52 protein-coding genes and 1 tRNA gene (1 of these 53 cut by a window edge) are annotated in these 54979 nt (G+C 66.9%); 23 read left to right on the top strand and 30 right to left on the bottom strand.

Going from position 1 to position 54979, the window contains the following annotated elements; translation table 11 throughout:
• The 3 genes from KO490_RS06105 to KO490_RS06095 all read right to left on the bottom strand — a co-directional run.
• A protein-coding gene (locus KO490_RS06105; protein WP_216018524.1) for a TldD/PmbA family protein crosses the window boundary here: on the bottom strand, positions 1–868 show its 5' portion. Its footprint begins 476 nt before the window's first position; the window shows 868 of its 1344 coding nt (coding positions 1–868); the start codon lies at positions 866–868; its stop codon lies off the left edge, out of view.
• Positions 869–878: 10 nt separating this feature from the next.
• On the bottom strand, positions 879–2450 hold the full coding sequence (locus KO490_RS06100) for a DUF2125 domain-containing protein (protein ID WP_216018523.1): 1572 nt from the start codon (positions 2448–2450) through the stop codon (positions 879–881).
• A gap of 131 nt (positions 2451–2581) precedes the next feature.
• Positions 2582–2923, bottom strand: a complete 342-nt coding sequence (locus KO490_RS06095) for a DUF2853 family protein (RefSeq protein ID WP_216018522.1) — start codon at positions 2921–2923, stop codon at positions 2582–2584.
• A 231-nt stretch (positions 2924–3154) separates the two neighbouring features.
• Here KO490_RS06095 and KO490_RS06090 point away from each other — a divergent pair, with 231 nt between their 5' ends.
• The 3 genes from KO490_RS06090 to KO490_RS06080 are packed head-to-tail and all read left to right on the top strand — an operon-like array spanning position 3155 to position 5335.
• Positions 3155–3919, top strand: a complete 765-nt coding sequence (locus KO490_RS06090; protein WP_216018521.1) for an amino acid ABC transporter substrate-binding protein — start codon at positions 3155–3157, stop codon at positions 3917–3919.
• A gap of 4 nt (positions 3920–3923) precedes the next feature.
• Positions 3924–4598 (top strand): amino acid ABC transporter permease, encoded by a 675-nt coding sequence (locus KO490_RS06085; RefSeq protein ID WP_216018520.1) that lies wholly within the window; start codon positions 3924–3926, stop codon positions 4596–4598.
• On the top strand, positions 4595–5335 hold the full coding sequence (locus tag KO490_RS06080) for an amino acid ABC transporter ATP-binding protein (RefSeq protein WP_216018519.1): 741 nt from the start codon (positions 4595–4597) through the stop codon (positions 5333–5335). Before KO490_RS06085 ends, KO490_RS06080 begins: the two co-directional genes overlap by 4 nt.
• A 46-nt stretch (positions 5336–5381) precedes the next feature.
• Here KO490_RS06080 and KO490_RS06075 read toward each other — a convergent pair whose 3' ends face one another.
• From KO490_RS06075 to KO490_RS06065, 3 genes are all read right to left on the bottom strand, one after another.
• Positions 5382–5810 carry a hypothetical protein gene (locus KO490_RS06075; protein WP_216018518.1) on the bottom strand — a complete coding sequence of 143 codons (429 nt, stop codon included), beginning with the start codon at positions 5808–5810 and terminating at the stop codon, positions 5382–5384.
• Between the two features lie 77 nt (positions 5811–5887).
• On the bottom strand, positions 5888–7294 hold the full coding sequence (locus tag KO490_RS06070; protein WP_216018517.1) for a sensor histidine kinase KdpD: 1407 nt from the start codon (positions 7292–7294) through the stop codon (positions 5888–5890).
• Positions 7287–7991, bottom strand: coding sequence for a response regulator transcription factor (locus KO490_RS06065; RefSeq protein ID WP_216018516.1), 705 nt, complete (start codon positions 7989–7991; stop codon positions 7287–7289). Before KO490_RS06065 ends, KO490_RS06070 begins: the two co-directional genes overlap by 8 nt.
• Before the next feature lie 181 nt (positions 7992–8172).
• Here KO490_RS06065 and KO490_RS06060 point away from each other — a divergent pair, with 181 nt between their 5' ends.
• The 7 genes from KO490_RS06060 to KO490_RS06030 all read left to right on the top strand — a co-directional run bounded on the left by KO490_RS06060 (position 8173) and on the right by KO490_RS06030 (position 19687).
• Entirely contained in the window at positions 8173–9414 is a 1242-nt protein-coding gene (locus KO490_RS06060; RefSeq protein ID WP_216018515.1) for an ABC transporter substrate-binding protein, read from the top strand.
• A 74-nt stretch (positions 9415–9488) separates the two neighbouring features.
• Positions 9489–10361 carry a carbohydrate ABC transporter permease gene (locus tag KO490_RS06055; RefSeq protein WP_216018514.1) on the top strand — a complete coding sequence of 291 codons (873 nt, stop codon included), beginning with the start codon at positions 9489–9491 and terminating at the stop codon, positions 10359–10361.
• Between the two features lie 4 nt (positions 10362–10365).
• The gene (locus tag KO490_RS06050; protein ID WP_216018513.1) at positions 10366–11205 is read left to right on the top strand and encodes a carbohydrate ABC transporter permease; all 840 of its coding nucleotides are present in this window, start codon (positions 10366–10368) and stop codon (positions 11203–11205) included.
• Positions 11206–11209: 4 nt separating this feature from the next.
• On the top strand, positions 11210–12316 hold the full coding sequence (locus KO490_RS06045) for an ABC transporter ATP-binding protein (RefSeq protein WP_216018512.1): 1107 nt from the start codon (positions 11210–11212) through the stop codon (positions 12314–12316).
• 13 nt (positions 12317–12329) lie between these two features.
• The gene (locus tag KO490_RS06040) at positions 12330–13256 is read left to right on the top strand and encodes a glucokinase (RefSeq protein ID WP_216018511.1); all 927 of its coding nucleotides are present in this window, start codon (positions 12330–12332) and stop codon (positions 13254–13256) included.
• A gap of 99 nt (positions 13257–13355) precedes the next feature.
• The gene (locus tag KO490_RS06035) at positions 13356–15212 is read left to right on the top strand and encodes an autotransporter assembly complex family protein (RefSeq protein ID WP_216018510.1); all 1857 of its coding nucleotides are present in this window, start codon (positions 13356–13358) and stop codon (positions 15210–15212) included.
• Positions 15212–19687, top strand: a complete 4476-nt coding sequence (locus KO490_RS06030; protein WP_216018509.1) for a translocation/assembly module TamB domain-containing protein — start codon at positions 15212–15214, stop codon at positions 19685–19687. Before KO490_RS06035 ends, KO490_RS06030 begins: the two co-directional genes overlap by 1 nt.
• A 12-nt stretch (positions 19688–19699) precedes the next feature.
• Here KO490_RS06030 and KO490_RS06025 read toward each other — a convergent pair whose 3' ends face one another.
• Both KO490_RS06025 and KO490_RS06020 read right to left on the bottom strand, forming a co-directional pair.
• A complete protein-coding gene (locus KO490_RS06025) occupies positions 19700–21265 on the bottom strand; it encodes a PAS-domain containing protein (RefSeq protein ID WP_216018508.1) in 1566 nt (521 codons plus the stop codon).
• 70 nt (positions 21266–21335) lie between these two features.
• Positions 21336–22685: an ActS/PrrB/RegB family redox-sensitive histidine kinase gene (locus tag KO490_RS06020; RefSeq protein ID WP_252727043.1), complete on the bottom strand. Its 1350-nt coding sequence runs from the start codon at positions 22683–22685 to the stop codon at positions 21336–21338.
• A 72-nt stretch (positions 22686–22757) separates the two neighbouring features.
• Between KO490_RS06020 and KO490_RS06015 the strand changes: the two genes are divergently transcribed.
• The 3 genes from KO490_RS06015 to KO490_RS06005 all read left to right on the top strand — a co-directional run bounded on the left by KO490_RS06015 (position 22758) and on the right by KO490_RS06005 (position 24422).
• Positions 22758–23384, top strand: coding sequence for an SCO family protein (locus KO490_RS06015; RefSeq protein ID WP_216018507.1), 627 nt, complete (start codon positions 22758–22760; stop codon positions 23382–23384).
• 87 nt (positions 23385–23471) lie between these two features.
• Positions 23472–24014 (top strand): ActR/PrrA/RegA family redox response regulator transcription factor, encoded by a 543-nt coding sequence (locus tag KO490_RS06010; protein WP_371822275.1) that lies wholly within the window; start codon positions 23472–23474, stop codon positions 24012–24014.
• Positions 24015–24107: 93 nt separating this feature from the next.
• Positions 24108–24422: an H-NS family nucleoid-associated regulatory protein gene (locus tag KO490_RS06005; RefSeq protein ID WP_216018505.1), complete on the top strand. Its 315-nt coding sequence runs from the start codon at positions 24108–24110 to the stop codon at positions 24420–24422.
• 45 nt (positions 24423–24467) lie between these two features.
• Here KO490_RS06005 and KO490_RS06000 read toward each other — a convergent pair whose 3' ends face one another.
• From KO490_RS06000 to KO490_RS05990, 3 genes are read right to left on the bottom strand one after another with little or no spacing between them, the layout of a single operon-like run.
• A complete protein-coding gene (locus KO490_RS06000; RefSeq protein ID WP_216018504.1) occupies positions 24468–25073 on the bottom strand; it encodes an HD family hydrolase in 606 nt (201 codons plus the stop codon).
• A gap of 3 nt (positions 25074–25076) precedes the next feature.
• The gene (gene secB / locus KO490_RS05995; protein ID WP_216018503.1) at positions 25077–25598 is read right to left on the bottom strand and encodes a protein-export chaperone SecB; all 522 of its coding nucleotides are present in this window, start codon (positions 25596–25598) and stop codon (positions 25077–25079) included.
• Between the two features lie 58 nt (positions 25599–25656).
• Positions 25657–26187, bottom strand: a complete 531-nt coding sequence (locus KO490_RS05990) for an FxsA family protein (RefSeq protein WP_216018502.1) — start codon at positions 26185–26187, stop codon at positions 25657–25659.
• A 105-nt stretch (positions 26188–26292) separates the two neighbouring features.
• On the opposite strand from KO490_RS05990, the gene KO490_RS05985 reads away from it, so the two are divergent.
• Both KO490_RS05985 and KO490_RS05980 read left to right on the top strand, forming a co-directional pair.
• Positions 26293–26955: a Tim44/TimA family putative adaptor protein gene (locus tag KO490_RS05985; protein WP_216018501.1), complete on the top strand. Its 663-nt coding sequence runs from the start codon at positions 26293–26295 to the stop codon at positions 26953–26955.
• Positions 26955–27548 (top strand): Smr/MutS family protein, encoded by a 594-nt coding sequence (locus KO490_RS05980; protein WP_216018500.1) that lies wholly within the window; start codon positions 26955–26957, stop codon positions 27546–27548. The genes KO490_RS05985 and KO490_RS05980 overlap by 1 nt, the downstream gene beginning before the upstream one ends.
• An 11-nt stretch (positions 27549–27559) precedes the next feature.
• Here the strand turns inward: KO490_RS05980 and KO490_RS05975 are convergent, their stop codons facing one another.
• From KO490_RS05975 to hslV, 3 genes are all read right to left on the bottom strand, one after another.
• Positions 27560–27736, bottom strand: a complete 177-nt coding sequence (locus tag KO490_RS05975) for a PLDc N-terminal domain-containing protein (protein ID WP_216018499.1) — start codon at positions 27734–27736, stop codon at positions 27560–27562.
• Between the two features lie 72 nt (positions 27737–27808).
• Complete coding sequence (gene hslU, locus KO490_RS05970; protein WP_216018498.1) at positions 27809–29116, bottom strand: ATP-dependent protease ATPase subunit HslU; 1308 nt, start codon at positions 29114–29116, stop codon at positions 27809–27811.
• A 21-nt stretch (positions 29117–29137) separates the two neighbouring features.
• Positions 29138–29692 (bottom strand): ATP-dependent protease subunit HslV, encoded by a 555-nt coding sequence (gene hslV, locus KO490_RS05965; protein ID WP_216018497.1) that lies wholly within the window; start codon positions 29690–29692, stop codon positions 29138–29140.
• Between the two features lie 96 nt (positions 29693–29788).
• Here hslV and KO490_RS05960 point away from each other — a divergent pair, with 96 nt between their 5' ends.
• Complete coding sequence (locus KO490_RS05960) at positions 29789–30691, top strand: hypothetical protein (protein ID WP_216018496.1); 903 nt, start codon at positions 29789–29791, stop codon at positions 30689–30691.
• Between the two features lie 33 nt (positions 30692–30724).
• Here KO490_RS05960 and trxA read toward each other — a convergent pair whose 3' ends face one another.
• The 6 genes from trxA to dapB form a co-directional block, all read right to left on the bottom strand.
• The gene (gene trxA / locus KO490_RS05955; protein ID WP_216018495.1) at positions 30725–31045 is read right to left on the bottom strand and encodes a thioredoxin; all 321 of its coding nucleotides are present in this window, start codon (positions 31043–31045) and stop codon (positions 30725–30727) included.
• Positions 31046–31125: 80 nt separating this feature from the next.
• On the bottom strand, positions 31126–34485 hold the full coding sequence (addA, locus tag KO490_RS05950; RefSeq protein WP_216018494.1) for a double-strand break repair helicase AddA: 3360 nt from the start codon (positions 34483–34485) through the stop codon (positions 31126–31128).
• Positions 34478–37426, bottom strand: coding sequence for a double-strand break repair protein AddB (gene addB / locus KO490_RS05945; RefSeq protein WP_216018493.1), 2949 nt, complete (start codon positions 37424–37426; stop codon positions 34478–34480). The genes addA and addB overlap by 8 nt, the downstream gene beginning before the upstream one ends.
• Positions 37419–38090 (bottom strand): nucleotidyltransferase family protein, encoded by a 672-nt coding sequence (locus KO490_RS05940; RefSeq protein WP_216018492.1) that lies wholly within the window; start codon positions 38088–38090, stop codon positions 37419–37421. The genes addB and KO490_RS05940 overlap by 8 nt, the downstream gene beginning before the upstream one ends.
• Complete coding sequence (gene tsaE / locus KO490_RS05935) at positions 38078–39466, bottom strand: tRNA (adenosine(37)-N6)-threonylcarbamoyltransferase complex ATPase subunit type 1 TsaE (RefSeq protein WP_216018491.1); 1389 nt, start codon at positions 39464–39466, stop codon at positions 38078–38080. The genes KO490_RS05940 and tsaE overlap by 13 nt, the downstream gene beginning before the upstream one ends.
• A gap of 4 nt (positions 39467–39470) precedes the next feature.
• The gene (gene dapB, locus KO490_RS05930) at positions 39471–40295 is read right to left on the bottom strand and encodes a 4-hydroxy-tetrahydrodipicolinate reductase (protein ID WP_216018689.1); all 825 of its coding nucleotides are present in this window, start codon (positions 40293–40295) and stop codon (positions 39471–39473) included.
• Between the two features lie 84 nt (positions 40296–40379).
• Between dapB and rbfA the strand changes: the two genes are divergently transcribed.
• The 3 genes from rbfA to truB all read left to right on the top strand — a co-directional run bounded on the left by rbfA (position 40380) and on the right by truB (position 42527).
• Positions 40380–40817 carry a 30S ribosome-binding factor RbfA gene (gene rbfA, locus KO490_RS05925; RefSeq protein WP_216018490.1) on the top strand — a complete coding sequence of 146 codons (438 nt, stop codon included), beginning with the start codon at positions 40380–40382 and terminating at the stop codon, positions 40815–40817.
• On the top strand, positions 40807–41565 hold the full coding sequence (locus KO490_RS05920; RefSeq protein WP_216018489.1) for a phosphodiester glycosidase family protein: 759 nt from the start codon (positions 40807–40809) through the stop codon (positions 41563–41565). The genes rbfA and KO490_RS05920 overlap by 11 nt, the downstream gene beginning before the upstream one ends.
• A 68-nt stretch (positions 41566–41633) precedes the next feature.
• On the top strand, positions 41634–42527 hold the full coding sequence (gene truB, locus KO490_RS05915) for a tRNA pseudouridine(55) synthase TruB (RefSeq protein ID WP_216018488.1): 894 nt from the start codon (positions 41634–41636) through the stop codon (positions 42525–42527).
• On the opposite strand, the gene KO490_RS05910 is transcribed toward truB, so the two are convergent.
• The 3 genes from KO490_RS05910 to KO490_RS05900 are packed head-to-tail and all read right to left on the bottom strand — an operon-like array spanning position 42517 to position 45149.
• The gene (locus tag KO490_RS05910) at positions 42517–43341 is read right to left on the bottom strand and encodes a C40 family peptidase (RefSeq protein WP_216018487.1); all 825 of its coding nucleotides are present in this window, start codon (positions 43339–43341) and stop codon (positions 42517–42519) included. The two genes, truB and KO490_RS05910, sit on opposite strands and share 11 nt — an antisense overlap.
• A 4-nt stretch (positions 43342–43345) precedes the next feature.
• Positions 43346–44713, bottom strand: coding sequence for a M17 family metallopeptidase (locus KO490_RS05905; RefSeq protein WP_216018486.1), 1368 nt, complete (start codon positions 44711–44713; stop codon positions 43346–43348).
• 58 nt (positions 44714–44771) lie between these two features.
• Positions 44772–45149, bottom strand: a complete 378-nt coding sequence (locus KO490_RS05900; RefSeq protein ID WP_216018485.1) for a hypothetical protein — start codon at positions 45147–45149, stop codon at positions 44772–44774.
• Positions 45150–45286: 137 nt separating this feature from the next.
• Between KO490_RS05900 and KO490_RS05895 the strand changes: the two genes are divergently transcribed.
• Entirely contained in the window at positions 45287–45934 is a 648-nt protein-coding gene (locus KO490_RS05895) for a carbonic anhydrase (RefSeq protein ID WP_216018484.1), read from the top strand.
• 77 nt (positions 45935–46011) lie between these two features.
• On the opposite strand, the gene KO490_RS05890 is transcribed toward KO490_RS05895, so the two are convergent.
• The 4 genes from KO490_RS05890 to KO490_RS05875 form a co-directional block, all read right to left on the bottom strand.
• The gene (locus KO490_RS05890; RefSeq protein ID WP_216018483.1) at positions 46012–47034 is read right to left on the bottom strand and encodes an aspartate-semialdehyde dehydrogenase; all 1023 of its coding nucleotides are present in this window, start codon (positions 47032–47034) and stop codon (positions 46012–46014) included.
• Between the two features lie 136 nt (positions 47035–47170).
• Entirely contained in the window at positions 47171–47785 is a 615-nt protein-coding gene (locus KO490_RS05885; RefSeq protein WP_216018482.1) for a glycosyltransferase family 29 protein, read from the bottom strand.
• The gene (locus KO490_RS05880; protein WP_216018481.1) at positions 47782–48813 is read right to left on the bottom strand and encodes a glycosyltransferase family 4 protein; all 1032 of its coding nucleotides are present in this window, start codon (positions 48811–48813) and stop codon (positions 47782–47784) included. The genes KO490_RS05885 and KO490_RS05880 overlap by 4 nt, the downstream gene beginning before the upstream one ends.
• Before the next feature lie 72 nt (positions 48814–48885).
• The gene (locus KO490_RS05875; RefSeq protein WP_216018480.1) at positions 48886–49413 is read right to left on the bottom strand and encodes a hypothetical protein; all 528 of its coding nucleotides are present in this window, start codon (positions 49411–49413) and stop codon (positions 48886–48888) included.
• A 140-nt stretch (positions 49414–49553) separates the two neighbouring features.
• Between KO490_RS05875 and leuB the strand changes: the two genes are divergently transcribed.
• The 3 genes from leuB to KO490_RS05860 all read left to right on the top strand — a co-directional run bounded on the left by leuB (position 49554) and on the right by KO490_RS05860 (position 51763).
• The gene (gene leuB / locus KO490_RS05870; protein ID WP_216018479.1) at positions 49554–50678 is read left to right on the top strand and encodes a 3-isopropylmalate dehydrogenase; all 1125 of its coding nucleotides are present in this window, start codon (positions 49554–49556) and stop codon (positions 50676–50678) included.
• Positions 50679–50681: 3 nt separating this feature from the next.
• Positions 50682–51638, top strand: a complete 957-nt coding sequence (locus tag KO490_RS05865; RefSeq protein WP_216018478.1) for a DMT family transporter — start codon at positions 50682–50684, stop codon at positions 51636–51638.
• 48 nt (positions 51639–51686) lie between these two features.
• A tRNA-Pro gene (locus tag KO490_RS05860) sits at positions 51687–51763 on the top strand.
• A 383-nt stretch (positions 51764–52146) separates the two neighbouring features.
• Here the strand turns inward: KO490_RS05860 and KO490_RS05855 are convergent.
• From KO490_RS05855 to KO490_RS05845, 3 genes are all read right to left on the bottom strand, one after another.
• Positions 52147–52746, bottom strand: coding sequence for a hypothetical protein (locus KO490_RS05855; protein ID WP_216018477.1), 600 nt, complete (start codon positions 52744–52746; stop codon positions 52147–52149).
• 6 nt (positions 52747–52752) lie between these two features.
• Complete coding sequence (locus KO490_RS05850) at positions 52753–54111, bottom strand: ATP-binding protein (RefSeq protein ID WP_216018476.1); 1359 nt, start codon at positions 54109–54111, stop codon at positions 52753–52755.
• A gap of 238 nt (positions 54112–54349) precedes the next feature.
• Positions 54350–54979: tyrosine-type recombinase/integrase (locus tag KO490_RS05845; RefSeq protein ID WP_216018475.1), on the bottom strand; the 630-nt coding region annotated here is incomplete at its 5' end.

Here is a 54979-nt window from a genome sequence, read left to right as displayed (position 1 = left end):
GATGACGGGGGCGCAGCGGGTCCTCGGACAGGGTCATGCCCTGCGGCAGGACCTGTTCGCCCAGATCGCGCCGCAGCCAGCTGGCGCCCCGCGCGACCGCGCTGCCGTTCACCGCCGCCAGCAGATGCCCGATCAACGAGGCCGAGACCCGCCGGTCGAACAGGATCGGAAAGGCACCGGTGGGGGGCTTCTTCGCCCCTGCGCGTGCGACGGTGCGTTCGCCCGCCAGCAGGCCGATCTCTTCGGGGGTGGGAAGGTCGGCCGCAAAGATCCGCCCCTCGCCCGCGTAATCGCGCTCCATCCGCGTGCCTTCGCCGGTGATGGCCACCGCCGAGATCGCGTGGCTGCTGCGTCCGTATCCCCCCGAAAACCCGTTCGATGCCGCAAGCCACAGCCGCTTGCTGCTGCAGCTGGCATTCGCGCTCTCGACCTGAGAGATGCCCGCGACCGACAGGGCCGCAGCCTCGGCGCGCAGGGCAAGATCCTGCAGATGCGCAGGTTCGGGTTCGAGGGCGTCGTCGTGCAGGTCCAGACCCGCGGCATCGCGGCGTGGCGAAAGCTGTTCGGGATCGGCAAGGCCCAGCCAGTCGTCGACCGGGGCCGCGCGCGCCATGGCCACCGCGCGTTCGGCCATCGCCGCGATGGCATCGCGGGAATGGTCCGACGACGAAACCGCCCCCTGCCTGCCGCCGACCAGCACGCGCAGGCCGATCTCGACCCCTTCGGCGCGTTCGGCGTTCTCGAGGGTGCCGTCGCGCACGTCGATCCCGGTCGCGCGTGCATCGACGGCCATCGCGTCGGACTGATCGGCGCCGGCCTTGCGGGCAGCGTCGATCAGGGCTTCGGCAAGGTTCTGCAGATCGTTCATGCGGCCGCCGTCACTTCACCTGCTGTCCGTTGGCGAAGATCGACCCGCCCTCGGTGAATTTCAGCTGGGTTTCCAGGGTGTCGGGCTCTCCCTCGACGGGGCGGGCGAACATTGCCAGCATCATCCGTGCGCCCATGACCTGTTCCTGCGGCAGAAGCCCCATGGCGACCAGGTTGTCCATCAGCCCGTTCACGCCGGTGAAGCTGCCCTGCAGCTGGCCCACGGGTTCGCGCGGATCGTCGCCGAATTCCAGCTGGCCCGCGATGTCGACCGACGCCCCGATCGCGTCCAGGGCGACCTGCTTGATGTTCAGCGTGGTGGGCACTAGGGGCGGCTGCGCCGGGTCGCTGCCGGTGGCCGGGGACATCAGGTGCCGGGTCACGCGGGCCTCGCCGTCCAGATCGACCGTCAGGTCCGCGGGTTCGCGCGACAGCGTGTTCTGGGGATCGATGCCCTGCCAGATCTCGTCGCTGAGGGTCAGACCGGCGATCCCCAGCTTCAGCGCGAAGGGCTGCGGGGTCTCTTCGGCGGCGACGGGCAGGCGGACCGTGAAATCGCTGCGTTCGGTCCCGTAGGCGATGGGGAAGGGCAGCTCGTCCGAGGTCATGGAATACTGCGCGCCCTCGAGGAAGCCGCCATAGCCGAAGCCCTCGTTCGACATGTCGACAGTCATCTCTCCGCCGGTGGCGGTCATCGTGCCGTCGGTCGCGACCGGCTGGCCCATATCGTCGGATGCGCGGCCCCCGAAGGCCAGATCGATGGCCCCCGCGCGGATCAGCGCATCGAGGTTGAACCCGGCCTCGAGCGCGGCGGCGGGATCGGTCTCGAAGCTGGTGGCCCCGTCGGGCTGGGCGCCCTCACCCTCGAAGCCCAGATCGGCGATCGTCAGCGTCGCATCGAAGCTCTCGTCGGGGGCATCCTCGCCGCCCTGCCTTGCGGGGCCGCGGGCCTCCATGGTCAGGGACAGCTCGGTCGCGCTGCCGTCGAATTCATGCTCGGTGCCGCCATTGTCCAGCTGACGGGTCCGTTGGCTGGATTCCAGCCCGGTCAGCACGGCCTGCAGGCTGCCCTGGCCCTGGTCATCGATGGGTTTGCCCTCGATCACCACGCGCGGCATCGAGATGTCATGCTTCACGTCCTCGGGCGACCCGGACGAGATCATCTGGTTGTCCGGCGCCTCGATGGTCGCGTCGAAGCCGATCTCCTCGGTTTCGGGCGTATCGGTTTCGGGCGCATCGGCGGGGTCGGTGTTCGGCTCGGCGGGAACCTCGACGGTATTGCGCACGGCGATGTCCATCGGACCGCCGAAGGTGCTGCGGACGTCGGGTCCGGCCTGTTCCATCACCAGCGTGGGGATCTGCAGCCGGAAGCTGCCATTCTCGCCCTGCTGCGATGTGACGGTGATGTCGGTCAGCGACAGCCGGTCGTCCGCCGCGTCCCGGGATCCGACCTCGACGGCGTATCCCATGTCCTCGTAGCCGCTGCGCATGTTGTCCCAGACCTCGGCGGGGGTCACGTCGGCGAAGGCCGCGGTGGCGCCCAGGGTCAGGGCGATGGTCGATGTGGAAACGGCACGGAACATGGCAAAGCCTTTCACTGGGCGCAGGTTTTGCAAGAACCTGACACAGCCCCCGCGAAAGGTGAAGGGAACATGTCGTGACATGACCGAGAGGCGCGGATCGCATCTGCCACCCCCGACCATGTCGCGATTGTTCAGGCGTAGACGCCCTCGCGGCCGAACTGGCGGCACAGCATGTAGCACAGCACCGCGCGATACTTGCTGCGGTTGGCGCGGCCGTATCGGTCGATGGCATGGTCCAGCGCCTCGTCCAGCTTGTCGCTGTCGGACAGGCCCAGCTTCTTCTTCAGGTAATTGTCGCGAAACCGGTCCATTTCCGACTTGTCGCTGGCCGCGACGGTTTCGGAATCGGCATTGTAGATGGATGGCCCCAGGCCGATGGTGACCTTTCGCAGCAGCTCCATGTCCGGGGTCTCGCCCAGCTTGGTCTCGATGTCGTTGGCGTATTTCGCGATCAGATCGTCACGTCTTCCCATGTCGTATCCTTCCCGTCCCTCTCCAGCGTTATCGTGCTGCCAGATTGCCCAGCCCCCCTTACGCGATCAAGAAAATTCGCGGAATGTCGTTCCGTTACGGACCCTTGGCCCGCGACATGCGTTCCGCTGCGGGCATGGGGGGGCCGGTTCGCGTCCTTTTCTGATGCCTGCCGCTTGTGCCCGTGGCCGCCAATCAGCATCTGGGGCAGCAGACAAACGAAGGAGTTTCCGATGCGCCGTCTTGCCATCGCCGCCATCCTGGGGCTGACCGCCGCCCTGCCCGCCGCCGCCGACACGATCCGGGTCGGCATGTCGGGGGGATATTTCCCGTTCACCTTCACCCGCGCGGACGAATTGCAGGGCTTCGAGGTCGATTTCCTGAACGCCATCGGCGAGGAGACCGGCGACGATGTCGAATTCGTCACCATGTCCTTTTCCGGGCTGATCGGCGCGCTGGATTCGGGCCGCATCGACACGGTCGCCAACCAGATCACCATCACCCCCGAACGCGAGGCCAAGTTCGCCTTCACCCAGCCCTATGTCTTCGACGGGGCGCAGGTGGTCGTGAAGGCCGGCAACGAGACCGAGATCACCGGCCCCGAGAGCCTGAAGGGCCGCGCGGTCGCCGTGAACCTGGGTTCGAACTTCGAGGCGCTGCTGCGCGAGCTGCCCTATGCCGACGAGATCGAGATCCGCACCTACGAGAGCAACATCGCGCAGGATACCGCCTTGGGCCGTGTCGATGCCTTCGTGATGGACCGCGTCAGCTCGGGGCAGGTCATCGCCGAGAGCCCGCTGCCCCTGGCCCTGGCCGGAGAGCCCTTCTCGGAGATCCGCAACGCCCTGCCCTTCCGCGACGACGAGGAAGGCCGCGCGCTGCGCGACCGGGTGGATGCGGCGATCACCACCCTGAAGGAGAACGGCACCCTGGCCGAGATCTCGGAGAAATGGCTGAATGCGGACGTGACGCAGCCCGTCGCGGCGTCGGACGGCTGAGCCGATGCGCGCGCTCGACCTGGGCTACATGTGGGACCTCGTGCCGGTCATCGCGGGCTATGTGCCGCTGACGCTGTTCATGGCCATCGTCTCGATGCTGGCGGCGCTGGTGCTGGCATCGCTTCTGGCGATCGTGCGCGTCCAGCGGCTGCCGGTGATCGACCGCGTGGTGGCGCTGTTCATCAGCTTCTTCCGGGGCACGCCCCTGCTGGTGCAGCTGTTCCTGTTCTATTTCGGTCTGCCCCAGGTCCTGCCCGCGCTGGAAGGCATCAACGGCGTCAGCGCCGCGATCTTCGGCCTGACGCTGCATTTCTCGGCCTACATGGCCGAGAGCATCCGCGGTGCGATCATCGGCGTCGATCGCAGCCAATGGGAGGCCGCGCAGTCCATCGGCATGACGCAAAGCCAGCTGTTGCGGCGGATCATCCTGCCGCAGGCCACCCGGACCGTCGCGCCGACGCTGATGAACTACTTCATCGACATGATCAAAGGCACGTCGCTGGCCTTCACCCTGGGGGTCACCGAAATGATGGGCGCGGCCCAGAAGGAGGCCGCCGGCAGCTTCCTTTATCTCGAGGCCTATCTGATCGTGGCGATCTTCTACTGGGTGATCGTCGAGGCATTGTCGGTGGGTCAGCGCGCGCTGGAGGCGCGGCTTGGAAAGGCGGTGGCACGATGAGCGGTCAGGTCAGGATAGACGGGCTGGTCAAGCGGTTCGGCGACAACACGGTCCTTGCGGGGATCGACCTTGCGCTGGAACCGGGTGAACGCGTGGCCATCATCGGGCCGTCGGGCACGGGCAAGTCGACGCTGCTGCGCTGCCTGAACTTCCTCGACCGTCCCGATGCGGGGCGCATCGCCATCGGCGATCTGTCGGTCGATGCCGCGCGGGCGACCAAGGCCGACGTGCTGGCCCTGCGCCGTCGGACGGGGTTCGTCTTTCAGAACTATGCGCTGTTCGCCAACAAGACCGCGCGCCAGAACCTGATGGAGGGGCTGACCACCGTGCGCGGCTGGTCCCGGCAGGATGCAGCGGCCAAGGCCGACGACATCCTGCGCCAGATCGGGCTGGGCGATCGCGGCGACAGCTATCCCGCCGCCATGTCGGGCGGACAGCAGCAGCGCGTGGGCATCGGGCGTGCGATGGCCCTGGATGCCGAGCTGATGCTGTTCGACGAACCGACCAGCGCGCTGGACCCCGAATGGGTGGGCGAGGTGCTGGACCTGATCCGGCGCATCGCGGATGGCAATCAGACCATGCTGATCGTCACCCACGAGATGCAGTTCGCCCGCGAGATCGCCGATCGTGTCATCTTCATGGAAGGCGGTCGCATCGTGGAACAGGGGCCGCCTTCGCAATTGTTCGGCAATGCGCAGGACGATCGGACGCGGGCCTTCCTGCGACGGGTCGGGTGACACAGGAAATGGCCGCCCCGTTTTCGGATCACTTGGCTGATATCTGTCAGAGACCCGCGGTCTGGAAATAGACGTCGGGCGTGCGCTGATCGCTGAAGCCCGTGCCCGATGCGATGATGCAGCTGGTCTCATCGGCGCGCGCGGCGACCAGCGTCCAGGTGCCCATCTGCTCGGAGCCCCACAGCTCGGTCGCGGCAAAGCCCGCGGTCACGACCAGTTCCTCGCTGAAATCATGGGTCAGGGTATTCTGGATCTCGGCGTCGCTGGCGCAATAGGGTTGATCGGCCACGGCATCCTCGGACAGGGGCATGGCGTCGATATGGTCCAGCATGGCGGCAGGTTGGACGCCGCGCATCGCGCTCCAACCCTCGACCGGGGCACCGGGTTGCGGGGCTGCGGCTGCGGGCAGAGCGGACAGCAGCGCGACACCGGTGGCTGCGGCGGCGCAGGCGATGTTGTTGGCGATGCGTTTCATGGTCCTTGCCTTTCATCAGACGATGCGAATTCGTCAGCAAAACGCAGGTTTTCGCCGCAGGGTTCCCCGTCCGCCCCTCAGGCCCACCGCCGGGCCAGGGTCAGCCGTGCCCGCAACCCGTCGCTTTCGGCAGTGAATTCAAGCGCCCCGCCATGCTGGGCCGCGATGGTCGAGACGATGGCCAGACCCAGCCCCACGCCCGGCTTGCCGGCGGTATTCCCGCCCCGCTGGAAGGCCCCGGTCAGGCGGTTCATGTCATCCTCGGTCAGGCGGGCGCCGCGATCGGTCACGTCGATCCAGGCCCGGTCGGCATCGCCATCCACCGTGACCAGCGCCTCTCGTCCGTATTTCAGCGCATTGTCGATCAGGTTGGTCAGCCCCCGCCGAAGCGAGGTCGGCTGCCCGCGCATCAGCACCACATGCGCATCGACACCTGCACGGGCGGTCCGGCGGGAAAACAGGGTGCCGGCCTCGGCGGGATGGGCGGGCGCGTCGCGAAGGGTCACGGGCATCCCCACATCCTGGTAATCGGCGACCACGGCCTCGACCAGCGATGCAAGCGACAACTGCCGGAAGGGCTCGGCCCCGATCTCGGCGCGGGTATAGGTCAAAGCGCCGTCGATCATGGTCGTCATCTCGTCGATGTCGCGTTCCAGCCGGGCGCGCAGGTCGTCATCTTCGATCAGGGCGGCGCGCAGGCGCAGGCGCGTGGCGGGCGTTCCCAGATCGTGGCTGATCCCCGACAGCACCATCGCACGGTTTTCCAGCGCCGCGCGGTCCTGCGCGACATAGGCGTTCACGGCCTCGGCCGTCTGGCGCAGCTCCTCGACCCCGCCGACGGGCAGGTCCGCATTGCGCGCCCGATGATCGCGCAGCGCATCGGCAAAACCCGTGAACGCGCCGGACACCTCGGCCACCCAGCCCAGAAGCAGCCCCAGGGCCCCCGCCGCGATCGCCACGGCCAGCAGCCTGCGATCGGCGGGCGCGGCCTCGCAGCCCCAGACCGATGCGCCGTCCACCCGCATCCAGCCCGTATCGCCGCGCTGCACGAACAGGCGCGGTTCGCTGCAGAAACGCGCCATGCCGCGGGTCACGGATGCCAGGCCCGCCGCCTGCGATCCGCCGCCCAGGCTCTGCACCTCCGAGACGGGATAGCGGATGTCGGGCGACATGATCCGCACGTTGATCCGCGCGCCCTGCGCCAGATCCGGCCGTCCGCCGCCGGTCAGGGTGATGCGCGTCTCGCGCCAGCCGGGGGGCAGGGCCGGTTCGTCGCGCAGCCGAACCAGCGTCAGACCCTGCGGCAGGGCGCTGTCGTTTTCCAGCGCGTCATGCAGGGCAAGGCCGGTCACATAGGCGTGGTCCAGATGCGTGTTCCAGGCGGCCGTGCTGGACATCCACAGCCATGCCGACACCGCACCGGCCAGCATCGCGGCCAGAACCCAGATCCCGGCCAGATGGCGCAGGCCCGCGCGCCTAGGCATCCTGCCGCGCCACCTCGGCGGCCAGGACATAGCCGAGCCCCCGTTCGGTGCGGATCAACGCCGGGTCGGTCTTCTGGCGCAGGCGCCCCACCAGCATGTCGATGGCCCGCCCCTCGGCGGCGTGGCCGTCGTCCAGTGCGACCGCGATCTCGTCCCGGCTGAGAGGGATGAGCGGGTTCGCCAGGAACACCCGCAGCAGCGCCAATTCGCGCGAGGACAGCGCGACCTGCCAGCCGCCGGGCGAGGTCACCTCCTCTCGGCGCGCGTCGTATCGCCAGCCGCCGAAGGCGATGACGCTGTCGCGGCGGCGATGGACCAGGCTGGGCACCCGGCCCGCGCGGCGCAGCACCGCCCTGATGCGCGCCAGCAGCAGATCGGGGTTGAAGGGCTTGGCGATATAGTCGTCCGCACCGACATCGTATCCCGCCATGCGCTGATGATCTGCGGACAGGGCGGATACCATGATGATCGGCACGTCCTGCTCGGCGCGGATCTCGGCGCAGATGCGCACACCGTCATCCTGTCCCAGCGACACGTCCATCAGGATCAGATCGACCCGCCCGCCCCGCAATGCCGACAGCGCCCCCGCCCGGTCATGGGCCTGGGTCACATGGAAGCCCTGCCGCTGCAGATAGGCGGCAAGCATGGCCGCCATCTCGGCATCGTCCTCGACCAGAAGCAGGCGTTGCAGGCTCATCTCGTTTCCCCCCTGCGCCCGACCTAGCATCACGACCGGGCTTTCGTAACAGTTTGTAACACGCGACCGTGAAATCTGCATTTTGCATGGCTGTCCTGCGTTGATTGCATGGCGGGCGGTCGGGCATGATCGGGGTCGCAGGCGGGTTCCGAATCCGCTTCGACAAGATCTGGGAGGATCCATGAACATCAAATCCGTATTGGCGGCCTCGACCGCCGTGATGCTGGCCGTGCCCGCCATGGCCGAACCGCAGGCGGAAGTTCTGCACTGGTGGACTTCGGGCAGCGAGGCGCAATCCGTCGCCGTGCTGCAGGAACAGTTCAAGGCCGAGGGCGGCACCTGGACCGACATGCCCGTCGCGGGCGGCGGCGGCGACGCCGCGATGACCGCGCTTCGGGCGCGCGTCCTGTCGCGCAGCGCACCGACCGCCGTCCAGCTGAAGGGCCCCGCCATCCAGGAATGGTACGAGGAGACCGGCCTTGCCGATATCGGCAGCGTGGCCGAGGAGAACGGCTGGGCCGAGGTCCTGCCCGACCAGATCGCCGAGCACATGAAATGCGACGGCCAGTGGTGCGCCGCGCCGGTGAACGTCCACCGCGTGAACTGGATCTGGGGCAACAAGCAGATCCTGGACGAGAACGGCATCGAGATGCCCACCACCTGGGAGGAATTCAACGCCGCCGCCGAGAAGCTGCAGGAGGCGGGTGTCACGCCCCTGGCCCATGGCGGCCAGGCCTGGCAGGACGCCACCATCTTCGAGACCGTGGTGCTGGGTCTGGGCGGTCCGGAATTCTTCCGGCAGGCGCTGATCGACCTGGACCCCGAGGCGCTCGGCTCGGACACGATGAAGCAGGTCTTCGACGAGATGCGGACCATCCGCGGCTATGTGGACGACAACTTTTCGGGGCGCGACTGGAACCTGGCCACCGCCATGGTCATGAACGGCGAGGCCGCCTTCCAGATCATGGGCGACTGGGCCAAGGGCGAATTCCTGGCCGCCGGCAAGGAGCCGGGCACCGATTTCGTCTGCGCGCCCACCCCGGGCGAGGGCTTCCTCTACAATGTCGACAGCTTCGCCTTCTTCGAGGTGGACGGCGATGACAAGAAGCAGGGCCAGGAACTTCTGGCCAAGCTGATCATGGGCCCCGAATTCCAGAAGACGTTCAACCTGAACAAGGGGTCGATCCCGGCCCGCACCGACGTGGCCCTGGACGAGTTCGACGATTGCGCCGTGCAGTCGAGCAAGGACATGAACGAGGATGCCGCGGACGGATCGCTGCTGCCCAGCTATGCCCATGGCATGGCGCTGCGCGGTGCCCCCGCAGGCGCGATCACCGATGTCGTGACCGCGCATTTCAACAGCGACATGTCGTCGGAAGACGCGGTCCAGCAACTGGCCGATGCCGTCGCGAACGCGATGTGATGCAGGGCTGACCACCCCCCGCGCCCCGGCTTCCGGGCCGAGGCGCGGGGTTTTTCTTTGAAGGGTTATCCGCAATGGAATGGCTTGAACGCAACGTGCCCAAGCTTGTCTTGGCGCCGTCCTTCGTCGCGATCCTGATCTTCGTCTACGGCTTCATCGCATGGACCGCCTGGATCAGCCTCACGAAATCCCGCCTGATGCCGAAATACGAACTGGACGGCTTCGGCCAGTACGGGCGCCTGTTCGCCGCCCCGCGCTGGGACGTGGCGATGAACAACCTGTTCATCTTCGGCGGGCTGTTCATCGTGATCTCGATGGCGATCGGGCTGCTGCTGGCGATCTTCCTCGATCAGAGGATCCGCGCCGAGGGCGTGCTGCGCACGATCTATCTCTATCCGATGGCGCTGTCGCTGATCGTGACCGGCACGGCGTGGAAATGGATCCTGAACCCGGGTCTGGGCATCCAGGAGACCGTCCGCGGCTGGGGCTTCGAGTCCTTCGCCTTCGACTGGCTGATCCGCCCCGAGATGGCGATCTATACCGTGGTCCTGGCCGCCGTCTGGCAGGCATCGGGCTTCGTGATGGCGCTGTTCCTGGCTGGGCTGCGGTCCGTCGATACCGAGATCATCCGCGCGGCGCAGGTGGACGGCATCCCCAACCACCGCATCTATTCCGCGATCATCATCCCGACGATGGCGCCGATCTTCCTGTCGGCCTTCATCGTGCTGGCGCATCTGGCGATCAAGGCCTTCGACCTGGTGATCGCGCTGACGAATGGCGGCCCCGGCTATGCCACCGACCTGCCGGCGACCTACATGTACGCGATGGCGTTTTCCCGCGGGGATCTGGGCCAGGCGGCATCCAGCGCCATGGTGATGATGGGCGTCATCTTCGCGATCGTCGTTCCCTATCTCTACAGCGAATTGAGGCCGCGCCGTGACAAGTAACACAATGCTTCGCTGGGGCCTCTATGCGGTCCTGATCGTCTTCGCGGCCTTCTACCTGATGCCGCTGTTCGTCATGCTGACGACATCGCTGAAATCGCTGGAAGAGATCCGCACGGGCGGCCTTCTGTCCCTGCCGCGCGAGATCACCTTCGCGGCCTGGTCCGAGGCCTGGTCCACCGCCTGCGCGGGCACCCAGTGCGAGGGGCTGCGCCCGTTCTTCTGGAACAGCGTGCTGATGGCCGTGCCCGCCGTCGCGATCTCCACCGTGGTGGGCGCGCTGAACGGCTATGTCTTCGCGCAATGGCAGTTCCGGGGCGCCAACCTGTTCTTCGCGGGCATCCTGTTCGGCTGCTTCATCCCCTTCCAGGTGGTGCTGCTGCCGATGGCGCAGACGCTCGGGTTCCTGGGGCTGGCGGGCAGCATTCCGGGGCTGATCTTCGTCCACGTGATCTACGGGATCGGCTTCACCACGCTGTTCTTCCGCAACTACTATGTCACCATCCCCCAGGAACTGGTGCGGGCGGCCAAGGTGGACGGGGCGGGCTTCTTCCGCATCTTCTTTGCGGTCTTCCTGCCGCTGTCGCTGCCGATCATCACCGTGTCCGTCATCTGGCAGTTCACCCAGATCTGGAACGACTTCCTGTTCGGGGTCAGCTTCGCGGGTCCGGGCAGCCAGCCCGTGACGGTCGCGCTGAACAACATCGTCAATTCGACCACCGGCGTCAAAGCCTACAACGTGGACATGGCCGCCGCGATCATCGCGGCCCTGCCCACGCTGTTCGTCTATGTCGTCGCTGGCAAGTACTTCATCCGCGGCCTGACCGCCGGTTCCGTGAAAGGGTGATCCCATGCCGATCCTCGAAATCGAACATCTGCAGAAATCCTATGGCGAGACCCATATCCTGCACGACATCAACATCAGCATCGAAGAGGGCGACTTCCTGGTCCTGGTCGGGCCTTCGGGCTGCGGCAAGTCCACGCTGCTGAACTGCATCGCGGGGCTGGAACCCATCAGCGGCGGCGATGTCAGCATCGCGGGGCGCAATGTCACGGGCGTTTCGCCCAAGGACCGCGACATCGCGATGGTGTTCCAGTCCTACGCGCTCTATCCGACGATGACGGTCGCCAAGAACATCACCTTCGGCATGAAGGTGCGCGGCGTGGACAAGGCCACGCAGGACGCCAAGCTGGCCGAGGTGTCGCGCCAGCTGCAGATCGAACAGCTGCTGCACCGCAAGCCGGGCCAGTTGTCGGGCGGCCAGCGTCAGCGCGTGGCCATGGGGCGGGCGCTGGTGCGCGACCCCGCACTGTTCCTGTTCGACGAACCGCTGTCGAACCTGGACGCCAAGCTGCGCGTCAGCATGCGGACCGAGATCAAGAAGCTGCACCAGGATCTGAACGCCTCCATCGTCTATGTCACCCACGACCAGATCGAGGCGATGACCCTGGCCACCAAGATCGTCGTGATGAAAGGCGGCGTGATCCAGCAGATCGGCACGCCCGCGGAAATCTACAACCGTCCGGCCAACATGTTCGTGGCCGATTTCATGGGCAGTCCCGCCATGAACCTGATCCCGGCCCGCGTGCGCGTCGATGCCGGCACCACCCGGATCGAGATCGAGCGCAAGGACGAGGCGCCCCTGGTCATCACCGACCCGGTCGCCCGCGACCTTCCCGCCGAGATCGTGCTGGGCGTGCGCCCCGAGGACATCCACGAGGCGACCGAGGGCGCGCATCTGCCGGGCAACGCGCAGCGTGCCGATCGCGACGTGCTGATCGACATCGTGGAACCGGCGGGGGCCGACACCTTCGCGGTCACCCAGCTGGGCGGCAAGCCGGTGACGGCGCGTCTTCGGGCAGAAAGCCCGGTTCAGGCGCGTCGGCCGTTTCCTCTGGCATTCGACCTCTCGAAAGTGTCCTACTTCTCGCCTAAGGATGGCCAGAGGCTGAACTGAGCGGGGTTGAAGGATGGCGATGCTTCTTGGCGATGTGGGCGGGACCAACGCGCGGCTGGCGATCGCGCGCAACGGTCTGATCGATCAGGCGACGGTCACGCGGTTCCGCGGCGACGACTTCGCCAGCTTCGACGATGTGGTGCGCCAGTTCATGGCCGAACAGCACCAGCCCAACATCTCGGCCATGTGCGTCGCAGTCGCGGGGCCGGTCAGCGGCGGACGGGCGCGGCTGACCAACCGCGACTGGTCCTTCGACGAAAACGACCTGGCGCGGCTGACCGATGCCGACCACGTGCGGCTGATCAACGACCTGACCGCGCTCGGCTATGCCACGCCGGCGCTGACGGGCGGCGGCATCTCGATCCTGCGCGAGGCGCCGGCCGACCGGGCGCGCAACGGGCAGGCGCTGGTCGTGGGCCTGGGCACCGGGTTCAACGTCTGCGCCGTGCGGGTCCTGCCCGGCGGCGCGATCACCGCGCTCGAGGCCGAAGAGGGGCATACCCACCTGCCCGCCAACATCATGGCCCGCCTGATCCAGGAGGTCGGCCCGGTCGCCGCGGCCGATTTCTTCTCGACCGAGGAGACCTTCGCGGGGCGCGGCCTGTCGCGGCTGCACGCCGCCATGACCGGCACGCCCCCCGTCCGCAGCGAAGACATCGCCCGCGCGATGGAGGCAGGCGATCCCGCCGCCATCGAGACCTATGATTTCTTCACGGAACTCGTGGGCCTTCTCTGCCGGGAATTGTCCTTGCGCTTCATGCCCTTCGAGGGGCTGTTCCTGGCGGGCAGCGTCGGGCGCAGCATCGCCGACCGGATGGATCGCTTCACCCCGGCCTTCCTGTCGGAAACCCATATGGGCCACATCCCGGCCAACACGCCGATCCACCTTATCCTGGACGACATGGCGGCCCTTCACGGCTGCCTGGCCGCGTTGGCGTGAACCCACCTGCGAACCGTTCGGTTCGCAGTAATTGCTGGACCCGACTGCCCCAAGCTGGTTTGATCGAACCAAGCCAGAATACGAGCAGGGGCAGGGTTGATGCGCGCATATGTGACGGCGATGCTGGTCGCCACCACGACCATCTCGGGTGGAGGTTTCGCATGGGCGCAATCCTCCTCTCCGTTCTCGGGGCTGTTCTCGCGCGATGACGCGGATGACGGCCCCGTGGACCTGGATATCACGGTCGAGGGCGGTGACGATTCGCTGGCCACCAAGATCCGCCAGACCTCGCTGATCTCGGCGGCCCTGTCCGAGGATCGGACCACCGGACAGGACGTGCTGGCCGCCGCGCGGGGCGATTACGCGCGCATCCTGGGCGTGCTCTATGACAACGGGTTCTATGACGCGGTGGTCAACATCCGGCTGGACGGGGTCGAGGCCGCCGAGGTGGCGCTTCTGGACGCGCCCGATGCCGTCGCCCGCGCCCATGTCGTCGTGATCCCCGGCCCCGCCTACAAGTTCGTGCGCGCCGATCTGGCCCCCATCGCCCCCGGATCCGAGATCCCGCCCGGCTTCGCCGTGGGCGAAACCGCGGGCACGGGCGTCATGCGCCGTGCCGCCCTTGCGGGGGTCGAGGGGTGGCGCAATTACGGCCATGCCAAGGCCGATGTGGGCGGGCAGCAGATCACCGCGGATCACGATGCGCAGGCGGTCGATACGCAGATCGGGCTGGATCCCGGCCCCGCCGTCACCTTCGGCAGGCTGAATGTCAGCGGCAATCGCCGCCTGAAGGAACGCCGCCTGCGCAAGATCGCTGGCTTTCCCGAGGGTGAGCGTTTCGACCCCGAGAAGACCGAGGACGTCCGCAAGCGCCTGCGCCGTTCGGGCGTCTTCTCGGCCATCACGCTGGAGGAATCCGAGACGCTGAACGCCGATGACAGCATGGACATGGACCTGACCGTGGTCGAACAGAGGACCCGCCGCATCGGCGCGGGCTTCGAGATCTCGAATACCGATGGCGTGCTGCTGTCGGGCTACTGGATGCATCGCAACCTGTTCGGCGGCGGCGAAAGGCTGCGCGTCGAGGCCGAGGTCAAGGATATCGGTTCGGAGACCAGCGGGCGCGACGACGAATACCTGATCCGCCTGGAACGTCCCGCGACCCTGACCGCCGACACGACCGGCTATATCGAGTTCGAGGCCGAACAGACCCGCGAGGAGGATTACGACGAGGATGTCGCGACCCTGGGCCTGGGCTTCAACCATATCTTCAACGATCAGCTGACCGGCGACATCGCGCTCGAATACCAGTTCTCGCGCGCCTATGACGACGATCTGGAACGCGACTTCAAGGTGCTGGCCCTGCCGATGGACATCACCTGGGACAAGCGCGACGACGCGAACAACGCCAAGCGCGGCTTCTGGTTGTCGGGCGATGCGACGCCCTTCTACGGGTTCGAGGACACCGATAGCGGCCTGCGCGCCCTGGGCGAGGGTCGGGCCTATTACAGCTTCGGCGACGACCGCTTCACCCTGGCCGGGCGTGCGCGTCTGGGCACCATCGTGGGGTCCGAAATCGAGAACACGCCGCGCAACTACCTGTTCTATTCGGGCGGCGGGGGCACCGTGCGGGGTCACCCTTACGAATCGCTCGGCGTCGAGGTGATCGAGGGCAGCGACGGGACCATCAAGACCGGGGGCATGTCCACCGCGACCGCCACCGCCGAGTTCCGCTTCCAGGTCCGCGAGAAGATCGGGCTGGTGGCCTTTGCCGATTACGGGCGCGTCTGGGAGGACGGCGCCTTCGACGGCGGATCGGGCGAACAGGTCGGCGCGGGCGTGGGCGTTCGCTACGACACGCCGGTCGGGCCGCTGCGCTTCGACGTGGCGGGGCCGGTCAGCGGCGATACCGCCAATGGCGTTCAACTCTATCTCGGGCTGGGGCAGGCATTCTGATGCGCAGGTTCTGCATAATCGTCGTCGCGGTCTTCGTGCCGCTGGCCGTCTTCGCACAGGATATCGCGGAAATCGCGGCCAGCGACGAAGACGACAAGGGCTTTCTGACGCGGCTTCTGGAAAAGAACCTGTCGGGGGATGGGCGCCAGGTCAGCATCATCGGCTTCGAGGGCGCGCTGTCCTCGCGGGCGACCTTCGACGAGATCCGCATCTCGGACGAGGATGGCGCGTGGCTGACGCTGAAGGACGGCGCGATCCAGTGGAACCGGTCGGCCCTGCTGCGCCGCCGGGTCGAGATCGCGGAACTGTCCGCGGCCGAGATCGACCTGCCGCGCCTGCCTGCGGGCGATGACCAGAAGGTTCAGGCCGAGGCACAGCCCTTCGCCCTGCCCGAGCTGCCGGTATCGCTGAGCATCGAGGAGATCCGTGCCGAACGCGTCCGTCTGGGCGAACCGCTGATCGGGGTCGCGGCATCGCTGAAGGTCTCGGGCAACCTGGGCCTGGCGGGCGGCGAGGGCGATGCCGATCTGACCATCAACCGGCTGGACGGCCCGCGCGGCCAGTTCGTCCTGGATGCGGGCTATTCGAACGAGACCGAGGTTCTGCGCGTCAATCTGGGCCTGGACGAGGCCGCCGACGGCATCTTCGCGAACCTTGTCGGTCTGCACGACCGCCCCGCCGTGTCGGCCCAGATCAGCGGCGAAGGCGCGCTGAGCGATTTCGCAGCCGATATCCGCCTTGCGACGGCGGGTCAGCCCCGGATCACCGGCAAGGTCAGCGCGACGGGTGCCACCGACGATGCCGGCGCGGCGGGCACCGCCTTCGACCTGCAGATCGGCGGCGACATCGCGGCGCTGCTGCCGCCCGACGACCGGGCCTTCTTCGGGCGCGACACGCAGCTTGTGGCGCAGGGCTTCCGCGCCGATACGGGCCGCCTGTCCATCCCCGAACTGGAGCTGCGCACCAGCGCGCTGCATGTCGAGGGCGAGCTGTCGACCAACGACCGATCCGCCCCCGAACGCGCCCTGCTGACCGTCACCCTGGGCGAGGATGCGGGCGCGACCGAACTGCCCGTCGCCCTGCCGATGGCCGGGCCGAACTCGACCGTGGAATCCGGGCGGCTGCTTCTGGATTACGATGCCGCCAAGGGCGAGGGCTGGACCCTGACGGGCCGGGTCGGGCAGCTGGACACGGGATCGGTCCGGCTGGGCGATCTGACGCTGGACGGCGCGGGCAGCATCCTTCTGGACGAGGGCGCCCTGTCCGAGGTGACGGGTGCGCTGAAATTCTCGGCCGAGGATCTGGGCTTTACCGATCCGGGCCTGACCGAGGCGATCGGCACCGCGATCGATGGCAGCGCAGATTTCGATTTCGCCCCCGGCGACACGGTCGATATCCGCAATGTCCGGCTGAACGGCACGGATTACGGCCTCGAGGGCGATTTCGTGATCGCGGGGCTGGACAGCGGGATCACCCTGACCGCCGATGCCCGGGCCCGCCACGAGGACCTCGGCCGCATCTCGACGCTGGCGGGGCGTCCGATGGGCGGGACCGCCGATGCCACCCTGCAGGGGAACTACGTGCTGCTGACCGATGCCTTCGACATTCAGGCGCAGGTCGCGGGCGACGACATCACGCTGGACCAGCAGCAGCTGGACGGGCTGCTGCGCGGTCGATCGACGATCGATCTGGATGCGCGCCGGGACGAGACCGGCACCACGCTGGAGGGGCTGGCGATCCGTGCGCAGGGCCTGACGGCGGATGCATCCGGGACGATCAGTTCGGATGCAAGCGACATCACGGCTCAGATCAAAGCGCCCTCGCTGGCGGATGCGGATGCCTCGATGGGCGGTTCGCTGGACGTGACCGCCAAGCTGACGGGCCCCGCGGATGCACGCCGTGCGACGCTGGACGGACAGGCCGTCGATCTGCAGTTGGGGATCGAGGCGCTGGACAAGCTGATGGCGGGCCGGACCGAGCTGACCGCGCAGGCCGAGCAATCGGGCGACAGCTATGTCCTGCAGGGCTTCAAGGTGGCGAACCCGCAACTCTCGGCCGATGCGCAGGGCAGCTTCGCGCCGGGCGATCTGGATGCGCGGATGGACCTGTCGCTGACCGATCTGGGCCGTCTGCAGGACGGCTGGACGGGCGGGCTGACCGCCAATGCGACCCTGTCCGAGGATGAGGGCGTGCGCAAGATCAGCCTGACGGGGACGGGGCAGGACCTGTCGCTCGGGGCCGGGGCAGAGGCGCTGACGGGCACCACGCGCCTTGCGCTGGAGGCGACCGAGGAAGACGGCGTCCTGACGATTTCCGAAGGACGGCTGAACAACGATCAGATGCGCGCGGTCGTGTCGGGCACCCTGGGCGAAGGGGTCACCGATCTGGACGGCGATGTCGAGATTTCGTCGCTGGCACCCTTCGGGCAGGGCTGGCGCGGCAGCGTCACCGCCTCGGGCAGCTTTGCCGAGGTGGGCGACGGCATCCGCCAGCTGACATTGAACGGCACCGGGCGCGATCTGTCCTTCGGGCAGGCGCAGGTGGACGGTGCCCTTGCGGGCGAGACGCGCCTGCAGGTCACGGGGTCGGAACGCGACGGGGTCTTCACCATCCAGACCGCGCAGGTGGAAAACCCGCGCCTGCAGGCCAGCGCCAGCGGGCAGGTCGGGACCGATGCGACCGATCTGCAGGCCGATCTGCGCGCCAGCGACCTGCGTTTCCTGGGCGGCGGTTTCGGCGGGGCCGTGACTGCGCAGCTTGGGCTGGTCGATGACGGAAACGGTCGCCGGATCACCGCGAACGGCTCCGCGAACGGCCTGAGCATCGGGCAGGAGAAGGTCGATCCGATCCTTGCGGGACAGACCAGCTTCGATCTGGCAGCGACCCAGGCGCAGGACGGTCTGACGGTCCAGCAGCTGGACCTGCGCAACCCGCAGGTCACCCTGACGGCCAGCGGATCGCCCGCGGCCGGGATCGATCTGGACGGGCGGCTGAACGATCTGGCCCTGCTGGTGCCGAGCTTCTCGGGGCCGGTCACGCTGGACGGGTCGGTGCGCGACCAGGGATCGGTCTATGCCGTCGATCTGGACGCCACGGCACCGGGCGACACGCAGCTTGCGATCAACGGGTCGGCGGCCAAGGACGGCAGCAACCTGGATCTTGCCATCGACGGTCGGTCCAGCGCGACGCTGGCCAACATGGTGATGCGCACGCGCAATTTCGCGGGGCCGCTGGACATCGCGCTGCGCGTGGACGGGCCGCCCTCGCTCAACTCGCTTGGCGGGCAGATCACGCTGCAGGACGGGCAGATGGTCGATCCGGGGCTGGGCCTGCGACTGCAGAACATGGACATCACCCTGGGTTTCCGCGGCGGCATCGTGGATATCGACGGGCTGGTCGACGTGGCCGCAGGCGGCCAGATGCGGATGAGCGGTCCGTTCGACCTGACGCGCAACACGCTGGATCTGGGGATCGGCCTGCGACAGGTGAAGCTGCGCGATCCGAACCTGTACGAGACCCTGGTGGATGGCGACATCACCATCGCGGGCGACCTGGCCGCGGGGCCCCTGGTGTCGGGGCGGATCGACCTGATCGAGACCGAGTTCCGCATCCCCTCGACCGGGCTGGGTGGGGCCACGGCGATTCCCGACATCGATCATGTGGGCAGCCAGCGGCCCCCGGTGCGCGCGACACGTGCGCGGGCGGGGCTGGAGGGGTATCCCAGCCAAGCGGCCACCGATGCGGGGCTTGCAGGCCCCCCCGCCACGCCCCCGGCAAACCCGCCGCGGCTGGATCTGGTGATCAACGCGCAGAACCAGGTCTTCGTGCGCGGTCGCGGCGTCGATGCCGAGATGGGCGGCGGCTTCCGCATCCAGGGCACCTCGCGCAACGTCGTGCCGATCGGCAACCTCGAACTGATCCGGGGGCGCGTCGATCTGCTGGGCAACCGCTTCGACTTGACCGAGGGCCTGGTCGAGCTGCAGGGCAGCCTGATCCCGGTCATCCGCCTGGTCGCGGAAACCGATCAGGACGGCATCACGACGCGCATCATCATCGACGGCGAGGTCAGCGACCCCGAGATCACCTTCGAATCCTCGCCCGAACTGCCGCAGGAGGAGGTGCTGTCCCAGCTTCTGTTCGGGCGCGGTCTGGACAGCATCAGCCCGCTTCAGGCGGCGCAGCTGGCCAATGCGATCGCGGTGCTGGCGGGTCGCGGGGGCGACGGCATCATCGGCAATCTGCGCGAAAGCGCGGGGCTGGACGACCTGGACCTGACCACCGACGATGACGGGAACATCCAGGTCCGCGCCGGCCGCTACCTGTCCGAGAACGTCTATACCGACGTGGCCGTGGACGAGGACGGGCAGAGCACGATCAACCTCAATCTCGACGTGACGAAATCGCTGCGGGCGCGGGGATCGGTCGGAAGCGACGGGACCAGCTCGCTCGGGTTGTTCTTCGAAAGGGACTACTGAGGCCTTCGGGCCTCAGCAATTCGGCAGCAGCTCGGGCGTCCGCGCGGATGTCCGGGCCGCCACCGTCCGGAAACGCAGCATCGCCCGGTCGCCCGAAAGCGAGGTCAGCGTCCAGCCCAGAAGCTGGCCCTGCGGCCCGGTGATCGCCCCGCTGAGGGCGCGATCCTCGAATGCCAGCCTCAGGGCATCGCGCAGCGCCGAGAATGCCGCCCCGCTGGCCGCGCGTCCCTCCCACGCGATCATCGCGTCCATCAGCGTGTCGGGCACCTCGCCCCAGAGGCCGCGATAGGCCTCGTTGGTCAGGATCACCTGCCCGCCGCTGTCGAAGACCAGCAGCGCCTCTTCCAGCCCGTCCAGGACGGTGGTTCCCAGCAGCAGATCGGCACGGAATCGACGGGTCATCGCCATTTCCGAGGTGATGTTCTCGAACAGGAAGGCCACCGCGCCATCGGGATGGGGCCTGCCCGTCACGCGGTAGGTCTGCCCCCCCGGCAGCGACCAGGTTTCCACGTGGTGGCCCGTCGCCGCCGCGCTTTCCAGGTTGGCCATCTGCTGACGCCAGCTGCGATAATCCTTCGGCTCGGGCGCCATGCGCAATTCGCGCAGCTGGTCGAGGAAATCGAACAGCGTCGGGCGCGCGGTCAGGAAGCCCGCCGGCAGCCGCGTCAGGTCGATCAGGGCGGGGTTGAACAGCTGCAGGTTCCGACGCTGGTCGAAGATGGCCAGCCCGATGGGAAGATCCGCGAAGGTCTTGGTCAGCGTCTGCAGGAAATCCCGCATGCTGCGTTCGGCACGCACGGCCGCGTCGGCGGGCAGTGCGAACATCATCCTCTGTTCGCCCGTGCGGTGGCTGTGCACATCGTACCACGAGACCTGCCCGTGATCCTCGAGCGCGGCGCGCCGGGTCGAGGTTCCTGCCCCCGGCACCGGACGCGGGGTGTCCAGAAGACGCGGCAGCGGCCAGCCGAGCGCGCCGTGATTGCGCGTCTCGGCGCGGCGAAGATAGGCCGAATTGGCCCATGTGATCCTGTCGCCGACATCCTCGCGCCAGACCAGCATAGGCGTCTGGTCCAGGGCGTCGCGCAGCAGCTGCAGCTCCTCCTCCATCGCCTGGAGGGACATGCTGTCGACCACGATGCCCGCATGTTCCGCCCCCGGATCGACCAGCGAGACGCGAACCACGCCTTCGCCCAGATCCTCGGCCACCATGCGCAGCGTGGCCGCACCCTGCCCTTCGCGACCCGTCAGATCGACGCGACCCGTGCGACCCAGCTGCGTCAGCAGTTCGGCGGCCTCGGGGATGCGCGGTCCGATCCAGCGCATCAGGCGACCCCAATCGTCGTCGACGGTGCCCACCCGGTCCAGCAGGCCGCGTGCGGGCGGGGTGGCGTCGATCAGCGATCCGTCGCGGAACAGGAAGACCATCGGCTGGATCGGCGCGTCCAGGAACCGTGCGCTTCCGGGCCTGTTCGCGCCCGACAGCCGTCGGTCGATCAGCCGGATCACAAGGATCGCCAGCACCACCGACAACGTGCCGCAAAGCACCGCCGCAGCCAACAGCATCGCACCTTCGGACATCTTCGCCGCCTCCACCGTGAATAAACACCTCAAGGCGTAATGCCTTTTAGCTTAATAACACGTTAAGCGGCTAGGTTTCGTTAACCGGATTGGGGGTCAGCGCGGCGCGATCCTCGGCGCGGATGCGATCCAGCGGCCAGCGAACCGTGACGATGGCCCCCGGCCCGCCATTGGCGAAGCCGAGCCGCGCGCCGCTGCGTTCCAGAAGCGTCTTGGCGATGAACAGCCCCAGCCCCATGCCTTCGTATTTCCCGCGCTGCGCCTCGGCGCGGCGGCTGACATAGGGGTCGCCGATCCGCGACAGAAGCTGTGGCGGAAATCCGGGGCCGTCATCGCGAATGGTGACCCCCAGGGTGCTGCCGGTCGCATATCCGTCAATGACCACGCGGGTCTCGGCGAAATCGACGGCGTTCTGGATCAGGTTGCGCAGGGCATGGATGATGGCGGGATCGCGGTGGATCACGGGGCCGGCCGCGTTGATCTCGACCACGGGGCCGCGATCGGCATGGGGGCTGGCCGCATCCTCGAGAACCGCGCCCAGGGGGGCCGCGCGCATGTGCAGGTCGTCCTTGCCCGCCCGGCCCATGCTGCGCAGGATGGCCGCGCAGCGATCCGCGCTCTCGCGCAGCGCGATCGCGTCGGCCATCAGCTCGGGGCGGTCGGACAGCTCGTCCGCCAGCTCGCCCGCGATCAGCTTGATCGTGGCCAGCGGTGTGCCCATCTCGTGTGCCGCCGCCGCCACGACACCGCCCAGATGCTGCAGGCGCTGTTCGCGCGACAGGGCCATCTGGGTCGCGAACAGCGCGTTGGACGTGTCCGACAGTTCGCCCGTGACGCGATGGGCATAGCCCGCGAAGAACACCACCCCGATGACCAGCGCGACCCAATGGCCAAGCGCCAGGATGGGCTCCATCCGCAGGACCTGCCCGTCGGGCGCGGTCAGCGGATGGGCGAAGATCGCCGCGACCGAGATCAGCGCCACCGTGGCAAGGCCGAGCGCGATCACCTGCCGTGCATTGAGCGAGGCCGCCGCGATGGTCACGGGCGCCAGCACCAGCAACGCGAAGGGGTTGGCCATCCCCCCGGTCAGCGCCATCAGCATGGAGATCTGCACCAGGTCGAAGCTGAGCTGGCTGACGGCCCGCCCCGCCGAGGTGCGCTTGGGCGGGTGCAGGAACAGCCACAGGTTCATCGTTACCGAACAGGCGACCAGGAACAGGACCGGCGCCTTGATGAACCCGATGCCCATGAACCAGGCGACCACGATGGCCGCCATCTGTCCGCCGATGGCGAACCAGCGCAGCAGCACCAGCGTGCGGATGCGGATGGGCTCGGCCTTGTGGGCCTCGGCGGCCTTGGTGGGATCTTCCGGCAGGACCGGCTGGTCGTCGAAGCTCATCGCGTTCCCCGTCTGCGACATGGCGCGCCTTGATACCCGTCCCCCCCTTTGCGATCAATGCGCCCGAATGACACGCGACGAAAGGGGGCCGTCATGGCCGATCGAAGGATTATGCTGGCCGCCGCGGTGGCTTCGGGGCTGCTTCTGGTGGGCGGGGGCGCATGGTTGGCGGCGCGCGATACCGGCACCGATTACGCACAATGCCGCAACGGCAATGTCGCGGGCGGCATGGACAGCTTCGGGACCGAGTTCACGCTGACGAACACCGAAGGCGACCGGCTGACATCGGAGCAGGTCTTCGACCGACCCAGCCTTCTCTATTTCGGATATACCTTCTGTCCCGATGTCTGCCCGCTGGACACCGCCCGCAACGCCGAGGCCGTCGCCCAGCTGGAGGAGCAGGGCGTGGACGTACAGAACGTCTTCATCACCGTGGACCCCAGGCGCGACACCCCCGAGGTGCTGGGCGATTTCACCAGCCTGTTCCCGGGCCGCATGATCGGCCTGACCGGGTCCGAGGACGAGATCGCCGCGGTCAACAAGGGCTGGCGCAACTACTACAAGGCCCATGACGAGGAGGATGACGAGTATTACCTCGTGGATCACATGACGAATACCTATCTGGTCATGCCGGGCCAGGGCACGGTGGATTATTTCGGACGCGATGCCGCACCCGAGAAACTGGTCGAGACCGTTGGTTGTTTCCTGAACGCCAGCTAAGGCATTTCGTCACAGGCGGTTTGAAAGAACCCGGCGAAATCGCCATTTTTGAACGCGAATGCCGGGAGTGGGAATAACATGACAGATATGAATGCTCAAATCGGGGCGGATGCCTCGCTGCTTCTGGTCGATGATGACGAGATATTCCTGAACCGCCTTGCCCGCGCGATGGAGAAGCGCGGCTTCGCGGTGGAAACCTCGCCCACGGTCGCAGGCGCGCTCAAAAGCATCGAAAGCCGCGCGCCGGCCTATGCGGTGATCGATCTGCGGCTGGAGGATGGAAACGGGCTGGACGTGGTCGAGGCCCTGCGCGACCGCCGCCACGACGCCCGCATCATCGTGCTGACGGGATATGGCGCGATCGCGACCGCCGTGGCTGCCGTCAAGATGGGCGCGACGGATTATCTGGCCAAACCCGCCGATGCGAATGACGTGACGTCGGCCCTGCTTTCCAGCGGTGAATTGCTGCCGCCGCCGCCCGAAAACCCGATGTCGGCCGATCGGGTGAAATGGGAACATATCCAGCGCGTCTATGAACAATGCGACCGAAACGTTTCCGAAACGGCGCGCAGGTTGCATATGCATCGTCGAACATTGCAGCGAATTCTTGCCAAAAGGGGACCAAGATAACCTTTTGGTTATATGTTTGATACATTAGTCGACTTGATCTAATAATAACTATGTTTATGTTGGTGTTATTAATTCAACCATAAAGCAGATGATATGACCATCGAACTGGAGAAGATGTCGCTCAAGGATATGCGTGATCTGCGTTCCAAACTGGATCGCGCGATCAATTCCTATGAGGAACGCCGCCGTCGCGAAGCGCTGGTCGCGGTCGAGGAAGCAGCCCGCGAATACGGGTTCAACCTGTCGGACCTGACCACGGGCAAGCCCAAGCGCGCAGGCACCGTGCCGCCGAAATACGCCAACCCCCAGGATCCCACGATGACCTGGACCGGCCGCGGTCGCAAACCGCGTTGGGTGATCGAGAATCTGGACGACGGCAAGCAGCTTGAAGACCTGCTGATCGGATAAGGAAAAGGGGCCGCAATGCGGCCCCTTCTCGTTTGGTCCTGCCGTTCAGCGATCCAGCAGGGATATCAGCATCGCAAATCGTGCCAGATATGCCTGACGGGTTTCGGCGGGTGGGCGCAGTGCAATTTCCAGCCCCGACAGATCGCAGGATTCGGGGATGGGGAACAGGCGACGCGCCTCGGCTTCGGAAAACCCCGCGATCGAGACGGCTTCCAGCCGCGCCGATACGCGGTCGGCATCCTTGATGCGTTTCTTGATCGTGGCGGGCAATTGCGCGGGCAGGCCGAAGCGCTGATGGATGACCGCGGTCAGCCGTTGATCCATCAGCCGGTAATCGGGCCCGAGCGCGGCCTTCACCGGCGATATCATGTCGCCGATGACATATTCCGGCGCATCATGCAGCAAGGCGCCCAGACGCCAGCGCGGATCGCAATCCGGTTGCGCCCGCGCGAAGATCTCTTCGACCAGCAGCGAATGTTCGGCCACGGAATAGGGCCAGTCGCCCTGCGTCTGCCCGTTCCAGCGCGCGACGAAGGCAAGACCGTGGGCGATGTCCTCGATCTCGATATCAACGGGGGTCGGGTCCAGAAGGTCGAGCCTGCGCCCGGACAGCATTCGCTGCCAGGCGCGGGCGGGGCGGCGTGCCGCCATGGGTCAGGACAGCTTCTGGTCCGCGGGGGCCTGTTCGGCCTGGCCCTGCTGGGCGCGGCGCGCCAGTTCCTGGCGGTACAGCGCCACGAAATCGACCGGGTCCATGTTGAACGGCGGGAAGCCGCCATCGCGCACCAGGTCCGAGATGATGCGGCGCACATAGGGGAACAGCAGGCGCGGGCATTCGATCATTAGGAAGGGGTGCAGCTGTTCCTGCGGCACGCCCTCGATGTTGAAGACGCCGGCATAATCCAGTTCCGCGATGAACAGGGTGGTGCCGTCGGCCTTGTTCTTCGAGGTGACGCGGAACTTGGTGATCACCTCGTACTGGTTTTCCGAACCGCGCTTGCGGGCATCCATGCTGACCTGGACCGAGACCTCGGGGGCCAGTTCGCCCTGCGGCGCACCCTTCTGCGCCACGCCGTTCTCGAAGGACAGGTCGCGGATATACTGCGCCAGGATGTTCATGCGCATCTGCGGCTGTGCAGCAGCGGCGCCGTTCGGTGTGGTCTCTTCTTCAGCCATTCTCGTCCCTCGGGGTTATGCGTGTCGCGGATATCACTAGCAGCAGGGTCGCGGCGTCTCAATGCCGCGTCCAGCCGGAACGGCCGGGGCCGCGCGACGGGTCGTCCAGTTCGGGGGGCAGATCGACCGGGTCGCGGCGATCCTCGGGGGTGACGGTGTAATCGCCGTCGATCACGCCTTCGTCATCCGCCGCGCGATAAGGGTTGCGGCCCATCGTCGCGGAATTCATCTGGAACCCGGTCACCTTCACCCGGCCGGCGATCTGGCGCATCAGCCTGTCGCGGACGCCCGGCACCAGCAGCAGCATCCCCAGGGTGTCGGTGAAGAAGCCCGGCGTCAGCAGCAGCATCCCCGCGATCAGGATCATGACCCCGTGCGCCAGGGGGCGCGTCGGATCGCGCATTTCCCCGAAGCTGCGCTGGATTTCCAGCCAGGCCTGGGCGCCCTGGCTGCGCATCAGCGCGGTGCCGACAATGGCGGTCAGGACGACGATGGCCAGGGTGGGCCACAGCCCGATCAGGCCGCCGACCTGGATGAACAGACCGATCTCGATGATCGGGACAAGCAGGAAAAGCCAGAACAGCTTCATGTGCACTCCTTCGTGATCCGGCGCGGCAACTGGACTTGCACCGGGGCCATGCTTACATAATGGCAGAACGTCCAAAGACCAATGACACCGACCAGAGGGTGCCCGATGTCCAACCCGATTCTCCAGCTTCTTGTCCTTGCAGGGATCGCGATCTTCCTGATCCTGCGCCTGAAAAACGTGCTGGGAACGCGTGACGGGTTCGAACCTCCAAAGGTCGAGGACCCTGCGCCCACCACCACCCCCGCCCGTTTCGAGGTGATCGACGGCACCGGCGGTGAACAGGATCACGATATCCTGGACCATGTCGATGCCGGCAGCCCCGCCGCCGCGGCCCTGGCCGAGATGAAACGCATCGAGCCCGATTTCGCCGTGGGAGAGTTCCTGGGCGGCGCGCGACAGGCCTACGAGATGATCCTGATGGCCTTCGAGAATGGCGACATCACCGATGTCCGCCCGTTCCTGGCCCCGCCGGTGGCCGATGCCTTCCAGTCGGTCATCGACCAGCGGGCAGCCGCCGGTCAGACGGTCGAGGCGCAGTATCTGGGCACCCGCGAAACCACCCTCGCCGGTGCCGAGTTCGACCGCGCCACCGGCGAGGCCGAGGTTTCGGTCCGCTTCCTGGCGCAGCTGATCGTCGCGACCCGCGACGCGGAAGGCAACGTGATCGACGGCGATCCCAAGGCCGCGCGCAAGCAGAAGGATACCTGGACCTTCGCGCGCCGCATGGGCAGCGACGATCCGAACTGGCAGCTTGTCGCGACCGGCTGATGCGCCGCCGCAAGGGACTGTCCGAAGAAGATCGCGCGCTCTGGTCCAAGGTGGCCGAGAGCGCGCATCCCATGCATCCGCGCCGCAAGGCCGATGCGATCCCCGAAGGCATGTCCGCACCCCTGCCCCGACCCGATCTGCGCGACACGTCCGGCCCGGCGCCCGTGCCCGCATTCCGCGTCGGCCAGGCGGCCCAGCCGCAGAAGCCGCTGGTCCAGCGCAACCAGAGCCCGGCGGAACGGCTGGCGCAATCGGGCCTGCGCATGGATGCCAAGACCCACAAGCGCATGACGCGCGGCAAGCTGAAGCCCGAGGCGCGGCTGGACCTGCATGGGATGACGCTTGCCGCGGCCCATCCCGAACTGATCCAGTTCATCCTGTCATGTCATGCGGGCGGTCTGCGGCTGGTGCTGGTCATCACCGGCAAGGGACGGGGCGATCATGGTCCCCTGCCCACCCGGCCCGGCGCGCTGCGCCACCAGGTGCCGCACTGGCTGCATACCGGTCCCCTGGGGATGGTCGTGCAGCAGGTCACCGCCGCGCATTACAGGCACGGCGGCGAAGGTGCGTATTACGTCTATCTGAGGCGCTGATCCGATGCGGATCAGGTATATTTCGCCTTGGGTCCGGCGAAATACCAGATGATCAGACCGATGACCGGCAGGATCGCGATCAACAGGATCCAGATGATCTTGGTCTTGGTGGATTCGTTCGTGTTGATCACCGAGGCGATCGCCCAGATGTCCAATGCGAAGATGATCGCGCTGAATAGCCAACCCATGTCCCGTCCCCTTGTTCGAAGCATTCCGACAAGGGGCGAACCCCGGCTGGGCGGCCGGGGTTCCCTTGCGCCTTACAGGACGTAGCGGGACAGGTCCGTCGAACGCGACAGATCGCCGATATGCGTCTCGACGAAGGCGGCATCCACCTCGATCGTCTCGCCGCCACGGTCGGGCGCGTTGAAGGACAGCTCCTCGAAGACGCGCTCGATCACGGTATACAGCCTGCGCGCACCGATATTCTCGACCGAGGCGTTCACCTCGGCGGCGATGCGGGCAAGCGCCGCGATGCCGTCGTGGGCGAAGGAGACGGTCACGCCCTCGGTCTGCATCAGCGCGGTGTACTGGCGCGTCAGGGCGTTGTCGGTCTCGGTCAGGATGCGGACGAAATCCTCCTCGGACAGGGCGCGCAGCTCGACGCGGATGGGCAGGCGGCCCTGAAGTTCGGGCAGCAGGTCCGAGGGTTTGGCGACGTGGAACGCGCCCGAAGCGATGAACAGGATGTGATCCGTGCGCACCGCGCCGTATTTCGTGCTGACGGTCGTGCCCTCGATCAGCGGCAGCAGGTCGCGCTGCACGCCTTCGCGGCTGACATCGCCGCCGCGGGCATCGCTGCGCGCGCAGACCTTGTCGATCTCGTCGATGAAGACGATGCCGTTCTCCTGCACCGATTCCAGGGCCGCGGCCTTGATCGTCTCGTCGTCCAGCAGCTTGTCGGCCTCTTCCGCGATCAGCAGCTCGTAGCTTTCGGCGACGGTCACCTTGCGGCGCACGCGGCGACCGCCAAAGGCCTTCATCAGGCCCGACAGGTCCATCATGCCGCCCATGGGCTGCCCCGGCTGGCCCGGCATCTCCATCCCGCCGAGCGGGTTCGAGTTGTCGGCCACCTCCAGCTCGATGACGGTGTCGTCCAGTTCGCCGCGCTTCAGCTTGTCGCGGAACATCTGGCGGGTGCCGTCGCGCGCGTCCTTGCCGGCCAGCGCCTCGATCACGCGATCCTCGGCGGCCTCGTGGGCGCGGGTCTTCACGTCCTCGCGCATGCGTTCGCGGGTGTCGTTCATCGCGGCGTCCATCAGGTCGCGGATGATCTGTTCCACATCGCGCCCGACATAGCCGACCTCGGTGAACTTCGTCGCCTCGACCTTGACGAAGGGCGCATTGGCCAGCTTGGCCAGGCGGCGGCTGATCTCGGTCTTGCCGACACCGGTCGGGCCGATCATCAGGATGTTCTTGGGATACACCTCGTCGCGCAGGTCGTCGCCAAGGCGCTTGCGGCGCCAGCGGTTGCGCAGGGCGACGGCGACGGCGCGTTTCGCATCCTTCTGGCCGATGATGAATCGGTCCAGCTCGGACACGATCTGGCTTGGGGTCAGGTCGGTCATTTCGCGTGTCTCCTCAGGGTCTCAGCCCAGAACCTCGACGGTCAGGCGACCGTTGGTATAGACGCAGATATCGGCGGCGATCTGCATGGCCTTGCGGGCCACGTCTTCGGCATCCAGATCGCTTTCCAGAAGCCCGCGCGCGGCGGCCAGCGCGAAATTCCCGCCCGAGCCGATGGCCGCAACGTCGAATTCCGGTTCCAGCACGTCGCCCGCGCCGGTGACCACCAGAAGATCCGTGCCGTCGGTGACGATCAGCATGGCCTCCAGGTTGCGCAGGTACTTGTCCATGCGCCAGTCCTTGGCCAGCTCGACGCAGGCGCGCTGCAACTGGCCGGGCGCGGCCTCCAGCTTCTTCTCCAGCCGTTCGAGCAGGGTGAAGGCATCGGCGGTCGAACCCGCGAAGCCCACGACCACGTCGCGGCCACCGGGCGACAGCCGCCGCACCTTGCGGGCGCTGCCCTTCATCACCGTTGGTCCGACGCTGACCTGCCCGTCGCCCGCGACGACCACCTTGCCGTTCCGGCGCACGGCCAGAATCGTGGTGCCGTGCCAGCCGGGAAACTTGTCCTCTGCCATGGGACGCTCCTTCCTTCAGTCGGCCAAGCAGATATGGGCGCCCCGGCCCTTCTGCAACCCGTTGAAAACAGGGCAGCGGCACCCTAGCCTGCCGTCATGGGCGAAGAACTGCTGCTGAACGTCTATCTGTATCCCCCGGTTCTGCAGATGGCGAAGGCGGGTCGTCTGGGATTCCTGAACCGGATGACGGCCCTTTTGGAGGCGCGCGGATGGACCGTCAGGATCCGCCATTCCGGCGAGGGGCCGCGTGCCCGTGCCCCTGCCCGTCCGGGCTATGCGCTGTTCAACATGGAACGCCCGACCCATGACCGCGCGCTGACCTTCCGGCGGGCCTATCACTATCCCTATTGGCGGCTGGAGCCGCAGGCCGAACGCTGGCGCTGGCCCATCGCGCAGGCGCGGTTCGACCCGGACCTGATCGAGGATCGGGCCGCCGCCAATTTCGCCCGCCGCCTGCGAAGGCGCGTGCTGCCGGGTGCGGATCCCGTTCGCGGCGATCACATCCTGATCCCCCTGCAGGGCCATCTGCGCAAGCAGCGCAGCTTCCAGTCGGCCAGCCCCATCGGCATGATCCGCCATGCGGCGATGACGGGCCGCCCCTGCATCGCGACGCTGCATCCCAAGGAGGTCCATGACGACAGGGATCACGCCGCCCTGGGGGCGCTGCAGGCGGAATATCCGAACCTGACCATCGGCGGGGAAACGGCGGTGCTTCTGCGCGATTGCGCCTTCGTCGTCACCCAGAACAGCGCAGTGGGCTTCGACGCGCTGATCCTGGGCAAGCCGCTGGTCCTGTTCGCGCAATCCGATTTCCACCACGTCGCGCTGAACGCGGCCGATCTGGGTGCCGATCCCGCCATCGCGATGGCCGCGGGACACGCCCCCCCGACGGACAAGTTCCTCGACTGGTTCCTGCGCCGCAACAGCCTGGACATGATGGCGCCCGATGCCGACGATCGGTTGCTGTCGGCCATGAAAAAAGGCGGCTGGCCCGTCTAGGGCCGCCGCCTTTCGATGCGCCATGCGCGGGGATCAGATCGACTCGTCGATCCAGCCCTTCAGCGCGGCCTTGGGGGCGGCGCCCATGCGGTTCGACACGACCTCGCCGTCCTTGAACATGAACAGGGCGGGAATGCCGCGCACGCCCAGCTGGGCCGCCTGTTCGGGGTTCTCGTCGACATTGACCTTCACGACCTTGATCTTGCCGGCATATTCGTCCGACAGTTCTTCCAGTGCCGGGCCGATCTGCTTGCAGGGGCCGCACCATTCGGCCCAGAAATCGACCACGACGGGGGTCGCGGCCTGGCGCACCTCGGCGTCGAATTCGGCGTCGTTCACATGCACGGTAGCCATGCTCAGCTCCTTCTTACGGAAATGACCGGCGGATACCGGCGGTCTTGTCGAACAAGAGCTATGTGCCCCACCCCCTTCGGTCAAGACCCGGCCAGGTCGCGCATCACGCCGTCCAGAAGCGCACCCGGCAGGGTCATCACGCTGCGCGTCGTGGTCCACAGCACCGCCACCTCGACCGGCCTGTCGGACCAGATGGCGGTCAGCGCCGCGCGATAGGCCGCCATCTGACGCAGGATGCCCAGGGGCGTCGCCTCGGGGGTGGCGGGCACTTCGGCATTGGTCTTGTAATCGACGGCAAGGATGCGATCCGCGGTGACGATCAGCCGGTCGATCACGCCGTTCAGCGTGCCGATGCCGGGCAGGGGCGCGGTCAGCGCCACCTCGGACAGGACATTCGCATCCTGGCCGGGGTCCATGATCTGCGCCAGGTCGGGTGCGGTGATCAGGATCTGCGCTTCGCTCAGCAATTCGTCCAGCATCTCGGGGTCGGGCAGCCCGCCCTCGGCCCCCGACAGGATGGCGCGGGCGATATCGGGCCAGCCGGGCGCGGGATGGTGGGGCAGGTGTTCCAGCAGCAGATGCAGACGCGTGCCGCGCAGCATCGCGGCGTCGCGATCGCCGTCGCTCGGCGCGGCCAGGGCCTTGGCCCCGCCCAGGGCGGTCGCGGCAACGGGCGATCGGTATTCGGGCGGTTGGGGCGGCAGGCGGTGCGCCCAGTCGGGTGCGGCGCGCGGGGGCAGGGGCGCTGTGGGCGGATCGACCGTGCCGTCCGGCCAGTCGCCGAAGGACAGGCGCAGCCCGATGCCCAGGCCCTCGATCTCGATGGGGGCGCGGGGCAGGGCGGCGGTCGCCGCGCCTTCCGCGATCATCGAGTGCCAGCTGTCCAGCCCTTCGCCGGTGTCACCCGCAGCGGCCACGATCAGCCAGCTTTCGGCCCGCGTCATCGCCACATAGAGCAGGCGGCGGCGTTCCTCTTCCTGGCGGCGTTCCCAATCGGTCACGGCATCGGCCACGGCATCGCAGCGCTCGGTTGCGGCCCCGCGCCATGCGGGCATGTCGCCCATGCGCACCGTCTTCTGCATGTTCGAGGGGCGGCGCTTCTGCGTTTCGGGCAGGATCACGATGGGGCTTTCGAGGCCCTTGGACCCGTGCACCGTCATCACCCGGATCAGCCCGCCCGATCCGCCGGGCAACTGGCGCTTCACCTCGACATCGTCGCCCTGCAGCCACACGAGAAAGCCCGTCAGCGACGGCGTTTCCACCTGTTCGTAGGCCAGGGCCTGGGACATCAGCTCGTCGATGCCGTCCTCGGCCTCGGCGCCCAGCCTGGCCAGCAGCGCCTGCCGCCCGCCATGGCGCGTCAGCAGGCGCGCGATCAGGTCGTGCGGGCGAAGATAGTCGGCATGGTCCGCCATGTCCGCCAGCACGTCCCAGACCGCGCGGTGATCCGAATTGCGCAGCCGCGCCCACAGGAACTCGCCCCGCTTGCGGCCCGACGACAGGCGATAGAGATCATCCTCGGACAGGCCGAACAACGGCGATCTGAGGGCGGCGGCAAGGCTCAGGTCGTCCTCGGGGGTGGCAAGGACCGACAGGGTGGCGGTGATGTCGCGCACGGCCAGTTCGGCCGCAAGGCGCAGCCGGTCCGCCCCCGCCACGGGCAGGCCCGCCGATTTCAGCGCGCCGATCAGCGCCTCGAACAGGGATCCGCGGCGCTGCACCAGGATCTGGATGTCGCCCGCATGGATGGCGCGGGGCTGGCCCGTCTTGCCGTCCAGGATGGGCTGGCCCAGCATGTCCGCGATCCGGCCCGCGATCAGGCGGCCCAGTTCGACATCCGCGTCGTTATCGGCAGGGGCATCGACGGGGCTGGTCCAGTCGGCGGCCTCGGGCTTGTCGGGCTTGGGCAGGGCGGGCCAGATGTCCACGCGCCCCGGCATGGCGCTGCGGAAGGCCACGTGGCGCGGCGGATCGCCCAGGCCCTGCGCGGCCTTGCCCTGGAAGACCGCATCGACCAGGGTCAGGATCGCGGGCGAGGAGCGGAAGCTGTGGGCCAGCCCGCGCGTCTGCATGGGCTGCTGGACGGCGGCGAAATCGTGGCCGAAGCGGTCGCGCATATCCTCGAAGACGGCGATGTCGGCGCCTTGGAAGGAATAGATCGACTGCTTGGGATCGCCCACCACGAACAGCGTGCGGGGCCGGTCATGCGCGCCGTCGCCGCTGGTGAATTCATCGGTCAGGCGGCGGATCACGCGCCACTGCTCGGGGCTGGTGTCCTGCGCCTCATCGACCAGGATGTGGTCGATGCCGCCGTCCAGACGCCACAGCACCCATTGCGCCATGCTGGATTCGCCCAGCAACTGGGCCGTGCGGCGGATCAGGTCGTCGAAATCCAGCCAGCCATTCGCGGCTTTGGCCCGGGCCATGCGTTGCGTGAATTCATGGCCGAAGCGGTGCAGACGCAGCGTGCGTTCCGCCTGCGCAAGGCCAAGCGCGGGCAGCCGGGCCTCCTGCACGCGCAGCATCAGGTCGTCCAGTTCGTCCATGAAGGGCCCGCAGGGGCCTTCGCGCAGGCCCTTGGTCGGCAGCTTGCCGATCTTGGCGGTGAAGGGCTCCTTGGTCTTGGCGCCGGTCAGGAACTGATCGACCAGCAGGGCCAGTTCCGGCTGGCCCGGATCGCGCCAATTGCCCGTGCCCAGCTTCTGCGCGATCTTCGCATCGGTCGCGCCGCCCTTGGCCATGACCGGCAGGATCGCGTCGAACAGATCGCCCTGGTTGCCGTCGAAGACCTGCGCCAGCAGCGCGTCCTGCGTCATGCCCGGCGGCACGCCCATCGCTGCGCGGATCGCGTCGGCATCGGGGGGCGCGGCGAAATCGGCCTCGGAGAACGAACCGAGGAACCCGTCCAGCCCGTCGCCGCCCACCAGCGCGGTCAGGTCGCCCATGGCGGGGTGGCCGGTCTCGGCCATGTCCTCCAGGATCTCGGCGCGCATGGCGCGGGCGCTGCGGTCGTCCAGTTCGGCAAAGCCCATCGGCACGCCGGCCTCCAGCGGGAAGCGCCGCAGCAGCGCCGCGCAGAAGCTGTGGATCGTCTGCACCTTCAGCCCGCCCGGTGCCTCGATCGCGCGGGCGAACAGGCGCCGCGCCTCGGGCAGGTCGGGGGCGCGATCCTCGCCCAGGGATGCCAGTTCCTCGCGCAGCGCATCCTCGGGCAGCATGGCCCATCGGCCAAGGCGCGCCAGCAGGCGGTTCTGCATCTCGGTCGCGGCGGCCTTGGTATAGGTCAGGCACAGGATACGTTCCGGCGCGGTCCCGCCCAGCAGCAGCCGCGCCACGCGGTCGGTCAGCACGCGGGTCTTGCCGGACCCCGCATTGGCCGTCAGCCATGTCGTGCGCAGGGGATCGGCCGCGCCGATCTGGTTCAGCGTGGCCTCATCCATGATCGCCCACCTTTCGCGGGGTTGCGGCATCGGTCAGCGACCATTCGCCATACCGCGCCAGGTGATCGTAATCGCCCGCATAGCTGACCGATTGCGGCGCGCGCATCGCGGTGAAGCCCGCATTCCCCGCCAGATAGGTCGTGACCAGATCCACGAAGCCGTCCCAGTTCCGCCCCTCGATTTCCGCGTCATGGGTGCGGGCGGCGGTCGCCCCTTCGCCGCCCAGCTGGATATAGGCGATGCCCGCCACGTCCACCGGCCCCAATGCGTCGAAGCCGCCGCGCCGTGCCATCGCGGCCTCCAGCATCAGCTGCTTGTCGAAATGTTCGATCTGCTTGTCGGTCGGGGGCGATCCGGACTTGTAGTCGTAGATCATCGCCCGCCCGTCATGCAGCAGGTCGATCCGGTCGGGCTTGGCCGTCAGGACCATGCCCAGAGCCGGCAGGTCCACGCGGCCGCGATTCTCGATCACGACGGGTTCGCCCTGCGACAGGCGGTCCAGTTCGTCCGCGACGATGCGGTCGGCGATGCCGTGAATGCGGGCCTTCCAGAAGGCGCGGGCCACGGGCCAGGGCACCTCGCGCTCCAGCACCTGGTCCGCGACCTGCAGGAAGGCAGCCTTCAGCACCTCGGGCGGGGTGTCGGGCAGGGGCTTGGTCTTCAGCAGGTGTTCCACGATGGAATGCAGCGCCTGGCCGCGCAGGGCGGCATCGGGTTCGGGGCGCAGCGGCGGCAGCGGGCGCAGGCCCAGCACGCGCTTGGCATAGACCGCATAGGGGTCCCGGATGAGGTGAGAGATGTCGGTGACCGGCAGTTCCGCGAATGCCGGCGCGGGCGGGATGGGCGAGGGGCGCAGCGCCCCCGGCACCTGCGCCACGGGCCGCTGGATGGCCTGCGCCATGGCCAGCCATTCCGCACCCCGCGCCCGCATCGCGGCCAGCGCCTGCGGGCCGTTGCGGTCGGGCAGGCCGCCCATCAGGTTCACGAGGCGGTTCAGCCAGCGGCTGGGGATGGTCTCGGCCTCGGCATCGCGGCGTGCGCGGGTCAGGAACACGCGGTCCGCGCCGATGGCCTGCTGAAAGTCGTGCGCCGCAAGGCCGATCTGGCGTTCGGGGACCGGCAGGCCCGCCGCCATGCGCATCTGCCGCGACAGCCAGGGGTCGGGCGACAGCGATTGCGGCCAGCCGCCCTCGTTCAGGCCCGACAGGATGACCGTGCCGTGACCATAGAGCCGCGCCTCGCGGGTGCCGCGGATGCGCAGCAGGTGGAAGCTTGCGACATCTTCCCGGACGGCGCTGCGCTGCAATTCGGTGGCCAGCAGCGCCGACAGGTCGGCGGGGCCGAAATCGGGCCCGTGGGGGGCGTGTTCGCGCAGGTGGCGCATCACGTCCAGCGTGCAGCGCCCGGCCTTGTCCTGCCACAGGCGCGAAGCCGCCGGATCGCCCGAGGGGCCGGCGGCCAGCGCCTCGGCCAGGTCCACCAGATCGGCCAGCCGGTCTGGCAAGGGGCGGGGCGCGCGGTCGCGGGCAAGGGGGGCCATGCGGTCCAGCATGGCGGCCAGCCAACCAGCCCAGGTCTTGCGCAGCGCGTCGCCCCGGTCGCCCCAGTCCTGCAGGGTTGCCGCATCGGGGAATGCGGGGCCGTTCCGGCGCAGGTGCAGTTCCAGGTCGCGCGTCAGGCGCAGCATGTCGTTGCGCCCGATCGTGGTCGATCCGGTCGCGGTCAGTGGGTGCTTCAGCAGGATCAGCAGGCGGTCGATGGTCAGCGCCTCGCCCGACAGCTGCGCGATCTGGCGCAGGAACAGGCCCGGCGGGGTCAGCGACAGCGGCTGGCCCGAACTGTCGTCGGGCCGGATGTGCCAACGGTCGAGCGCTGCCGAGACCCGCCGGATCAGCCCCGAATCGGCCGAGATCAGCGTGATGTCGCGCCCGTGTTCGGCCGCGTCGCGCATGACCAGGGCCACGGCCTCGGCCTCCTGGCCGGGCTGGTCGGCCTCGATCAGGGTCAGGGCCTCGGTGGGGGCGATCAGGTCGGGCAGGGACGGACCCTCGGCGATCCACTGATCCGTCACGGGCGCGGGCCGCAGCGCAAGCGAGACCAGACGGTTGCGATCCGCCGATGGCGGGGGCGTGTCGGTCCAGGGACGCGGACGCCCCACCCGGCGCATCAGGGGGGCGAAGCGCGATTGCGGGTGATCGTCGGACGCATCGCCCAGGCCGTCCCAGACCTGATCGGGCTGGTGGTCGTCGAAGCCCGGCAGGACCACCGCGCCGCCCGGCAGGCGGGCCACGGCCTCCATGAACATCCTTGTCGCGCCATGCGATCCGGTCGAGCCCGCGACGATCACCGGCCCGTCGGGCAGGTTGCGACCCTCGGCCCAATCCTCGCAGGCGGCGATGGCGGCGGCACGCTGACGGCCCGCGGCGTCGGCCCAGGGGGTGGCAAGGTGGAAATCGGCGGCGATGCGGATGAATTGCAGCGCGTTCTGCCAGTGGCGCGCATGATCGCCGGTGTCGATGTCCAGAAGCGCCTGAAGGTCCAGCCCCTCGGTCTGCATTTCCGTCATCAGGTCGGACAAGGACTGCGCAAGAACCGGGATCGAATGCGCGGCGCCCAGATCCGGCTGCAGCTTCAGCAGCTGAGAGATCAGCCGTGCCAGCTGCAGCTTGCGTGCCAGGGGGGCCTGCGGCGGATCGGGCATCAGCGCGGGGCCGGGTTCGAGCGATGTCACCGACCGCAGCCGCGGCAGGATCGCGGGGCCTGCCGCGTCGAAGGCCCGGCGCAGCGCGCCAAGGGTCGACGACGCGTTGGCATAGACGGTGACGCGGGCCATCTCCTCGGGCGGGAAATCGGCCATGCGGTCGCGCAGGCCGCGCACGAACTCGGTCGCGAAATCGACGCCCGGCGGCAGGGAATAGAGCCCGCGAAAGGGTTCACGCATCCAGAAGGGCCTCGGCCATGGGAATGGCTTCGGGGTAACCGACATCGCACCAGCCGCCGGGATGGACCATTCCGAAGGCGCGGCCATCGGCAATCATGCGGTCCCACAGCAGGTTCAACGAGAAGACCTGATCGGGAATGTCGTGCAGCGCCTCGGGCCGGATGATCTGCGCCCCGGCATAGACGTGATCGCCCTGCCGCGCGATGCGCCCCGCATCGTCCATCGCGAAATCGCCCGCCCCCTTGCGCGCCGTGGCCCGCGCGACGGGCACCAGCGCCAGCAGCGCGTCCATCCGGTCGCCGTCCCATGCCGCCTGCAGCGCCTTCAGCACGTTCGGCCCCGACCAGACGACGTCCGGGTTCAGCGTCATGACCGGCCCCGCGCCCAGCATCGGCAGCGCGCGGCGCAGCCCGCCCCCGGTATCGAGGATCAGGTCGGGTTCGGGGCTGATCGCCACGTCGCGGCCCGCCAGGTGATCGGCGACCTGCGCGCCAAGGTAATGCGTGTTCACCACCACCGGCGCGGCGCCCGCCTCGGCGCCCATCTCCAGCGCGCGGTCCAGCAGGGTACGGCCACCGACCTCGACCAGGGGCTTGGGGCGATCGTCGGTCAGGGGGCGCATCCGCGTGCCGAAGCCCGCGGCGAAGATCATCAGGGCTGGCATCGGGCGCGGATCCTTTCGACGAATTCGGGGGTGGGGGCGGCGATGGGCTGCATCGCGCGGGCAAGGTCCGCCAGGGCGGGGTGGTCCAGGTCGCGCTGCAGGTTCGCCCAGACGCGGGGCATGAAATCCAGGTACCGCGTCTTGCCGTCGCGCAGCGCAAGGCGGCAGAACACGCCCAGGATGCGCAGCGCGCGCTGGGCGCCGATCAGCGCATAGGCCGCGCGGAACGCGTCGCCGTCATGCCCCGTGGCGGCAAGGAAGCGGTCGATCTGGCGGGCCTCGGTTTCCGGGTCCACGTCGCGGCGGGCATCCTGCAGCGCCGAGACGAGGTCATAGGCCGCATGCGCGGCCACCGCATCCTGGTAATCGATCAGCCCGAGGGGGGCGGCATCGCGCCAGATCAGGTTCTCGGCATGGAAATCGCGCAGCGACAGGACGGGCGGACCGCCGGCCAGATCCTCATGCAGCCGCGCGACGATCGCAGGCAGGTCCGGGGCGGCATCGGCACCAGGATACCATTCGACGAACAGCGCCGTCAGATTGGCCATGGCCGCGCCGTCCAGCGGGCTGACGAAGCGCGGCGGCACATGGGACTGGATCTGCACCAGCAGGTCGGTGATGCGGTCGTGGACGATCCCTGCAAGATCGGGGCGGTCCTCGATCACGCGGGCGACCAGGTCGTCGCCCAGATCCTCGACCAGCATCAGGCGCAGGTCGGGATCATGCGCGATGATCGCGGGCGCACCCAGACCGCGTTCGCGCAGCCAGTCGGTCATGCGCAGGAAGGGCGCGATATCGCCCGCCGCATCGTCCATCAGGACCGCGCTGTCGTCGCCCCGATGCAGCCTGAAGAAGGACCGCGAGGACGCATCGCCCGCAAGGACCGTCACCCGCGCATCCGACCAGCCCGCCTGCGCCACGAAGGCCGCGCGCTGCGCGATGCGGTCCGCGCCCGCGAAGGCCAGGTCGATCACCCGCAGGTCGGGATCGGGGGCGGGGCCGATGGCGATGGTCATCGCGCCAACCGGCAGGGCCTCCAGCCGGTCGGGCCATTCGATCAGGCAGATCGCGTCCGACATGGCCTCATCGAGGCCCAGCTCGTCCAGTTCGGAGGGGTCGGTCAGGCGATAGAGATCGGCGTGCCAGATCTCGGTCCCCATCGGGTCGTCATAGGTCTGGACCAGCGTGAAGGTGGGGCTGGGCACGTCCTCGGCCAGATCGCCCTGGCGGGCGCGGATGAAGGCGCGGGCGAAATGGGTCTTGCCCGCGCCCACCGGCCCGTCCAGCAGCACGGTATCGCCGGGGCGCGACCCCGCGGCCATCATGCGCGCCAGCCCCGCGGTCAGTCCCTCGTTCGCGATCAGGCGCACCGACATGGGATCACAGGCCCAGAACGTCGTTCATGTCGTATTCGCCCGGCCCCTTGTCCTGCCCCCAGATGGCGGCACGGATGGCGCCACGGGCAAAGATCGCGCGGTCGGTCGCAAGATGGCGCAGGACGATGCGTTCGCCCTCGGTCGCGAAGATCACGTCATGTTCGCCCACCACGTCGCCGCCGCGAATGGCGGAAAAGCCGATGCTGCCGGTCTCGCGTGCGCCGGTGATGCCTTCGCGCGCGGGGGTGCGCAGATCCGACAGGCTGGCGACCCGGCCCTCGGCCGCTGCCTGACCCAGCATCAGCGCGGTCCCGGACGGTGCGTCGACCTTGTGGCGGTGATGGGCCTCGACGACCTCGATGTCCCAGTCGGTCCCAAGCGCGGCTGCCACCTTGCGCGTCAGCCCGACCAGCAGGTTCACCCCGAGCGACATGTTGCCCGCCCGCACGATGGGGGCATGGCGGGCCGCGGCCTTCAGCGCGTCCAGGTGGCGATCCTCGAGGCCCGTGGTGCCGATGACATGGACCGCACGCGCCTGCGCGGTCAGTTCGGCAAAGGCCAGGGTCGCATCCGGCGCGGTGAAGTCGATCACCGCCTGTGCCTGCGCGATGGCCGCGACCGCATCGTCGGTCACCGCGACGCCGGCCTCGGCGCCGCCCATGCAGCTGCCGATGTCGCGCCCGATCCAGTCGTGGCCGGGGCGTTCCAGCGCGCCTGCCAGCCGCACCTCGGGGTGGTCCAGGATCAGGCGGATCAGCATCTGCCCCATTCGTCCCGACGCGCCCGTCACGACGATCCCGGGGCGGTTCGGCTGGTCGGTGTTGTGCATATCGCTCATCTCGGGGTCCTTTCGCGCCTTTGCCGGTGTGATAGCCCGTTGCGGCCCGCCCCGCGACCCCCTACATCGGAGCGCATGGCACAGAACCGCTTCTCTCATGGCAAGGGCCCGTCGCAGCGTCAGCTGCGGGTGGGCGAACTGATCCGCCGCACCCTGTCCGACGTGCTTCTGCGCGCGGATGTGCACGACCCGGATCTGAACCGGCATTCCATCACGGTGGGCGAGGTCCGCACCTCGCCGGACCTGAAGGTGGCGACGGCCTTCGTGCTGCCCCTGGGCGGTTACGACGCCGAGGATGCGCTGAAGGCCCTGCGCCGCAATTCGGCCGAGCTGCGTCACCTCGTCTCGAAGGAGATGTCGCTGAAATACGCCCCGCAGCTGCGCTTCCAGCTGGACGAGACCTTCGACCGCATGGACGAGACGCGCCGCATGTTCGACGACGAACGCGTCCGCCGCGATGTCGAGACCGATTCCGACGTCGCCCCCGGTTTCGACGAAGACGATGTGGACTGAACTGTCGCGCCGCCTGGGTGTGGCGGTGGGCATGGTGATGGCGCTTGCCATCCCCGCCGGTGCCCAGACCTGCGAACGCGTCGACCATGACGGACAGGGCTATGTCCTGTGCCGAGTCGAGGCCGCGCAGGAACCCGCGCTGCGGCTGTGGCAGGACGGGGCCGACGGCAGACCGCTGCGCAACTTCGCCAATGTCCGCGCGACGCTGGATGACGGCCAATCGCTGGCCTTCGCGATGAATGCGGGCATGTTCCACCCCGATTACCGCCCCGTGGGCCTTCTGGTGATCGATGGCCACGAGGAATCGGGCATCGTCACGGGTGGTGGCGGCGGCAATTTCGGGATGCTGCCCAACGGGGTCTTCTGCACGGGCGGCGACAGGCCGTTCCGGGTGATCGAATCGCGCAGCTTCGCCGAGGATCGGCCGGAATGCCGCCTTGCGACCCAGTCGGGGCCGATGCTGGTGATCGACGGCGAACTGCATCCGCGATTCCTCGTGGACAGCGACAGCCGCTATATCCGCAACGGGGTGGGCGTGTCGCCGGACGGGCAGACGGCCTTTTTCGCGATTTCCAGCAGGCCCGTGACCTTTCACGAATTCGGGCGGTTGTTCCGCGACGGCCTGGGCGTGCGCGACGCGCTGTATTTCGACGGGTCGATATCGCGGCTGTTCGCGCCGGACGTGAACCGTGCCGATTTCGGGCGCAGCATGGGGCCGATCATCGGCCTGGTGGGCGCGCCCGGCTGACACCCGAGGTTGACCGCATGGCCGGGGGCGGATATCTGCCCGGCCTTTCCATTTGCAGGAGAACGGGCATGGCACGCAAGAAGGGCCGCGACATCAATGGCTGGCTGATCGTGGACAAGCCCGCGGGCGTGACCTCGACCTCGGTCGTGGCCAAGGTCCGTTGGGCGCTGGACGCGAAGAAGGCGGGCCATGCGGGCACGCTGGACCCCGATGCGACGGGGGTTCTGGCCGTGGCCCTGGGCGAGGCGACGAAGACCGTGCCCATCGTGACCGATGCGCTGAAATGCTACGACTTCACGGTCAACTGGGGGTCCGAGACGACGACCGACGATGCCTCGGGCGAGGTGCTGCGCCAGTCGGACATGCGCCCGACCGAGGATCAGGTCCGCGCGGCGCTGCCGAAATTCACCGGTGACATCATGCAGGTTCCGCCCGCCTACAGCGCCGTCCGGGTCGAGGGCGAACGCGCCTACGACCTGGCCCGCGAGGGCGTGGAGATGGAGCTGGCCGCCCGTGCCCTCTGGGTCGAGAGCCTGTTCCTGAACGAGGCCGGTTCCGATACCGCGCGCCTGGAGATGGTCTGCGGCAAGGGCGGCTATGTCCGGTCCATCGCCCGCGATCTGGGCCGCGAATTGGGATGCCTTGGCCATGTCGCGCATCTGCGCCGCACCTGGTCCGGCCCCTTCGAGGCCGAGAACGGCGTCGAATTCGCCAGGATCGACCGCGAGGCCCAGGAATGGCTGGAAGGTCAGCTTCTGCCGCTGGAGACCGGCCTTGCCGATCTGCCGATGCTGCGGGCGACCACCGAAGGCGCGATCCGCATCCGCAACGGCAATCCGGGCGAGGTGACGGGCGGCGCCGATTGGGGCGATCTGGTCTGGGTGTCGGATGCGGCAGGCCCGGTCTGCATCGGGCGCTACCAGGGCGGGATGGTCCAGCCGGAACGGGTCTTCAACCTCTGATACCGTCAGAGGGGCGGCGGGCGCCCAGGAATGGTCCTTCGCCCGCGGCATCGATCCGCGCGATCGCGTCGGCGATGTTTTCCGTGATGACGGACATCTGCCATGCGGTCGCGTGGATCATCATCTCCTCGGACATGGCGATGGCGACATGGCCCGGCCAGAACAGCAGGTCCCCGCGCCGGATCCGGTCGGTTTCGGGTAATGCCTGCCGCTGAAGGTCGCTGTCGCCCGGACAGGGAATGCCGCAGGCCGTCAGACCTGCCTGCGCAAGGCCCGAACAGTCGATCCCCCATGCGCTGTTGCCGCCCCACAGATAGGGGACGCCGAGGTATCGCATCGCCACATCGACGGGGTCGTGTTCCAGCATCGCGTCCACATGCTGCAGCGGGACGAAGCCGCCGCCCGCCAGTTCGGCAAAGCGCCCCTGTATCGCGGTGACAGACAGGCGCGCGCCGTGGGGCAGGGCGCCCAGTTCGCGCCGCTTCATGTCGGGCGTGGGATAGACATGGGTCGCCAGCGCCGTGACGCGATGGGTGATCTGCGGAAGGTCCGCCTGCAGCGCCTCGGTCGCGATCCAGCCGCAGTAACCGTCGGCGGATTGCACGAAGCTTGCGCCGTCGCGATCCTCGATCACGGTGACGTCGGTGCCGAAGATCAGCTGACGGTCGCGCGGGCCGTCTGGTCGGGCCAGCAGGTCGGTCACGGGTTTCGTGACGCGGGCGGCATGTCCGTCGGTCCATGCGGGCGCGTCCAACCTGCCGCGCAGGCTGTTCAGGGCAATGCGGTCGGTCGCGGGGGTCAGGCGGCGGTCCATTGGATCAGCCCATGATCCGCGGCAACGCCGCCAGAATGGCGCGCGATGCCTGCCCGACACCGCCCTTGGGCCGCCCCGGCATGGCCGAGGGCTGCCAGCCATAGATGTCGAAATGCGCGTATCGCGCGGCTCCTTCCGCGAAGCGGCGCAGGAACAGCGCGGCAGTGATCGACCCCGCCATCCCCCCCGAAGGCGCGTTGTCCAGATCCGCGATGCCGGGCTCGATCATGGACTCGTAGGGGTTCCAGAACGGCATGCGCCAGACCGGATCGCCCGCCTCCATGCCCGCGGACTGGATCGCCTGCGCGGTCGCGTCGTCGTCGCAGTAGAACGGCGGCACATCCGGCCCGAGCGCGACCCGCGCCGCCCCCGTCAGCGTCGCAAGCGAGATCATCAGGTCGGGGTTCTCCTCGGCCGCAAGCGCCATCGCATCGGCCAGGACCAGTCGGCCTTCGGCATCGGTGTTGTTCACCTCGACCGTCAGGCCCTTGCGGCTGGTCAGGATGTCGCCGGGGCGGAAGGAGTTGCCCGCGACGTTGTTTTCCACCGCCGGGATCAGCACGCGCAGGCGGATGCCGCGCAGCGCGCCCGTATCGGCCAGCATCGACAGCAGCCCCAATGCGGTCGCGGCCCCGCCCATGTCCTTCTTCATCAGCCCCATCGAGGCGCCGGGCTTGAGGTTCAGGCCGCCCGTGTCGAAGCAGACCCCCTTGCCGACCACGGTCAGCATCGGACCGTCATCGCCGATGCGGATGTCGATCAGGCGGGGCTCGGCCTCGGCCGCGCGACCCACGGCATGGATCAGGGGCAGGTTGCCGTCCAGAAGCGCCTGCCCGGTCGTCACCTCGATCCGCGCGCCGATGCGGGTCGCCAGATCTCGGGCGGCCTGCTCCAGCTGCGCGGGGCCCATGTCGCAGGCGGGGGTGTTGATCAGGTCGCGGGTCAGGAATTCGCCCGAGGCGATCGCGATGGCGCGTTCCGCATCGGCGCCTTCGGGGCAGCGCAGGCGCGGGCCGTCCTTGGGTGTCCCGGCATATCGGGTAAACCCGTACTGCCCCAGCAGCCAGCCGAGCGCCAGCGCATCGGCGTCCAGCCCCGCGGGCGCATTCGCAAGATGCCAGTCGCCCTTGGGCAGCGCATGGGCGCGCGCGATCTGGAAACGCTCGCGATCGGCGCGGGCGGGATCGCCCAAGCCCATCAATGCGCCGCGCAGCCCCCCGTCCGCATCGGGCAGCAGGCAGATCTGGCCCGCCTGTCCCGCAAATCCCGTTGCTGCGGGCCAGCTGCCGGCCTCGGGGGGCAGGTCGTCGCCGGACCAGATCAGCCACAGGGGCAGGGTCGTTGCATCGGACGGGGCGAATTGGGGCGTCATGACGGATATCCTTGCAGTTCGCCCGCAGCCTACATCCTGCAGGGGCGCCCGCAACCCGTCACGCCATCGCCGTCCGGTCCCAGATCGCGGTCAGCGACCGGTTGCCCACGCGCATCAACCGCGCATGGATCGCGGCCAGCGCGGGGCCGTCCGCGCGGGCACCCGCCGCCCCCAGATCCATCGCGACGCCCGCCAGCGACAGAAGGCCGATCTGCCAGGACAGCCGCGACATCCGCTCGGCCAGGGGCAGGGCGTCGGGCAGCCGCCCCTCGCTCAGGGCGGCATCGGCATCCGTCAGCAGGCATGCCAGCTGTTCCAGCACCAACCCGATCACCGCATGTGCCGCGCCCTCGCCCATCTTCGCCTCGATATCCGCGATCCGGCGTCCGTCCACCCGGACGGGTTCGGATACCGCAAGCGCCGCGATCTTTGCCATTCATGCCTCCGGCGGTGTTTCGTCTGGGGGCGAGGATGGTCGGTCGCGGTGAAGAAAGGCTTGACCCGGCAGCGGAATAACTCTCGAATTTTCCGGATCGGCGGCGTATCACGCAGCCCAGAAAGCGAGGTTTCAAGATGAACGATTTGTCTCCGCTGCCGCAATATCTGGTCAAGCGCTACGAGGGGTGGAAGGCCACCATCCATTCCGAAAATCACGCATGGTATCGCCGGCTGGCCGAAGAGGGGCAGCGCCCCCGCGCCATGGTGATCTCGTGCTGCGACAGCCGCGTCCACGTCACCAGCATCTTCGGCGCGGATTCGGGCGAGTTCTTCATCCATCGCAACATCGCCAACCTGGTTCCGGCACATGCCCCCGACGGCCAGCAGCACGGCACCTCGGCCGCGGTGGAATACGCGGTGACGGCGCTGAAGGTCACGCATCTGATCGTGATGGGCCATACCCGCTGCGGCGGCGTCGCGGGCTGCCACGCGATGTGTTCCGGCCACGCCCCCGAGATGGACGAGGCGACCAGCTTCGTCGGCCGCTGGATGGACATCCTGCGCCCCGGATACGAGCGCGTGAAGGATCTGCCCGAGGATCAGCAGGTCCCCGCCCTGGAGCGCGAGGCGGTGATGACCTCGATCCGGAACCTGCTGACCTTCCCCTTCGTCAAAGAGGCCGTCGAGGCGGGCACCCTGACGCTGCACGGGCTGATCCACGACATCGCCGACGGCACGCTGGTCCAGGCGACGGGCGACGGCACCCGCTGGACGCCGGTCTGACCAACCTGCATCGCGAATGAAAAGGGGCGGCAAGGTGAACCCTCGCCGCCCCTTTCTCATTTCGGTCGAATGGCCGTTCAGCCCTTCTTGAGGACCTTGTTGCCCAGCAGTTCGGCGATCTGGACCGCGTTCAGCGCCGCGCCCTTGCGCAGGTTGTCGCTGACGCACCAGATGTTCAGGCCGTTCTCGATGGTGCCGTCCTGGCGGATGCGGCTGATGAAGGTCGCGAAATCGCCCACGCATTCGACGGGCGTCGTGTAGCCGCCGGGTTCGCGCTTGTCGACGACCATGATGCCCGGCGCCTCGCGCAGGATGTCGCGGGCCTCGTCCTCGTCCAGGAAGTCCTCGAACTCGATGTTGATGGCTTCCGAATGGCCGACGAAGACCGGCACGCGGACGCAGGTCGCGGTGACCTTGATCGAGGGATCGACGATCTTCTTCGTCTCGGCGACCATCTTCCATTCTTCCTTGGTCGAGCCGTCTTCCATGAAGACGTCGATCTGCGGAATCACGTTGAAGGCGATCTGCTTCTGGAATTTCGAGGGCTCGACCTCCTGACCCGGCACGTACATGCCCTTGGTCTGGTTCCACAGCTCGTCCATGCCGTCCTTGCCCGAGCCGGAAACCGACTGGTAGGTCGAGACGACGACGCGCTTGATGCGCGCGCGGTCATGCAGCGGCTTCAGCGCGACGACCATCTGCGCAGTCGAGCAGTTGGGGTTCGCGATGATGTTCTTCTTGGAGTAGCCGGTGATCGCCTCGGGGTTCACTTCCGGCACGATCAGCGGGATGTCGGGGTCGTAGCGATAGAGCGAGCTGTTGTCGATCACGACGCAGCCGGCCTTGGCGGCGACGGGGGCGTATTTCTTGGTGGCGTCCGATCCGATGGCGAACAGGGCCATGTCCCAGCCGGTGAAGTCGAACTGGTCGATGTCCTGGATCTTCAGGGTCTTGTCGCCGAAGCTGACCTCGGTGCCCTGCGAGCGACGCGAGGCCAGCACGGCGATCTCATCGACGGGGAACTGGCGTTCGTCCAGGATGTTCAGCATTTCGCGGCCCACATTACCCGTGGCACCGGCGACGACGACTTTATAGCCCATTCGCGGGGACTCCTTCTCCTGCGGTCGATGGCATTTACCGCAATCACGGCAGGTTTGAAAGGGTCTTGCCCGAAAGGGGACCCCGGTGGCCCGATCCTTGCGCGGTGGCCTTGCGCGGCCGGTTCCCATGCGGAGGTCAGGCGATGCGCAGACGGTCGTCCTGGGCCATGAAGGTCTCGACCATGGCGCGTTCGGCGGCAAAATCATGGGGCACCTGCCCGGCGGTGCGGCGGCCCGACAGGCTGAGACTGGCGAAGAAGTCGAAGCCGTGAAGCGTCAGCGATGCCAGATCGGAACGCATCAGCAGCTCGATCATCATTGCGCCCGTGGTCGGGGGGGCCGCGAAACGGCCCCGCAAGGCGCGGTAATCGTCCAGGGGATGCAGATAGAACCCGTCCGAGGATGCGCTGGTCCAGTCCAGCCGTTTGCGCTTGGGCGACATCCACAGGATGCGGCCCGGCGCGATGCGGGCGCGGTCGGCATTGTCCAATCGCGTGGCCAGCGCCAGCCAGTCGGTGCGCGTGCCGTGGCTGCGGGCGCTCGGCATGGGCGCACGGTTGATGCGGATCACGGTATCGGCAGCGTCGATCCGCGCGCCTTGGTCCTTGTCGGCCAGCGCACGGGCATTGCCCACCAGCGCCACATGGCGTCCGCGCAGTTCGGCCAGCAGATCAGCCTGCGAAAGGGACATCCGCATCAGCGCATCGTCGCGCCGCAGGGTGCGGGCCAGCAGGAAACCGGCCCGCGTCATGCCAGCATCTCGCGGTATATCGCGACGAGCGCCGCCGCCTCGACCGAGATGTCGTGGTTCGTCACCGCATGTTCGCGCGCCGCAAGCGCCGCCGCGCCGCGTGCCGCATCGTCGTCCAGCCAATGCGCGACGGCATCGTCCAGCGCGGGCGCATCGTCAGGCGCGATCAGCGTGCCCGTCGCGGGGGTCAGCAATTCCTCGAACGCGCCGACGCGGGTGGCCACGACCGGCACGCCGCAGGACAGGGCCTCGAGGACGGTCAGGCCGAACCCCTCCCACCGCTGCGGCGCGACATAGAGATCCAGCGCGCCGTACCAGTCGGCCATCCGGTCGACCGTTACCTCGGGCAGGAAGCGGATGCGGTCGGACAACCCGGCCTTGTCCACCTGCGCCTGCAGGTCGGACAGGAAGGCGCGGTGCTTTTCGGTGGCGCGGCCCATCACCAGCGCGGTGACGCCGGGGCGGTCGGGCAGCAGCCGGATCATGGCGCGGACGAAATCGCCCGTGCCCTTCTGTTCGCGGATCCGGCCATAGCAGCCGACCAGGACCTGATCCGCGGGCAGGCCCAACTGTGCCCGCAGGGCTGCACGGTCGTCGGGCGGGGCAAAGCCTGCCGTATCGATGCCGTGATGGATCACGTCCGCGGGCCGTTCCAGGTATCCCGCCCCCTTGGCCGAGGTCGCGACGATCCGGTCCATCCACGCGATCAGGCGGCGCGTATATCCGCTGTGCCGCCGCTGAGAAGCCGAGGTGAAAAGCAGGCGGTATTTCCGCCGCAGCACATGGCGAAGGACCAGCCCCAGGGCCATTTCCGTGTTGCGCCGCGCATGCCAGACGCGCCAGCGGTCGCGGGGCAGGGTCGCTGCGCGGATCAGGGGGATGTGGGGAATGCCATCGGGCAGGCCCGGCCCGGTCGCGGCGATGGGGATCATCCGCGCTTGGACCGGGATCAGCCGGACCACGGTCGCGGTCACGCCCGACAGCCGGCGCTTGAGGTTGGGGGCAACGATAAGCGGGGCTTCGGGCATCTGGCCTCGTGGGGGGTTCGCGTTCGGTCGCCCGATCCTAGACCAAGCCCGCGACCGCGAACAGGGTGGCGCTCAGGGCTGGGCGGCCTCGTCCTGCGGGGCTTCCGCCGACTGGCCTTCCGCGGACTGGCCTTCTGCGGACCGGGCTTCATCGGACTGGGCCAGGCCGGGGGTGATCGGTCGGGTGCTGCCGCCCATCGATTCCAGCCGGGCGATCAGGTCGGGGGTCTCGGCCTCGACACGGTCGCAATTCTCGGGATCGTCCAGCACGCTGAAGGCGGGGCGGAAATATTCGCGGTCGTAATCCAGCGCGTCGAGCCCGAGCTGTTCGATCAGGCGGTCGGTCGTGCCCGTCATCAGCTGCCATTCGGCATCGCTGATCTCGTGGCCGGCGCAGTTCTCGGTCAGGACGTTCAGCTCGGCCAGGTTCCGCGTCAGGTCGCGGGCCTCGGCTTCGGGCAGGGACGACACGTCGGGCAGCGGCACGACAAGGCGGTCGCCCGGCACGCCGTCGGGCGCCGGCTGCGCCATCACGTCATGCGCCCAGAGCGATATTCCCGCCACCAGGGCGGCGGCCATGAAGATGTCCCAGCTTTTCATCGCGGTCCCCTTACGCAAAGACTGCGCGATCTTCGGCAGAAACCCGGTCCCGTGCAAGGCAAGGTTGCGTGAGGGGGCGCGTGATCTTGACCCCCGCCGATGCGCCCCTTAACCGTTTTACTGCTCAGAAGGAGGCCCAAATGTCCGACAGCTATTCGCTTCTCATCCTGCCCGGCGACGGGATCGGCCCCGAGGTCATGGCCGAGGTGGTCAAGGTCGTCGACTGGTTCAAGGCGAATCGCGGGATGCAATTCGAGGTCAGCCACGATGTCGTGGGCGGTGCGGCCTATGACAAGTACGGCGCCCCCCTGGCCGACAGCACGATGGAACTGGCGCAATCGGTGGACGCGGTGCTGCTGGGCGCCGTGGGCGGTCCGCAATACGACAACCTCGATTTCGCGCTGAAGCCCGAACGCGGCCTTCTGCGCCTGCGCAAGGAAATGGACCTGTTCGCCAACCTGCGCCCCGCGCAGTGCTTCGACGCGCTGGCCGATTTCAGCAGCCTCAAGCGCGATGTCGTGGCGGGCCTGGACATCCTGATCGTCCGCGAACTGACCTCGGGGATCTATTTCGGGCAGCCGCGCGGCATCCATGCCGACGACAATTCCGACAACGAGGGCGGCCGCGTGGGCATCAACACGCAGCGCTATACCAGCGGAGAGATCCGCCGCGTCGCCCGGTCCGCGTTCGAGCTGGCCCGCAAGCGCGACAACCGCGTCTGCTCGATGGAGAAGGCGAACGTGATGGAATCCGGCATCCTCTGGCGCGAAGAGGTGCAGTGGGTCCATGACAACGAATATCCCGATGTCGAGCTGTCGCACATGTATGCCGACAACGGTGCGATGCAGCTGGTGCGCAACCCGCAGCAGTTCGACGTGATCGTGACGGACAACCTGTTCGGCGACATCCTGTCGGACGCGGCGGCGATGCTGACGGGCAGCCTGGGGATGCTGCCCTCGGCCAGCCTGGGCGCACCGATGGCCAATGGCCGCCCCAAGGCCATGTACGAACCCGTCCATGGCAGCGCCCCCGACATCGCGGGGCAGGGCAAGGCCAACCCCATCGCCTGCATCCTCAGCTTCGCGATGGCGCTGCGCTACAGCTTCGCCGAGATCGAGGCGGCCACCGCGCTGGAAGCCGCGGTCGAGAAGGTGCTGGCCGATGGCGTGCGCACCGCGGATCTGATGGGCGCCGAGGGCGGCACCCCCGTCAGCACGTCGCAGATGGGTGACCTGATCGTCGCGGCACTGTCGCAGGGAAACTGAACCATGGTCCCGGCCAATGTCAGGGGGGCCCTGTTGCAGCTGACTGCGATGGGGATCTTCGCGACGCATGACGTCGTCATCAAGACGCTTGGCCAGACCTATCCCCCGCTGCAGATCCTGTTCTTCTCCTCGATGCTGTCCTTCCCGCTGATCTCGATGATCCTGATGCGGGATCCCAATTCCGGCACGCTGAGGCCGAACAGCCCCTGGTGGGTGATGCTTCGCGCAGGTTGCGGGATCGCGGCCGGGATGGGCGGGTTCTTCGCCTTCTCGACCCTGCCCCTGGCGCAGGTCTATGCGATCCTGTTCACCACGCCGCTTCTGATCACCATCCTGTCGATCCCGGTGCTGGGCGAAAAGGTCGGCATCCATCGGTGGGCCGCGGTCGTGGTCGGCCTGTCGGGCGTGCTGATCGTCCTGCGCCCGGGCCCGGGGCAGGATCTGCAGCTGGGCCATGCGGCCGCGCTGCTCAGCGCCTTCGCGGGCGCCATCGCCGCGGTGACCATCCGCAGGCTCGGCCGGTCCGAACGGCCGCTGGTGCTGATGATGTGGCCGATGTTGGGGAACTTCATGGCGACGGGGGTCTCGCTCGCCTTCGCCTATCGCCCGATGGAGCTGCAGCATCTGGGCCTGGCCGGCGTGATCGCCTGTCTGGGCCTGATGGGCGGCTTCCTCGTGATCCTCGCCTATCGCGCCGGAGAGGCGGCGATCGTGGCCCCCATGCAGTATTCCCAGATCCTCTGGGCCACCGCCTATGGCTGGTTCCTCTTTGGCGAGGCGCTGGACCTGCCGACCCTTCTGGGCGCCTGCGTGATCATCGCCTCGGGCATCTACATCGTCATCCGCGAAGCCAGCGGTGCGTCGGTGAACCGCCCCGCCACCACGTCGCGCCTGCGCAGCGAAACGGTGACGGCCCCCAAATCGACCGTCCTTCAGAGATTGTTCGCACCGCGTCGCTAAGAAGGGCTTGCAATCGCGCGCGCATGGGGGTACCTGCCCCATCACGGTCGGAGCGTAGCGCAGCCTGGTAGCGCACCTGCTTCGGGAGCAGGGGGTCGGAGGTTCGAATCCTCTCGCTCCGACCATTTTCCCGGTTGTTGATTGCCACTGAAGTCTTCCTCAAGTGGCCACAATTCTTCCTTTGAGACAGCAAGGCTGCCGTAGTTTGGAAGCGTTACAGGCGGTACCCCGCACTACAGCAATTACCTGAGACAGCGGTCTACTATCCTCCCCGCTTCGATCCGCGAGCCGGCGGCATGAGAAGAAGCGATCAGAGGCTCCTGAATGCGAAAGCAGATCGAGCAGAGTTCATTGCAGCTTCGCAGGAAAGGGCTGGGCGACGCGGCATCGAGCGATCCCTAGCATCGCCGGACAGTTTTCGGCCCAAAGCTGCCGTTCGAGCTAAGTGCAGTGGATGACTTCTCTCAGTACACATCGACCTCGTCCGGCTCTCACGCGTACGTCGCAGTCATGAAAAGTCATTAAGAGACGCCACGCCATTAGAGTTGTTCCTGCCGCCGAGAGGGACTTCGATAAAAAAGACGCCTTCGTCGGACCTAGGCTTCCGCTTGTTCTTCTGCTGCGCCACAGGTTTACCAAGGATAGCTCGCTTCGTTTGAAAAACGGCTTTTGTGATTGTGAAGTCACTTGTCACGCCATGATACTCTCGCAACAAAGAGAGAAGGTACTGCACAAAGAGTTCGGAGTTTCTTAGCTGCTTTTTGCAAGAGGATTTACTGGGGCTATCCGACTTCATGTCAGCGATCAGGAGGTGCAGGCGACCATTTTGTGGATATGCAATTACTATATCGCATTTCTTATTCGCGATACTGTGGTCGCTTTTTACCAGACAAGATAGCTGTTTAAATGCCTTTCCGTGCGTTTTCTTAAGTTCCCCGCTCGGCGTGAAGTCGAGTTGGAATGCGCAGGCTCCAGTAGGGACATTTTTTATTTTTAGTTTCTTGAGGCGCGCTCCTGGGCTTTCCTCTTTCGCCAACACCTCTTTGAGCGGCTCATTGTATTCAATGAACAATTCTTCTCGTAGCAGGTCACCAAAAGCTCTCCTCATATCTAATCAGTCCTGCGCGGAGTAAAATATATCTTGGGCTTTTTCATTTTCTACATTGATGATGTCGTCAAAAATGGATGTGTCTATGCCGGTATCTGAAATGCCCATTTTTACTAGGCCTGCTTTGGGCGTAGCGCAATAAGCATTAACTTGACTCGGCTTCAAAAGGTCTTCATCCTTATAGCCATAACGTTCCATGATCGCTTTTTGGCTGGTCGTCTCTTTGCTCAACGTAACTAGGTTGTTTATTTCCCGCACAAGGTAGTCGCTATGCGTCGTAACCAGGACTTTCACGCCTGCTGAGACGAGCCTAGAGATTAAACGGGCAATTTTTACTTGATTATCAGGGTGAAGATTTAGTTCGGGCTCATCGATTATGAGGAGCCCCCCTTCTTTTGCTATGTAGTTTATATACATATCAATCAGAAATAGAGACTTCACCGAGGAGGAGGCAATGTAAAGTGGAATATTGACTTTGGGCTTTCCGCGCTGCTTCCTTGGGCTAAAAGTCAGCAGATCATTTTCGTCCTTAAAGGTGCCTCCCACTAGATCGTTCCACATCTCAAAAATGTACCCGAACTTCTCGCGAGATTCCTTTATAAAACTCTTCTTCTTGCTGTGCGTGCTGTAATCGCGCACAACGTCAATGTTTTCTTTAATGGGCCTAGCGTACCGAGATTGCATAGAACCGAGAAGATCAATTGGATCCACTTTCTCCGCAGCCGCCAAGTGGGAGAAGATGGCGTTTCTATTGACGTCCAGCTCTTTGTAGAACAATGCAACACCAGTACGCTCGGACGTCACAACAAACGGTTCCGGAATAGACTTACCAAAAAGGCTATCGGATATTGCGGATGATATTATCCTTCTAATGATTTGCTTTGGCACGCGCTCGGAGGAAGCCCCGGAGTACGCAACAAGCAAATCTCCACTACCTTCTGACGATTCAAGGTCAAAGGTGCCCACCCTTTTAATGTTGATTGTCTGATTAAACGCATCAAGAGGATGAAGCTCGTCCTCTCTGAGTTCGAACGAAAACTCGCAATCCGTAAAGAAATCGTCTGGAGCACTGAAGTAAGAATCCAAGCCTGACTTGAAGCTATTTGAGGCACCAATGAGACGCTTCTCAAACGAGGCAGCCTCTCCACTTAGATTAAATGTGACGGGGGTTCCTTCCAAAAGCCGATTGATCTCGGAGTCCGAAATCTCGTAGTCAAAAAATTCGCTAAAATGCTGAACCACCCCGTACACCGCGTAACTGGTGTAAGTCTTGCCCGTTCCATTCGGGCCACATATGACGGTCAGGTCGTTAATTTCAATTTCACCATCATTCGCTTTAGCAAACTTCTTGAATGAAATACGCATTCAGCGCTCCTTGGGGTGAACAGACTTGAGCGATCTTTAAGCGAGAAGCGTTGAGGGCTTCAAGTGCGCTTCAGCACAGCCAACCCCGTATGAGCTGCCCGTTTAAGAGTGGGAAGCTTTTGGACCCAATGGTTACGGTAGTAAGTGTATGCTTTCTGTGACAGCCGACGTCGGCGCAGTCTACAGCGAAGGTCCGCTTTCCGCCCTACGTGCTGTTCGCAGCAGGTGCATCATCTACCTACCACAGATCGTCGAACCGATGCGCCGCGGTTCTCGTGTAGTGGGCGGTATGCCGTGGATCCCGGTGCCCGAGGTAATCCTGGATCAGCCGCAGGTCGCGGCCCTTGTTCGCCAGGGCAAAGCCGCAGGAATGACGCAGCATGTGGGGATGCACATGTCCAAGACCCGCGCGACTACCAGCCGTTCCGATAATGTAATTGACCGCCTGTCGCGTGAGCGGCTGCTTCCGCTCGGAGACGAACAGCCAGGGTAGCGCATCCTCCCGCCGCGCGAGCCAGCGCTTGATCGCCCGCAGCTCATCACCGGCGACTGGCTGCTCGACGCTAAGCCCGTTCTTCAACCGTGCGATCCAAACCCTCGATTGTGCGAGATCGACGTCCTGCCGACGCAATGCGATTGCCTCAGAGACGCGCAGCCCATGGCGGAACATCATCAGGATCAGGAGATGGTCACGTACACCGTGACGGCCCTTCTTGCTCGCGACGAGGAGCCGATAGACATCTGGCTGACCAAGGTAGTCCTGGGCGCGAACATGGGCGTCCGCCGCACGGACGTCGGCACTCTTAACACTTCGCCGCTTGGGCATAAGCCTGCCACCCTTCGCAAATCCTGACCTGCCCCCCGCGAA

This window comes from Paracoccus sp. C2R09, from assembly GCF_018860625.1.
Lineage (GTDB): Bacteria > Pseudomonadota > Alphaproteobacteria > Rhodobacterales > Rhodobacteraceae > Paracoccus.
This window is presented reverse-complemented; position numbering and strand designations above follow the sequence as displayed.

What these genes read in the sequence shown, in the direction of transcription:
- KO490_RS05980 (WP_216018500.1), top strand. Translation starts at nt 26,955, where the DNA reads ATGCGCCGCCGCAAGGGACTGTCCGAAGAAGATCGCGCGCTCTGGTCC.
- KO490_RS06020 (WP_252727043.1), bottom strand. Translation starts at nt 22,685, where the DNA reads ATGTCGCAGACGGGGAACGCGATGAGCTTCGACGACCAGCCGGTCCTG.
- KO490_RS05900 (WP_216018485.1), bottom strand. Translation starts at nt 45,149, where the DNA reads ATGGCAAAGATCGCGGCGCTTGCGGTATCCGAACCCGTCCGGGTGGAC.
- truB (WP_216018488.1), top strand. Translation starts at nt 41,634, where the DNA reads ATGGCACGCAAGAAGGGCCGCGACATCAATGGCTGGCTGATCGTGGAC.
- dapB (WP_216018689.1), bottom strand. Translation starts at nt 40,295, where the DNA reads ATGCACAACACCGACCAGCCGAACCGCCCCGGGATCGTCGTGACGGGC.
- KO490_RS06075 (WP_216018518.1), bottom strand. Translation starts at nt 5,810, where the DNA reads ATGAAACGCATCGCCAACAACATCGCCTGCGCCGCCGCAGCCACCGGT.
- KO490_RS06035 (WP_216018510.1), top strand. Translation starts at nt 13,356, where the DNA reads ATGCGCGCATATGTGACGGCGATGCTGGTCGCCACCACGACCATCTCG.
- KO490_RS05905 (WP_216018486.1), bottom strand. Translation starts at nt 44,713, where the DNA reads ATGACGCCCCAATTCGCCCCGTCCGATGCAACGACCCTGCCCCTGTGG.
- KO490_RS05850 (WP_216018476.1), bottom strand. Translation starts at nt 54,111, where the DNA reads ATGCGTATTTCATTCAAGAAGTTTGCTAAAGCGAATGATGGTGAAATT.
- KO490_RS05875 (WP_216018480.1), bottom strand. Translation starts at nt 49,413, where the DNA reads ATGAAAAGCTGGGACATCTTCATGGCCGCCGCCCTGGTGGCGGGAATA.
- KO490_RS06040 (WP_216018511.1), top strand. Translation starts at nt 12,330, where the DNA reads ATGGCGATGCTTCTTGGCGATGTGGGCGGGACCAACGCGCGGCTGGCG.
- hslU (WP_216018498.1), bottom strand. Translation starts at nt 29,116, where the DNA reads ATGACCGACCTGACCCCAAGCCAGATCGTGTCCGAGCTGGACCGATTC.
- KO490_RS05910 (WP_216018487.1), bottom strand. Translation starts at nt 43,341, where the DNA reads ATGGACCGCCGCCTGACCCCCGCGACCGACCGCATTGCCCTGAACAGC.
- hslV (WP_216018497.1), bottom strand. Translation starts at nt 29,692, where the DNA reads ATGGCAGAGGACAAGTTTCCCGGCTGGCACGGCACCACGATTCTGGCC.
- KO490_RS06050 (WP_216018513.1), top strand. Translation starts at nt 10,366, where the DNA reads ATGCTTCGCTGGGGCCTCTATGCGGTCCTGATCGTCTTCGCGGCCTTC.
- KO490_RS05985 (WP_216018501.1), top strand. Translation starts at nt 26,293, where the DNA reads ATGTCCAACCCGATTCTCCAGCTTCTTGTCCTTGCAGGGATCGCGATC.
- KO490_RS06100 (WP_216018523.1), bottom strand. Translation starts at nt 2,450, where the DNA reads ATGTTCCGTGCCGTTTCCACATCGACCATCGCCCTGACCCTGGGCGCC.
- KO490_RS05880 (WP_216018481.1), bottom strand. Translation starts at nt 48,813, where the DNA reads ATGCCCGAAGCCCCGCTTATCGTTGCCCCCAACCTCAAGCGCCGGCTG.
- KO490_RS06025 (WP_216018508.1), bottom strand. Translation starts at nt 21,265, where the DNA reads ATGTCCGAAGGTGCGATGCTGTTGGCTGCGGCGGTGCTTTGCGGCACG.
- addB (WP_216018493.1), bottom strand. Translation starts at nt 37,426, where the DNA reads ATGCGTGAACCCTTTCGCGGGCTCTATTCCCTGCCGCCGGGCGTCGAT.
- KO490_RS06065 (WP_216018516.1), bottom strand. Translation starts at nt 7,991, where the DNA reads ATGAGCCTGCAACGCCTGCTTCTGGTCGAGGACGATGCCGAGATGGCG.
- KO490_RS06015 (WP_216018507.1), top strand. Translation starts at nt 22,758, where the DNA reads ATGGCCGATCGAAGGATTATGCTGGCCGCCGCGGTGGCTTCGGGGCTG.
- KO490_RS05990 (WP_216018502.1), bottom strand. Translation starts at nt 26,187, where the DNA reads ATGAAGCTGTTCTGGCTTTTCCTGCTTGTCCCGATCATCGAGATCGGT.
- KO490_RS06070 (WP_216018517.1), bottom strand. Translation starts at nt 7,294, where the DNA reads ATGCCTAGGCGCGCGGGCCTGCGCCATCTGGCCGGGATCTGGGTTCTG.
- KO490_RS05975 (WP_216018499.1), bottom strand. Translation starts at nt 27,736, where the DNA reads ATGGGTTGGCTATTCAGCGCGATCATCTTCGCATTGGACATCTGGGCG.
- KO490_RS06045 (WP_216018512.1), top strand. Translation starts at nt 11,210, where the DNA reads ATGCCGATCCTCGAAATCGAACATCTGCAGAAATCCTATGGCGAGACC.
- secB (WP_216018503.1), bottom strand. Translation starts at nt 25,598, where the DNA reads ATGGCTGAAGAAGAGACCACACCGAACGGCGCCGCTGCTGCACAGCCG.
- KO490_RS06000 (WP_216018504.1), bottom strand. Translation starts at nt 25,073, where the DNA reads ATGGCGGCACGCCGCCCCGCCCGCGCCTGGCAGCGAATGCTGTCCGGG.
- KO490_RS06080 (WP_216018519.1), top strand. Translation starts at nt 4,595, where the DNA reads ATGAGCGGTCAGGTCAGGATAGACGGGCTGGTCAAGCGGTTCGGCGAC.
- rbfA (WP_216018490.1), top strand. Translation starts at nt 40,380, where the DNA reads ATGGCACAGAACCGCTTCTCTCATGGCAAGGGCCCGTCGCAGCGTCAG.
- KO490_RS05940 (WP_216018492.1), bottom strand. Translation starts at nt 38,090, where the DNA reads ATGCCAGCCCTGATGATCTTCGCCGCGGGCTTCGGCACGCGGATGCGC.
- KO490_RS05890 (WP_216018483.1), bottom strand. Translation starts at nt 47,034, where the DNA reads ATGGGCTATAAAGTCGTCGTCGCCGGTGCCACGGGTAATGTGGGCCGC.
- KO490_RS06010 (WP_371822275.1), top strand. Translation starts at nt 23,472, where the DNA reads ATGAATGCTCAAATCGGGGCGGATGCCTCGCTGCTTCTGGTCGATGAT.
- KO490_RS05960 (WP_216018496.1), top strand. Translation starts at nt 29,789, where the DNA reads ATGGGCGAAGAACTGCTGCTGAACGTCTATCTGTATCCCCCGGTTCTG.
- addA (WP_216018494.1), bottom strand. Translation starts at nt 34,485, where the DNA reads ATGGATGAGGCCACGCTGAACCAGATCGGCGCGGCCGATCCCCTGCGC.
- KO490_RS05895 (WP_216018484.1), top strand. Translation starts at nt 45,287, where the DNA reads ATGAACGATTTGTCTCCGCTGCCGCAATATCTGGTCAAGCGCTACGAG.
- KO490_RS06090 (WP_216018521.1), top strand. Translation starts at nt 3,155, where the DNA reads ATGCGCCGTCTTGCCATCGCCGCCATCCTGGGGCTGACCGCCGCCCTG.
- tsaE (WP_216018491.1), bottom strand. Translation starts at nt 39,466, where the DNA reads ATGTCGGTGCGCCTGATCGCGAACGAGGGACTGACCGCGGGGCTGGCG.
- leuB (WP_216018479.1), top strand. Translation starts at nt 49,554, where the DNA reads ATGTCCGACAGCTATTCGCTTCTCATCCTGCCCGGCGACGGGATCGGC.
- KO490_RS05920 (WP_216018489.1), top strand. Translation starts at nt 40,807, where the DNA reads ATGTGGACTGAACTGTCGCGCCGCCTGGGTGTGGCGGTGGGCATGGTG.
- KO490_RS05885 (WP_216018482.1), bottom strand. Translation starts at nt 47,785, where the DNA reads ATGACGCGGGCCGGTTTCCTGCTGGCCCGCACCCTGCGGCGCGACGAT.
- trxA (WP_216018495.1), bottom strand. Translation starts at nt 31,045, where the DNA reads ATGGCTACCGTGCATGTGAACGACGCCGAATTCGACGCCGAGGTGCGC.
- KO490_RS06055 (WP_216018514.1), top strand. Translation starts at nt 9,489, where the DNA reads ATGGAATGGCTTGAACGCAACGTGCCCAAGCTTGTCTTGGCGCCGTCC.
- KO490_RS06095 (WP_216018522.1), bottom strand. Translation starts at nt 2,923, where the DNA reads ATGGGAAGACGTGACGATCTGATCGCGAAATACGCCAACGACATCGAG.
- KO490_RS06030 (WP_216018509.1), top strand. Translation starts at nt 15,212, where the DNA reads ATGCGCAGGTTCTGCATAATCGTCGTCGCGGTCTTCGTGCCGCTGGCC.
- KO490_RS05855 (WP_216018477.1), bottom strand. Translation starts at nt 52,746, where the DNA reads ATGAGGAGAGCTTTTGGTGACCTGCTACGAGAAGAATTGTTCATTGAA.
- KO490_RS06060 (WP_216018515.1), top strand. Translation starts at nt 8,173, where the DNA reads ATGAACATCAAATCCGTATTGGCGGCCTCGACCGCCGTGATGCTGGCC.
- KO490_RS05865 (WP_216018478.1), top strand. Translation starts at nt 50,682, where the DNA reads ATGGTCCCGGCCAATGTCAGGGGGGCCCTGTTGCAGCTGACTGCGATG.
- KO490_RS06085 (WP_216018520.1), top strand. Translation starts at nt 3,924, where the DNA reads ATGCGCGCGCTCGACCTGGGCTACATGTGGGACCTCGTGCCGGTCATC.
- KO490_RS06005 (WP_216018505.1), top strand. Translation starts at nt 24,108, where the DNA reads ATGACCATCGAACTGGAGAAGATGTCGCTCAAGGATATGCGTGATCTG.